Below are 52,612 nucleotides of genomic sequence, written 5' to 3' on the forward strand. Positions count from 1 at the left end.
CCCACCGAAGTGGTTCATCGTTCGACTTGCATGTGTTAAGCACGCCGCCAGCGTTCGTCCTGAGCCAGGATCAAACTCTCCGTGAATGTTTTCCCGACTGCGTCGGGGCGACACACACGAGAGCGGAACGGTCAGGCGGAATAGGCCCGACCGTTCACAGCGTCCTCGCTGTGTTTTCTTCAAAGGAACCTCATCCTCGGCTATCACTGCCGGGGACGGGGTATCAACATATCTGGCGTTGATTTTTGGCACGCTGTTGAGTTCTCAAGGAACGGACGCTTCCTTTGTACTCACCCGAGAGACTCTCTCAGGCTTTCCTCCGGGCGCTTCCCTTCGGTCTTGCGTTTCCGACTCTATCAGCGTTTTTCCGTCTCCCTGACCACCGTTCCGCAGACATGCGAAAGATGATCCAGAGTTAGGATCTGACAAGTTGAGTGCTGCTCGGTTAAGCGCGCTTGCTTACGTCGCTCACCCTTAGGCAGGAGTACGACTGTACACGGGGCCGCGGAGCGCGTGCAAATCGATTAGGGTAGTGGTCTAGACCACGGATCGGGATCACTCGTGCGGAACCGGTAGTTCGTATGACATACCCTGCTGCACAGTGAGCCGTCCGGGACTGGCAGTGACGGCCCATATACATCTCCACCCCTGGGAGGCTTCCCATGACCACCGTGACGTCCCCGTTGGCAGGACGCACCATCGGACTGGCAGCAGTGCCCGATCCGGTCTTCTCCGGGGCCATGGTCGGCCCCGGCACGGCCATCGACCCGGTACGCGAGCCCTCCGAGGCCGTGGCACCCGTGGACGGAGTCATCGTCTCCCTGCACCCGCACGCCTTCGTCGTCGTCGACGCGGAGGGACACGGCGTGCTCACTCACCTGGGTATCGACACCGTGCAGTTGAACGGTGAGGGCTTCGAGCTCCTCGTGAACAAGGGCGACACAGTGACGCGCGGGCAGGGCATCGTGCGGTGGAACCCTGTCGCGGTCGAAGAGGCCGGCAAGTCCCCGGTGTGCCCCATCGTGGCGCTGGAGGCCACGGCCGACGCCCTCGGCGAACTCCGCGAAGACGGCGACGTGAAGACTGGCGACGCTCTCTTTTCCTGGCGCTGAGCCGATGCCGTCGTATGCGGAGCGGCACATAGGGACAACCACCGCGGCGGCGGGACCCGCCGCACTATCGGAGACGGGTGAGATGGAGACAACGCTGCGAGGCGTCGGTGTGAGCCACGGTGTGGCGATCGGCGAGGTTCGGCACATGGGAACGGCGGTCCTCGAACCGCCCGCCAAACAGATCCCGGCCGAGGAGGCGGAGCGTGAACAGGGGCGCGCCCGTCAGGCCGTGGATGCTGTGGCAGCCGATCTGATGGCACGCGGCAATCTGGCCGGGGGCGAGGCCCAAGCAGTGCTCGAGGCCCAGGCCATGATGGCCCAGGACCCCGAACTGATGGCGGACGTTGACCGGCGCATCGCCGTCGGCAGCACAGCCGAGCGTGCTGTGTACGACGCGTTCGCCGCCTACCGCGAGCTGCTGGCCAATGCCGGGGAGTACCTCGCCGGTCGGGTGGCCGACCTCGACGACGTGCGGAATCGTATCGTCGCCCGTCTGCTGGGCGTTCCGATGCCGGGTGTCCCGGACAGTGACGAGCCGTACGTGCTGGTCGCGCGGGATCTCGCACCGGCCGACACCGCGCTGCTGGACCCGGCGCTGGTGCTCGGTTTCGTGACCGAGGAAGGCGGGCCGACCAGCCACAGCGCGATTCTGGCGCGAGCGCTGGGTGTGCCGGCTGTCGTGGCGCTGCCGGGTGCCGGTGAGCTTGCCGAGGGGACGGTCATCGCCGTCGACGGCAGCACGGGCGAGGTCTTCGTGGACCCGACCGAGGAGAAGAAGGCGCAGCTCGAAGGGGCGGCCGCGGCGCGGAAGGCCGCGCTGTCCGCATCGACCGGGCCCGGTGCCACCGCCGACGGTCACAAGGTGCCCCTGCTGGCGAACGTCGGCGGGCCGGCCGATGTGCCTGCCGCCGTCGAGGCCGGTGCGGAGGGGGTCGGCCTGTTCCGTACCGAGTTCCTCTTCCTCGACGACAGCAAGACGGCGCCTTCGGAGGAGAAGCAGGTCACGGCGTACCGGCAGGTGCTGGAGGCGTTCCCCGAGGGGCGTGTCGTGGTGCGGGTACTGGATGCCGGTGCGGACAAGCCGCTGGACTTCCTGACCCCGTCGGACGAGCCGAATCCGGCGCTGGGCGTGCGAGGGCTGCGGACTCTGCTCGACCACCCCGATGTGCTGCGCACCCAGCTGTCGGCGCTGGCCAAGGCCGCCGAGGACCTGCCGGTCTACCTTGAGGTGATGGCGCCGATGGTCGCAGACCGTGCCGACGCGAAGGCCTTCGCCGACGCGTGCCGTGCGGCCGGTCTGCGGGCCAAGTTCGGTGCCATGGTGGAGATTCCGTCGGCCGCTCTGCGGGCGCGGTCGATTCTGCAGGAGGTGGAGTTCCTGTCGCTGGGGACGAACGACCTCGCTCAGTACACCTTTGCTGCGGACCGCCAGGTGGGTGCGGTGTCGCGGCTCCAGGATCCCTGGCAGCCCGCGCTGCTCGACCTCGTCGCGCTGTCCGCCGAGGCGGCGAAGGCCGAGGGCAAGAGCTGTGGTGTGTGTGGTGAGGCCGCGGCCGATCCGCTGCTCGCGTGTGTGCTGGCGGGTCTGGGTGTCACCTCCCTGTCGATGGGGTCGGCGTCGATTCCTTATGTGCGGTCGACGCTGGCGAAGTACACGCTCGCGCAGTGCGAGCGGGCCGCGGCGGCCGCCCGTGCGACCGACAGCGCCGACGACGCGCGGTCGGCGGCCCAGGCGGTGCTGTCCGGCGAGTAGTCGGACCGTGCCGGTGTCGGGCTGGTGAGAAGGGGCGCTCCGCCTTCGCGGTGGAGCGCCCCTTCTGTGCGTCAGTGGTGGTGCCCCTGGGCGGGCCCATGCTGTCCGTCCTGGGTGAGGTCGGGCGGTACGCAGTAGTCGACGCCGGACTCGGGGGCGATGAGGTCACCGGATGCGGCGTCGGTGCAGTAGGCGTCGAAGACCTCGCCCGCGGTCAGCGGTTCCAGTCCTTCGCCGCGCAGTCGCCAGCCGTAGACCCGGTCGGGGGCGTCGGGGGAGCTGGTACGCATGACCAGGCCGCCGGGGCTCCGGGTGGCGACGCCGAGAGCGAGGACGGTCGTGAACTCGAGGGCCTCGGTCTCGTCCAGCGAGGTGGTGCCGTCGGCTGCCTCGTCGGCGTGGAGGACGGCGAGAAGGGTTTCGGGGGTGCCGGTGACGCTGCACACGAGATGGCTGTTGCCCGGCGGTGCGGTGTCGACGATGCGGGTGACGAGGTCGGAGGCCTGGGTGAGGGCCGCCCGGCCGAGGTCCTCGCCGCAGGTCGCGCAGGTGCCGAGGCGGGCGAGGAGGGTGGCCGCGTACTCCCAGGTCGCTTGTCGGACGGCTTCGTCGACCAGGGCGGGTACCAGGTCGGCCAGCGGCTGGCCCTCGTACGGCAGGGTGGGGCCGGTGGTCGCGAGTTCGGCCGTGAAGCGGGTGCGGTGGGCGGGGTTGTCGGGGTCGAGACCCTTCGCCTGGCAGAAGTCGGCGTACTCCTGCGGGTCGAAGAGGGCGACGGTGGTGTGCGTGCCCTGGAGGGCGCGTGTTTTGAGGAGGTCTTCGACCTGTCGTAGGTAGGTGGTGTGGTCGTGGAACGTGAAGGTGCGATAGCGGCGCATGGCGCGGAAGTCGTGTTCGTCGGTGAGCAGGCCGATGGTGCCGGCGATCTCACGGCGCAGGACACGTCGCATGCTCCAGTGGTCGGTGTGTGCCGCCATGGTTTCCCCCTGTGTGTGCACGGTCGATCATTGCTCACTCACAGTAACCAACCGCACTGACAACGGGGGCTCAGCTGGTCTTTTACGCTGGTCAGGATCGTTTACGCGCAAGGTCCTCGTAGAAGTGCAGCAGGTCGAGGTCGTCGATGGAGCCGGGGTTGACCGCCTTTTCCAGGGGGGTGCCCTGGAGGAGGCGCTTGACCGGGACCTCGATGCGCTTTCCGGTGAGGGTGTGCGGGACTCCGGGAACCTCGATGACTTCGTCGGGGACGTGGCGCGGGGAGAGTTCCTCGCGAATGGTCTGCTTGATGCGGTCGAGGAGTGCCTGGTCGAGGACGGCTCCCGGCGTCAGGTGGACGAAGAGCGGCATCCAGTAGCCGCCGTCGGGCTGTTCGATGCCGATGACCAGGGATTCCTTGATCTCGGGCAGGCGTTCCACGGCTTCGTAGATGTCGGCCGAGCCCATGCGGACGCCCTGCCGGTTGAGCGTGGAGTCGGATCGGCCGTGGATGACGACGGAGCCGCGTGAGGTGAGGGTGATCCAGTCGCCGTGCCGCCATGCGCCGGGGTAGGTGTCGAAGTAGCTGTCGTGGTAGCGGCTGCCGTCGGGGTCGTTCCAGAAGTACACCGGCATCGACGGCATGGGGTTGGTGACGACGAGTTCGCCGACTTCGTCGATGACGGGCCGGCCGCTCGGGTCCCAGGCCTGGAGGTCGGTGCCGAGGCAGGGTGCCTGGAGTTCGCCGGTGTACACGGGGAGGGTCGGGACGGCTCCCGCGAAGCAGGAACAGACGTCCGTGCCGCCGCTGACGGAGGCGATCCACAGGTCCTCGCGGACTTCGTCGTGCAGCCAGCGGAAGCCGTCGGGCGGCAGGGGTGAGCCTGTGGTGGCGACGCAGCGGACCGCGGAGAGGTCGAAGTGGCGGGCTGGGTGCACGTCGGCCTTGCGGCAGGCCATGACGTAGGCAGCCGAGGTGCCGTAGAGCGTGGCTCCGGTGCGCTCGGCGATGCGCCACTGTGCGGCGGTGTCGGGATAGCCGGGGCTGCCGTCGTAGAGGACGAGCGTCGTGCCGGTGAGGAGGCCGGAGACGAGGAAGTTCCACATCATCCAGCCGGTGGAGGTGTACCAGAAGAATCGATCCTCGGGGCCCAGGTCGCAGTGCAGGCCGAGTTGCTTGAGGTGTTCGAGCAGGATGCCCCCCTGGGACTGGACGATGGCCTTGGGCAGGCCTGTCGTGCCGGAGGAGTAGAGCACCCAGAGGGGATGGTCGAAGGGGACCTGCTCGAAGGCGGGTTCCTGGTCCGCGGCGGTCAGGTCCGACCAGTCCAGTGCTCCTTCGGGCGTCTCGGTGCCCAGGAGGGGGATGTGGACGACGGCGCGCAGGGTGGGCAGTTCGCCGCGGAGTTCGGCGACGACGTCGCGGCGGTCGTGTTCCTTGCCGCCGTAGCGGTAGCCGTCGACGGTGAACAGGACGACCGGCTCGACCTGCTGGAAGCGGTCGAGGACGCTGCGGGCGCCGAAGTCGGGGGCGCAGGAGGTCCAGACGCCGCCGACGGCTGCCGTGGCGAGGAGGGCGACGACGGCCTGGGGGATGTTCGGCAGGTAGGCGCTGACCCGGTCACCGGGGCGGACGCCGAGGCGGCGCAGTTCGGCGGCGAGGGAGCCGACCTGGCGACGCAGTTCGGACCAGGTCACCGGGCGGGGTTCGTGCGTCTCGTCGACGTACAGGAGGGCTGGTTCGTCCGCGCGGGTGGTGGCGGCGCGCAGGGCATGCTCGGCGTAGTTCAGGGTGGCGCCGGGGAACCACTGGGCGCCGGGCATGGCGCGGTCGCCCAGCACGCGCGCGTAGGGGGTCGAGAACCGTACGTCGAACCACTCCGTGACAGCCGTCCAGAACGTTTCCAGTTCGGAGACCGACCAGCGGTGCAGGGCCGGATAGCCGCCGTCGGACGGGGCTCCGTGGCGTTCGGCGGCCCAGGTCTGGAATCTGGTGACCTGGGCGTCGGCGAGGCGCTGCGGATCTGGCCGCCAGAGCGGCTCGGGGTTCACGGTCGACATGGGGCGGCTCCCGGGCTGTGCGCGTCGTGTGCGTCGCGCGCTCACGCGCTGGGGTGTGCGCGTGACGCGGCTGACACGGACGATGCCATGTGATCGACTTCCACACCAGGGCGTGCCCCACACAGTCGGTGTGGTGAAGATGTGGGTCGGGCACAGGTGAACGGCAGTTGAACGAGCCGCGCGCACGGTTCGTTCAGTGACAGGGTGAGCAGCATGAACGGTCGTGACCTGGTGCGTTCGATGAAGGTGATCGGTTCTGCGGGGGCCGCACAGAGGTTGGGCACCGTGAGGGCGGCGTGGCGGCGCCGGCGTTCCGACGCCGCCCCGGGGCTGTCGGCGCGGGGCACCGAACGCGCGCGGGTGCCGGGCGTCGTGCAGGACGTCGAGCCGGGGCCGGGTGGCGGCACGATCCGGTTCAGCCGCTCGGAACTGATGATCCGGGTGTCGGTGAACGGGGCCGTCTTCTGGGGCTGGGACGGGGCTGCTCCCGAGCCGTCGTACGCGCTGGCGGGGCGTTGTCCCGATGCCGACCCCCGGGCGGTGCTGGAGCCGGACAAGGACGGCGGTTGGCGGGTGGTGGCGGAGCGGATGACGGTCGTGGTGTCGCGGCAGGGGGCGATCGAGGTGCGGACGCCGGGGGGCGTGACGCTGCGCCGTGATCTGCCGCCGCGGTGGTGGGAGTCTGCGGAAAGTGGTCCGGGGCGGTGGATGCAGCGGTCGGAGGTGGCGGCGGACGCGCGCTTTTTCGGGCTGGGCGGTCGAGCGGGCGGGCCTCGTCTGCGGGCGGGGACGTACCGGCTGTGGAACGCCGATCCGGGGCGGGCGTTCGGCCGGGGGGACGATCCGCCGTACCTGACGATGCCGGTGCACCTGGTGGTGGCCGACACGGCCACTCATCTGGCGTTCCATGACACGTCGTGGGACGGCTCCGTGAGGCTGCGGGAGGGCGAGGAGGGGGCCGGCTCCGGGCACGACAGGGCCGGGGTGTCCGAGCTGCGGATGGACGGCGGCCCGTTGCGCTGTTGGGTGATGGTGGGGGCGCCCGCGCGCGTGCTGCTCACCTGGGCCTCGCTCACCGGTGCGCCGGCGCTGCCGCCGGCCTGGGCGCTCGGGCACCATCACGCGGGGGACTTCTGCGGCGAGCAGGAGGTGCGGCGTGTGGTGGCCGGTCACCGGGAGCGCGGTCTGCCGCTCGACGCGGTCCATCTGGGTGCCGACCATCTGGAGGACCGACAGGTTTTCACCGTCGGCCAGGAGCGTTTCGGGAAGCTGCCGGTACTGGCCGAGGATCTTCGGCGGGACGGGGTCCGCCTGGTGCCGATCGTCGACCCCGCGGTGCGGGTCTCGCCGGGTGACGCGGTCCACGACAGCGGGGTCGTCGAGGACGCGTTCGTGCGGGGGGCCTCGGGGCGGATCGTGGAGGGCGTGGTGCGGGCGGGCAGGTCGGTGTTTCCGGACTTCACGCACGCGCGCGTGCGGCGATGGTGGGGCGGGTTCTACGCGGAGGGGATCGCACAGGGCTTCTCGGGTTTCTGGCATCACATGAACGAGCCCACGTCGTTCACCGCGCTGGGGGATTCCACGTTTCCCCGGTCGGCGCGGCACGCTCTGGAGGGCCGCGGCGGCGATCATCGTGAGGCGCACAACGTGTACGCGCTGTGTATGGCTCAGGCCGGCTACGAGGGGCTGCGGGAGTTGCTTCCCGAGGAGCGTCCGTTCTTGTTCTCGCGCTCCGGCTGGGCGGGGATCCAGCGCTACGGCGGAGCCTGGTGCGGTGACGTCGCTCCGGGCTGGACGGGGTTGCGGGCGTCCCTGTCGCTCGTGGTGGGGCTGGGGCTGTGCGGGGTGCCGTACTCGGGGCCCGACGTGGGAGGTTTTGACGGTTCCTCTCCGGAGCTGTATCTGCGCTGGCTCCAGCTGGGCGCGTACCTGCCGCTGTTCCGTACGCAGGCGGGTCCCCGGGCGGGGCGCGGGGAGCCATGGGAGTTCGGGCCCGAGGTTCTGGAGCACGCGCGTGTGGCGCTGACCGGGCGTCGGCGGCTGCTGCCGTACTTCGTGACGCTGGCGCATCTGGCCCGGCGGACGGGGGCCCCCTATGTGCGGCCGCTGTGGTGGGGCGCCCCCGAGGACCGGGCGCTGCGTGACTGTGAGGACGCCTTCCTGCTCGGTGACTCTCTTCTGGTGGCTCCGGTGCTCGACGCGGGAGTGGACCGGCGGGCGGTGCGGTTGCCGCGAGGGCTCTGGTACGACACCGCGACGGGGACGCCGTACACGGGGCCGGGGCAGGTGCTCGTCGACGCGCCTCTGGGGCGGATACCGGTGCTCGCGCGCGCGGGTGCGGTGGTGCCGGTGCGCGGGGCGGACGGCGGTCTGGAGCTGGAGGTGTGGGCGCCTGCCCGGGGCATGGCGGGGGGCGGGATGGTGGTGCGGGACGCGGGCGACGGATGGGAGGAGCCCGAGATCGAACGGTACGTCGCCCGCTGGGACGGCGATCGGGGGGTCGTCGTGGAGCGGGAGGGTGAGGACGGCGTGCGTGAGCCGTCCTACCCCGTGCGTGTACGCGGGCTCGGTGGATCGGCTCAGATGTAGCGGCCCTCGAAGAACGCCCGGACGGCGATGGTGTGCAGCGGGAAGGCCAGTTCCTCCGGCCTGTGCAGGAGGTGCCAGCCTTCGGTCTCGTCGGTGGCTGCCGACGTCGGCAGACGGTCCGCGGGGCGCTCCGGGAGGAGGCCGAACAGCAGGAGGTGGCCGTCGGGCGAACTCATCGCGTCGGCGAGGCGCACGTCGCGGCTCGCGGCCTCGATGCCTGTCTCCTCCTGGAGTTCCCGGACAACGGCCTGCTTCCACTCCTCACGGTGGTCTATGTAGCCGCCGGGCAGGGCGATGCCTCCGCGCGCGGGGGCGATGGTTCGGGTGATGACGACGAGGGCGGTGCCCTTCGTGTCGTACACGGGCTGGAGGGCGATCGCGACCGGGAGGGGGTTGCGGTAGGCGACGGTGGCGCAGGCCGGGCAGGTGCGGGGCCAGCCGGTGACGCCCTCTCCATAAGGCGCTCCGCATCCCGAACAGTGGGAGTCGGGCACGGAGTTGGAAGTGGAGTGCTGAGTTTCGGACACGCGCGGACTGTATCCGATCAAGGGCGGGCGTTGTGCGCGGGTGACTCAGGGGGCCCTGGTGAGGGACTTGGCGGAGACGGGAAAGTCGAAGTAGGTGTCCGGGTGGGGTTCGGATCTGAAGGTGTAGTGCCACCACTCCTCGGCGAGGTTGACGAAGCCCAGTTCCTCCAGCGTGCTCATCAGGAGGAGCCGGCTGGCCCGCTGTTCGCCCTGGATACGCGGATCGAGGGTGTGGCTGAGGGTGTCGAAGCAGTCGTATCCGGTGCCCATGTCGACGGAGTTGTCCGGGAAGCGCTGCTGTTGTGGCGCGAAGCAGGGCGCGAGGGGTTCGCCGGGAACGTAGGGCCTGGTCGGTCGGGCCGGCAGTCCGACGAGCGTGACGTCCAGGGTCGAGCCGCGGCTGTGGCCGGATTTCTCGGCGATGTAACCGTCCGCGAACAGGCGGGTCTTGTCGACGTTCGGGTAGAACTCCCCCTTCATCGCCTGGTCGTCGAGGTCCTCGGCCCAGCGGACGAAGTGGTTCACCGCGCGCTGGGGCCGGTAGCAGTCGTACGCCTTGAGCGTGTAGCCCTGGCGCAGGAGCTTGGTCTGGGCCTTGTGCAGGGCCTGGGCGGCGGGCCGGGTGAGGAGGCACAGCGGTCGGTGGTAGCCGTCGACGCGTTCGCCGACGAAGTTGTGCGGGGTGAAGTAGCGCATCTCCTGGAGGATCGTCCGGTCCACGGTTCGCAGGGCGACGAAGTCGGCCGGGGCCTTGGGCTCGGTGTCCGCGCGGGCCGTGGCCGGCGCGGTGGTCACGGCGAGCAGGGTGGCGAGTGTGGTGACGACGCCGCGTACCGCGCCGGAGAGTCGTGTCATGTTCCCTGCATCTATCAGGTCCGGTTCGGCTCGGGAAGCCGATCGCTGCGGTCCGCGCGCGGAAGCCGCACGCTCTGCACATTTCCCGGTGAGCGTGCCACACTCCTGACGTTCCGTCAGATGACCTGCCGGGAGGAACTGTGTCACGTACACGCACACCTGTGGTCGCGGGGTGGTTCAGCGGCGACGGTGACGACTTCCGACTGCTCGGGACGCGCTGCACGCAGTGCGCCTCGGTCTTCTTCCCCCGTGAGGACGCCCACTGCCGCAATCCGGGCTGCGCGGGCGGCGAACTGCGGGAGATCCCCCTGTCGCAGCAAGGACGCGTCTGGTCGTACACGGACAGCCGCTACCGGCCTCCGTCACCCTATGTGACCGATGCGGAACTTCCATGGGAGCCGTACGCGTTGATCGCTGTGGAGCTGGAAGCCGAGCGGATGGTGGTACTGGGACAGGCGGTTCCCGGGGTCACCGTCGCCGATCTGGCGGTGGGCATGGAGGTGGAGGTCGTCCCCGGCGTGCTCGGCGAGGACGCGGAGACGACCTGGACGACCTGGTACTGGCGGCCGAAGGAGGTGCGGGCATGACGGCGGAGGTGGCGGTGCTCGGCGTGGGCATGCACCCCTGGGGCAAGTGGGGGCGCGGCTTCGTCGAGTACGGCGTGGTGGCGGCGCGCGCGGCACTCGCCGACGCCGGTCTGGACTGGCGGGACGTCGGCTCGATCGTGGGCGCGGACACGGTGCGTGGCGGTTACCCCGGATATGTCGCCGGGGCGACGTTCGCCAAGGCCCTGGGATGGCAGGGCGCAAGGGTGACGAGCGTGTACGCGGCGTGCGCCTCGGGCGCCCAGGCGATCGACGCGGCACGCGCGCAGATTCTCGCCGGTCTGGCGGAGGTCGTGCTCGTCGTGGGGGCCGATGCCGCGCCCAAGGGGTTCTTCCGGCCCGCGGGCGGCGACCGGCCGGACGACCCGGACTGGCTGCGGTTCCGGGTGCTCGGCGCGACGAATCCGACGTACTTCGGGCTGTACGCGCGTCGGCGCATGGCGGTGCACGGGGACACGGCCGAAGACTTCGCCCGGGTCAAGGTGAAGAACTCCGCGGCGGGAGCGCTGAATCCGTACGCGCGCTACCGCAAGCGGGTCACCGCCGAGGAGGTCGCCGCCTCCGCCGTGGTCTCCGACCCGCTGCGGCTGCTCGACATCTGCGCGACCTCGGACGGCGGGGCGGCGCTGGTGCTGTCCAGCCTGGAGTTCGCGCGGCGGCACGGGGCGGTGGACCCGGTGCGGATCCGTGCGGTGTCCACGGTCACGCCGCGCTATCCGCACGCCGTGCTGGACCTGCCGGACATCGCCACCGACTCCGCGGTGGCGGTGGAGCCGACAGGGCAGTCCTTCCGGGCGGCGATCGCCGCGGCGGCCTACGAGGAGGCGGGCATCGGGCCTGAGGACCTCTCCCTGGCCGAGGTCTACGACCTGTCCACCGCTCTGGAGTTGCAGTGGTACGAGGATCTCGCACTGTGCGCCGCAGGCGAGGGATCCAAGCTGCTGCGGGACGGCGCCACCGCACTGGGCGGTCGTATACCGGTGAACGTGAGCGGCGGGCTGGCCTCGTTCGGGGAGGCGGTTCCCGCGCAGGCGCTCGCGCAGGTCTGCGAGGTGACCTGGCAGTTGAGAGGTCAGGCGGGCGGACGTCAGGTGGCCGACGCGCGCGTGGGCATCACCGCGAACCAGGGGTTGTTCGGGCACGGTTCGGCGGTGGTCGCGGTGCGGTGAGGGGGCAGCCGTTCACCGCCGGGGGACCGTCAGCCAACGAGGAAGGGGCAGCCGCCGCGGACGGTCGGCATCGACGCCACGGCCTGGGAGGTCCTGGACGTGGTCGCGGACGGCGACCGGGACCGTACCTCCGACGATGTCGCCGTCGTCACCGCTACGGGCGGTGTGAGGGCGCCGTCCGTCTCGCCGACCTCGTGCGGGCACTGGCCGAGTCCCGGGTCGAGGAGGCGGCTGGGCTGAACCCGCTGACACGGCTGCCGGGTTCGGACGCGATCACCGGCGAGGTGGACCGGCGGATCGTGGACAGTCCGGTCCTTCGCGCTGAGCTGGCTGGACGTCGACCACTTCAATCAGGTCAATGACGGCGCCGGGTTCACCGCGGGCCACGAGTTGATCCGCGCCGTGGGCCGGGCGCGGCAGTTCGCGGCATCCGGCGACATGCGCGTGGGGCACATCGGCGGGGACGACTTCCTCGTGCTGTCCGATCCGGAGAGCCCGGCTCCGCTGGCCGCCTCGGCGCTGGACGCGCCGTGGTCGGCGGGCGGGCTCCCGGTCACTCCGTCGCCGGCCACGGTCCTGTGCATGCCTGCCAGAATGACGGATCACCGTGAGGCGGCGGCCTGTCTCGAGCCGCTCAAGAAGGCCGCGAAGGCGCTGCGCAGGGCCAGTCGAGTGCTGGGGCACACGGGGCTGCCGGGGTACGAGATCCGGCGAGGAATGTCGCCGGTCGCGGCTGAAGGACCGGGGTCAAGGCCGGGGCCGGGGCCGGAGTCGGCCGGAGGGCCGTTGGGAGCCGAACCAGGGACGCCCTGAGGGGCCTTCGGAGCTAGGGCCTCTCGTTCGCGATGCTCCCCCTGCCCGAAAGGCGTGGGAGGTACCCCCGGCACCAGACCCCGCTCTCTGATCCGGTTCGATCCAAACGAAAGACCCCAGGGGCGCGGCCCGGCGGGCGGCGGCCGGGGCGGCCGCCGGGGTGGCCCGCATGCGTGCCTCAGGTGACCTCCTGACCTCGCAAAGGGACTCACCGACGCCTTCCAGGAGCATCGTTCGCCGAGGGCCCGCACAGGGCATCGTCAAGAACTTGAGGCCCGCCGTGGAGGGGCTGCCGTGCCTCACCTGACGGTCGCGGGCTCCCGTGACGTCATGCGCGCGGAGTCCGGCGGAATCCCGGCCGTCGCATGGACCCGCGGTCCCCGCGCTTGCCAACCGTTGGCGTCGGCCTCCTTGACGCTCCCTGGGCGCCGGTGAACACTTCCCGTTGTCAGCCGACATCGCCGTACATTCTCGGCGTATCCAGGCGTTGCGCCAGAAGGGCTCCATGCCCTCACGCCCCTTCCGCAAGGGCGATTCGGCTTCGACGGCACGCTCGTCACGGACGCCGGGCGGGGCACGGGACCTCCCTGCCCTGGCTGAAGCAGCCACGGGAACCGCACCCTGCACGGAGCGCCGGGGATCAACACCCGGGCCGGGCCTAGGAGCCGCCATGAGCAACGGAGACATATTCGTCGGCGAGACCATCGGTACCGCCATTCTCATCCTGTTCGGCGCGGGTGTCTGCGCCGCCGTCACCCTCAGATACTCCAAGGCGCGGGCCTCGGGCTGGGTGGTGATCGCCTTCGGCTGGGGGTTCGCCGTACTGGCGGGGGCCTACACCGCCGCGCCGCTGTCCGGCGGGCACCTCAATCCGGCCGTCACCCTCGGGATCGCGGTCGACACCGGCGCATGGGGCAAGGTCTGGGTCTATCTGCTCGGCCAGTTGCTCGGCGCGATGATCGGCGCCGTCCTCGCCTACCTGGTCTATCTGGCCCAGTTCCAGGCGAACGTACGGCAGACCGGCACCACGGAGGGGACGGCCGAGGAGCCGACGCCGACCCTCGGCATCTTCTCGACCATCCCAGAGATCCGTAATCCGGTCGCGAACCTGATCACCGAGATCATCGCGACGATGGCGCTCGTCCTGCCGATTCTCGCCTTCGGCCTGACGAAGGGGCTCGGGGAGTCCGGCACTCTCGTGCTGATCGTGTCCCTGCTCGTCGTCGGGATCGGCCTCTCGCTCGGCGGACCGACCGGCTATGCCATCAACCCGGCACGCGACCTCGGTCCACGCATCGTGCACACCTTCCTGCCCATCCCGAACAAGGGCACCTCCGACTGGGGTTACGCCTGGATCCCCGTCGTCGGTCCGCTGACCGGCGGAGTGCTCGCGGGCCTCCTCTACAACGTCGCCTTCTGAAACCCAGCCCAAGGGGTAGCCATGACGGACAACGCCGAGACGTACGTCGCCGCGATCGACCAGGGCACCACCTCCAGCCGCTGCATCATCTTCGACCGGAACGGCGCCATCGTCGCCGTCGACCAGCGGGAGCACCGCCAGATCTTCCCCAGGCCCGGCTGGGTGGAGCACGACGCCACCGAGATCTGGTCCAAGGTGCAGGCGGTCGTCGCCGGAGCGATCGCCAAGGCCGGCCTGCGCGCGGACCGGATCAGCGCGCTCGGCATCACCAACCAGCGTGAGACGACCGTGCTGTGGGACCGGGCCACGGGCAAGCCCGTGCACAACGCGATCGTGTGGCAGGACACCCGGACCGCCTCGCTCTGCAACGAACTGGGCGGCACCGACGGCCAGGACCGCTTCCGCGAGCAGACCGGACTGCCCCTGGCGAGCTACTTCTCCGGGCCCAAGGCGGCCTGGCTGCTCGACAACGTGCCCGGCCTGAGGGACCGCGCCGAGCGCGGCGAGATCGCCTTCGGGACGATCGACTCCTGGCTCATCTGGAACCTCACCGGCGGCGTCGACGGCGGCCGGCACGTGACGGATGTGACGAACGCCGGGCGCACCATGCTGATGAACCTGGAGACGCTCCAGTGGGACGCGTCCATCCTTGCCGCGATGAACGTGCCCGAGGCGGTCCTGCCGGAGATCAGGTCCTCCGCCGAGGTCTACGGCACTGCGGTCGGCCAGCTGTCCGGTGTGCCGGTCGCCTCGGCGCTGGGCGACCAGCAGGCGGCGGTGTTCGGGCAGGCCTGCTACGACGTGGGGACGGCGAAGAACACCTACGGGACGGGCAGTTTCCTGCTGCTCAACACCGGCAACCGGCCGGTGCCGTCGAAGAACGGGCTGCTCACGACGATGGGGTACAAGATCGGCGGGGAGGCACCGGTCTACTGCCTGGAGGGCTCGATCGCCATAACGGGCGCGCTCGTCCAGTGGTTCCGCGACCAGCTCGGCATCATCCGCACGGCTGACGAGATCGAGACCCTGGCGGCGAGCGTCGACGACAACGGTGGCGCGTACATCGTGCCCGCGTTCTCCGGCCTGTTCGCTCCCTACTGGCGCTCCGACGCGCGCGGGGTCGTCACCGGGCTCACCCGGTACGTCACGAAGGCACATCTCGCGCGCGCTGTGCTGGAGGCGACGAGCTGGCAGACGCGTGAGGTCGTCGACGCGATGTACCAGGACTCCGGGGTGCGGATCACGACCCTGAAGGTGGACGGCGGTATGACGAAGAACAACCTGCTCATGCAGCACCAGGCGGACGTGCTCGGCGTGCCCGTGATCCGGCCCCGGGTCTCCGAGACGACCTGCCTGGGAGCGGCGTACGCGGCCGGGCTGGCCACCGGTGTCTGGAACGACCTGGACGAACTGAAGACGCACTGGCAGAAGGACGTCGAGTGGACACCGGCGATGGAGGCATCGGTCCGGGACCGCGAGTACCGCAACTGGCGCAAGGCCGTGGAGAGGAGCTTCGGGTGGCTGGAGGACGGTGAGGGATAGCCCGAGCCCGCCACACACGCGCGCGTACATCGCCGGGAACCTCTGAGCGGTCACACGCGCGTGCGTCTGCACACATCGCAGGCAGCACCACGCGCGTGGACCCGCCATGAGCAGCCGCGGCCCGTAGTACCCCGGTCGGCGGGGAGTACGGGCCGTGCGCGCGTCTCAGGTGGCGACGGTCTGCCTGCGGGCGGCGTCATGGTCCATGGCGTGCTGGACGACACCGACCAGCACGTCCTTCACCGAGCTCCGGTCGCGGGCGTCGCACAGCAGCACCGGTACGGCGTCGTCGAGGTCCAGGGCGCGGCGCACCTCCTCGACGGGGTAACGGGCCGCGTCCTCGAAGCAGTTGACGCCGATGAGGAAGGGGATGGAGCGGCGCTCGAAGTAGTCGACGGCGGCGAAGCAGTCCTCCAGACGGCGGGTGTCGGCGAGCACGATGGCACCGAGAGCGCCTTCGGAGAGCTCGTCCCACATGAACCAGAACCGCTCCTGGCCGGGCGTGCCGAAGAGGTACAGCACCAGATCCTCGCGCAGGGTGATGCGCCCGAAGTCCATGGCGACGGTGGTGGTGTGCTTGCGCTCGACGCCCGTGGTGTCGTCGACCGGCCGGCCCGCCTCGGTGAGGAACTCCTCGGTGCGCAGCGGCCTGATCTCGCTGACGGCTCCGACGAGGGTGGTCTTGCCCACCCCGAATCCGCCCGCCACCAGGATCTTGAGCGTGACGGGCTCGACCGGGGGCTTGCCGCGCTCAGAACGCCCGAAGATCATCGGTTGCTTCTCCTGCTCGATGGGGTCGTGGGCGGTGTGCCGTAGCCTCCGCCGCCGGGGGTTTCGATGACGAGGACGTCGCCGGGGCCGACGTCCGCGGAGCCGCTGCCGCCGAGTTCGACGACGGTGCCGTCGGCGCGTTCCACGCGGTTGGCGCCCAGTGCTCCGGGGGCACCGCCCGCCATGCCGTACGGAGGGACACGGCGGTGCTGGGAGAGGGTGGAGACGGTCATGGGCTCCAGGAACCGGATGCGGCGTACGGCGCCGTCCCCGCCGCGCCACCTTCCGGCGCCGCCGCTGCCGTGCCGGACGGCGAACTCGTCGAGCCGTACGGGAAGCCGCCACTCCAGGATCTCGGGGTCGGTCAGACGGGAGTTGGTCATGTGGGTCTGGACGACGCTCGCGCCGGGGAAGCCGTCGCCCGCGCCGGATCCGGAGGCGAGGGTCTCGTAATACTGGTGGCGCGCGTTGCCGAAAGTGACGTTGTTCATCGTGCCGGAGCCCTCGGCCTGGACGCCGAGCGCGGCGTAGAGGGCGCCGGTGATCGCCTGGGAGGTCTCGACGTTGCCGGCGACCACGGCGGCGGGCGGTTCTGGGGCTAGCAGCGAGCCGTGCGGGACGATGATCTGCAAGGGCCGCAGGCAGCCGTCGTTGAGGGGGATGTCGTCGGCGACCAGCGTGCGGAAGACGTACAGGACTGCCGCGTTGACGACGGCGTACGGGGCGTTGAAGTTGGTCGCCTGCTGCGCTGACGTGCCCGTGAAGTCGACGGTCGCGGCGCGGTTCTCGCGGTCAACGCGCACGCGTACCCGGATGAAGGCGCCTGCGTCGGTCTCGTAGGCGTACTCGCCGTCGTCGAGGGCGTCGATGACGCAGCGCACGGCCTCCTCGGCGTTGTCCTGGACGTGCCGCATGTACGCCTGCACGACGTCGAGTCCGAAGTCCTCGATCATGCGGGCGACTTCGTCGACGCCCTTCTGGTTGGCGGCGATCTGTGCCCGGAGGTCGGCGAGGTTGGTCGCGGGGTTGCGGGACGGGTACGGCGCCTCGGTGAGCAGGCGGAGCGTCTCTTCCTCGCGGAGGCGGCCGTTCTCGGCGAGCAGCCAGTTGTCGAAGAGGACACCTTCCTCCGCGATGCTGCGACTGTCGGCGGGCATGGAGCCCGGGGCGATGCCACCGATCTCGGCGTGGTGGCCGCGGGAGGCGACATAGAAGAGGATCCGCGGGTCACTCTCCGTGTCGCCGCCCCTTCCGGTGTCGAAGACCGGAGTGATCACGGTGACGTCGGGCAGATGGGTGCCGCCGTGGTACGGGTCGTTGACGGCGTAGGTGTCGCCCGGGCGCATGGCGGGACCGCGGCGGTTGATGACCTCTTTGACGCTGGTGCCCATGGAGCCCAGGTGGACGGGGATGTGAGGGGCGTTGGCCACCAGGTTTCCGTCGGGGTCGAAGAGCGCGCAGGAGAAGTCGAGCCGCTCCTTGATGTTGACGGACTGGGCCGTCGACTCCAGGCGGGCGCCCATCTGTTCGGCGATGGACATGAAGAGGTTGTTGAAGACCTCGAGGAGGACGGGGTCCGCTTTTGTGTCCAGTTCGGAACTCTGCGTAATCGTCGCGCGTTCCATGAGCAGATGCCCGTCGTGGGTCGTCACGGCTCGCCAGCCCTCGTCGACGACGGTCGTCGTGCCGGCCTCGGCGATGATCGCCGGGCCGGTGACGGTCTGGCCGGGAGGCAGGTCCTCGCGGTGATGGAGGGGTACGTCGCGCCAGCTGCCTCCGGCGTGGAGGCGGACGGTGCGGGGTGCGGAGGTGCGGCCTTCGTACGGGGCGAGGGCGGAGAGATCAGGGGGTTCTGTGATGCCGGTGCATTCCACGGAGAGTGCTTCGACGACGATCGGGCGGTCGAGCGCGAAGGAGTACGTGGCGCGATGACGTTCTTCGAAGGCGTCCCGCATGGTGGCGGGGTCGGTCAGCTCGACGGTGAGGGTGGTGTCGGTGCCGTCGTAGCGGAGCTGGGCGCGGCGGGTGACCTGGACGCGGTCGTCGGGGACGTCCTCGGCGCGGAGTTCGGCGCGGGCCGCCGCCTCCAGGTCGTCGGCCGTCTTGAGGATCGCGGGCAGAGAGGCTGCCTCCAGCGGCACCTCCACGGACTGTTCGCGCATGGCCGTGGTGTCGGCGAGGCCGATGCCGAGGGCGGACAGGACACCGGCCATGGGCGGCACGAGGACGGTGCGGATGCCGAGGGAGCCGGCGACCATGCACGCGTGCTGACCGCCGGCGCCACCGAAGGTGGTGAGGGCGTAGCGGGTGACGTCGTGGCCCTTCTGCACCGAGATCCGCTTCACCGCGTTGGCGATGTTGGCGACGGCGATCTGGAGGAACCCCTCGGCGACCTGCTCCGGCGTGCGGTCGTCGCCGGTCCTTACCCGGATCTCGTGCGCGAGGGCGGTGAAGCGGTCGCGGACAAGTGCGTCGTCGAGGGGCTGGTCACCTTCGGGGCCGAACACCTGGGGGAATTGGGCGGGCTGGATGCGGCCGAGCATCAGATTGGCGTCGGTGACGGTGAGGGGGCCGCCGCCGCGGTAGGAGGCGGGCCCCGGGTCCGCGCCGGCCGAGTCGGGCCCCACGCGGTAGCGGGAACCGTCGAAGTGCAGGACGGATCCGCCGCCCGCCGCGACGGTGTGGATGTCCAGCATGGGTGCGCGCAGGCGGACGCCCGCGATCTGCGTCGTGAAGACGCGCTCGTAGGCGCCGGCGAAGTGGGAGACGTCGGTGGAGGTGCCGCCCATGTCGAAGCCGATCACGCGGTCGAAACCGGCGAGATGGGACATGCGGGCCATGCCCACGATGCCGCCCGCGGGGCCGGAGAGGATGGCGTCCTTGCCGCGGAACTGGCTCGCCTCGGCGAGCCCTCCGTTGGACTGCATGAACATCAGCCGTACCTCCCGCAGTTCGTCGGCGATGCGCCGGACGTAGCGGCGCAGCACCGGGGAGAGGTAGGCGTCCACGACGGCGGTGTCGCCGCGCGGGACGAGCTTCATGAGCGGGCTGACCTCGCTGGACAGCGAGATCTGCGGGAATCCGACGCGGGCGGCGAGTCGTCCCACGGCCTGCTCGTGGGAGGGATGGCGGTGGCTGTGCAGGCAGACCACGGCGACGGCCCGTACGCCGTCGTCGTAGGCCTGGCGCAGAGGCTCCGCGAGGGCGTCGAGGTCGGGGGCGCGCAGGACCGTGCCGTCGGCCGCGATGCGCTCGTCGACCTCCACGACCTGGTCGTAGAGGAGTTCCGGCAGGTCGATACGGCGGGCGAAGATGTGGGGGCGGTTCTGGTAGGCGATGCGCAGGGCGTCGCGGAAGCCGCGGGTGACCACGAGGAGCGTGCGCTCGCCCTTGCGCTCCAGGAGGGCGTTGGTGGCGACCGTGGTGCCCATGCGGACGGCTTCGACGGGTTCCCGCGAGTCGCCGAGCAGGGCGCGTACGCCGGCGACGGCCGCGTCGGCGTACCGTGCCGGGTTGTCGGACAGCAGCTTGTGGGTCAGCAGCCGGCCGTCGGGTCGGCGAGCGACGATGTCCGTGAAGGTGCCGCCCCGGTCCACCCAGAACTGCCAGCCTGCCACGTCCTCACCCCGCTTCCGCGCTGCTCACAGCGCTCGGAGGCCGTTGATCACGTCGCGCAGAATACCCTCGTCCGGCAGTTCGGCCGGAGGTACCGGCCGGTTCACGTGGACGAATGCGCCGTTCACGAGATCCCCGACGAGGACGCGTACCACGCCGATGGGCAGGTCGAGTCCGGCGGCGAGTTCCGCGACCGACTGGGGGGCGTCCCGGCACAGGTCCACGATGTCGACGTGTTCCGGGGACAGCGCGAGGTCCGCGTCCGGGTCGTCGGCGTGCGGTTCGGCCACGACGACCGCGATGAGGTCGAGACGGTGCTGGACCGCACTGGTGGTGCGGCCGCGCGTCATGGCGTACGGACGGACGACCCGTCCGGCCTCGTCGTCGAACCAGTGGCTGCTTCCCTGACCGTCTGTGCTCATACCATCCCACTACCCGCCGGAGGGCAGATCGGTGCGCGGGGCGGTACCCAGATGTACGCCGACTCGCTTCACCAGGAGCGTCATCTCGTACGCCACCAGTCCGACGTCCGAGTCGGCGTCCGCGAGGACGGCGAGGCAGCTGCCGTCACCGGCGGCGGTGACGAACAGGAATGCCTCGTCGAGTTCTACGACGGTCTGGCGGACGCTGCCGGCCTCGAAGTGGCGGCCGACGCCCTTCGCCAGGCTGTGGAACCCGGAGGCGACGGCCGCCAGGTGCTCGCTGTCCTCCCGGGTCAGGTCCTGGGACGCTCCGGTCGGCAGGCCGTCGCCGGACAGCACGACGGCCTTGCGGATGCCGGCGACCCGGTCGACGAGGTCGTCGAGGAGCCAGTTCAGCTGCCCGTTGTCGGTCGTGGTGTGGCCGGTCGTCTTCGGTGCGGTCATCGACCGTCCCCCTTGTTCGTTCGTGGTGGTGCTGTGCCGCTGTCGGCATCGTCGCCGCCTCTGCCGGCCTCGTCGTCGGCGGTGTTCTCCGCGCGGCCTCGCTGCCAGCCGCGCTGGAGGGAGGCCATCCGGCTGCGGACCTCGTCGGCGTCCCGGTCAGCGGGTCCCGAACCCTCCTGTGGGGTTCGTTCGGGGCCCTGCCGCAGTTGCGGGGCCAGGTTCGCCTGCCGTACGCGGCGGGGCAGGGCGCCCGTGCCGGAGCCGGCGTCATGTGGCGCGTCCGCGGGGCTCCCGGTGGGTCCCCCAGGAGCGCCCTGCGCCTGCTCCGCGCCGGGGTGGGGCGCGTCGCGCGTGAGGTCGGCCGTCTTTTCGGCCGGGCCGGCGGACCGCCCGTTGCGGCTCGGCAGTGCGGGTGGCTCCGACGGCTGGTCGGTGCCGTCTCCGGAGCGCTCGGTGGAGCCGGTGCTCCGCGGGATCTGGGGCGTGGCGCCACGGCGGCGGGAAGGCAGCGGGGCCGGGCCGTCCTGCTCCGGGCGGCGTCCGGCCGGCCACTGCGGGGATTCCTCGCCCGTCTCCGAGCGACGGGACCGCTGGTCGGTGACCGGGCGGCCGTGCGAGCTGACCAGCTTCGGCGTTCGCCGGCTGGGCAGGGGTACGAGATCGGCCGGGTCGCCCGTCGCGGGACGGTCCGGTTCGCTCCGGAGATCGGACAGCCTGCGGCGCGGCTCGACGGGGTCGGCCTGCGGCCCGTCCTGCGTTCGGGTGAGGGAGCGGCTGGGACGGAACAGGCCACCCCGCTCACCGCTGTCGTCGTCCAGCGGGCCCCCGAAGCCGCCGAAGGCGTCCAGGTCGACCGGGGCCTCCAGCTCGACCGGCCCGTCGAGCAGCACGGGCGGACCGGGGAGCGGCACCGGCGTCTGGGCGAGCGCCGACCTGCGGCTCTTCGCGGGCTCGGGCTCCTTCGGAGGCCGGGGACGGTCCAGCCGGAAGCCGATGCCGTTCGTGTCGGGGACGTCGTCGGTGAGCAGCGCGTCGGGGATGAAGATGACCGCGGTCGTGCCGCCGTACGGGGAGGGCTGAAGGGAGACGCGGACGTTCTGCCGCTGGGCGAGCCGGCTGACCACGAACAGGCCGAGCCGGTCGGTGTCGGACAGTTCGAACTCCGGCGTCTCGGCGAGCCGGAGGTTGGCGTCCAGGAGGGCCTCGGGCGCCATGCCCAGGCCGCGGTCGTGGATCTCCAGGGTGAAGCCGTTGGCGACCCTGTCGCCGAGGACCTGAACGGCTGTGTGCGGCGGGGAGAACACCGTGGCGTTCTCCAGGAGTTCGGCCACGAGGTGCGTGAGATCCGCGACGGCGGGCCCGGTGACGGCGACGCGCGGGAGGCGCCGGACCTCGATGCGTTCGTAGTCTTCGACCTCGGCAACGGCGGCGCGCACGATGTCCATGAGCTGGATGGGCTTGCGCCACTGCCGCGAGGGGGCTGCGCCGGAGAGGATCACCAGGCCCTCGGCGTGTCGTCGCATCCGGGTGGTGAGGTGGTCGAGGCGGAAGAGGTCGGCGAGTTCCTCGGTGTCCTCGGTGCGGCGCTCCATGGTGTCGAGCAGGGTGAGCTGCTTGTGGAGCAGCACCTGACTGCGGCGGGCGAGGTTGACAAAGACCTCGGAGACACCCGAGCGCAGTTCGGCCTGTCGGACTGCGGCCTCGACCGCGGCACGCTGCAGGGTGTTGAGGGCCTGGCCGACCTCGCCGATCTCATTCTTGTCGTACTCGAGTCGCGGAGCCTCGGTCTCGACGTCGATCTGTTCGCCCGCGGAGAGACGGCGCATGACGCTCGGCAGCCGGACACCGGACGACTCGTGGGCCTCCAGGCGCAGTTGACGCAGGTCGCGGATGAGCCCACGGCCGATGCGCACGGACAGGACGAGGGAGACCAGGAGGGCGATCAGGCCGAAGACTCCGGCCAGGACCGCCTTGACGATCACTTCGGTCGCCACGGGGCGGACGCGGTCCTGGTAGCGGTCGTTGGCCTGTTCGTCGAGGTTGCCGAGTTCGTCGAGTACGTTCGCGGCCGCGACGTCCCAGGTCTTGGCGGTGACTCCGCGGGGCATCCTGCCGGGCGTGGTGGAGACGACCGCCTGTTCCGCCGTGCGCAGGGGTGCGGTGGTGGCGTTCTTCCAGAAGCGCTCGTAGCGTTCGCGCTCCGCGACGGGCAGTTGGGCGAGGCTGATGTCGTAGACGACGTCGCGCTGGGCCTCGAGATCCGAGATGTCGCGGATCTCGTCGCGGGTGACCCGGCCGACGACCAGGGCGGAGCCGAGCAGGGCGTCCTCCTGGGAGAGCAGTTCGCGGGCGCGGGCGACGCTGACCAGGGCCCGGTACTGCTTGTCCATCTCCACGCTGTCGACGACGTCCAGTGTGGCCAGCAAGGTGTAACAGGGGTCGATGAGCCGGTTGTAGAGATCCAGCGCCTGGACGCGGGTCACGGTTCCCTCTTCGACACTGCGGCGCAGGGAGTCGACGCCGTCGAAGGCGTCGAGGACGGCCGTGAGGCCCTCGCTGTCGTCCTCGTCCAGCACCTCGCGTACGTCGGGGTCCTTCGCGTTCGTACGGATCTCCGCGAGGGCCTCGTCCGTGGCGGTCCGGGTACGGCGCAGCGCGGAGAGAGCGTCGGAGGCGCGGGGGTCGGCCAGGTAGACCAGGGTCTGCCGGCGTTCCTGCTGGACGATGCGGACGGTGTCCTCGACGGGGTAGCCGACCTTTTCCACGAGGTGCGACACCGTGAACAGGCGGCTTGCCTCACGGCCCGTGAGCACCGTGGCGAAGCCCCAGAGGGCGGTCAGGGACACCAGCGGCACGAGCAGCAGCGCCACGATCTTCCGGCGGATCGACTTCCCGCGAAAGCGCATGGACTCCCCCAGCTCGAACCCCCACCGGCAGGGGGTACGCATGTGCGTCAACAAACGGCGCGAGCCTACTACCGACACACAGTTAACTCGAAGAGGCGCCCGGAATCCGAACCTCCGGATAAGCGGCGGGGCAGGGTGAGTTGTCCGCCGATTACGGGAGATTGCCGCCCGGGACCAGTTCCTGGGAGCGAGGCCGGATCCGATCGGTGCTGTGGAGGAGTTGGCCAGAATTTTCCGCAGTTCGGGAATCTTCGGGGCGGGTCGGTCGTCCTACTCATTGGGAATTGGGGGCGGAATCGGCCACAGGAGCCGCATCCCGCACCTGGGCGGCGTAAAAGAGCGCAAGCCGGGCAGCCGTTGAGGGGCCGGTTCTTGGAGCCGGGGGCAAGCAGTCTGCCGGCGGTGGGGAGTGACACGTTGATGGGCACGGCGGAGCGGCGCAAGGCGCCTGAGGACGGCACGGCTGCGCGGGGTACGGCGTTGCGCGAGCCTGAGGCACTGGATCTCGACATTCCGGTGGTGAAGGGGCGCGGGGTGACAGGACGAGGTGATCTTCCGTCGGCGGCAGTCGGCGACACGGCCGACAGCACAGTACGGCGGACAACCCGGGACAACGGCCGGGACAATGGCCGGGACACCGGTCGGGCCGACGCGACGGAGGGTGGCCGCACGGCTTCCACGGAGCAGAAAGGGGCCGTATACCGGCCGTTGTGGGTCGAGGAGGCTGCCCGGCGGCGTCGGCTACCGGACCCGGTTCGTAGGTCGGCGGTGCGGGCGGTGCTGTTCATCGCCGTGACACTGCTTCAGGCCATGGTCGCTTTCCTGTGCACGCTGGCCGGGTCCTGGCTGGCGTTCCCCATGGTCATCAGCAGCGTGGTCAGTACCGTGGTGGCCACCTGGGGAGCGCTGGACGTCTGGGTGACCCGGCAGGTGTGGAGCCAGCGCAACGGCGTCGTGTCGACGCCGAGCAGCACCGCGCGCGCACTGCGCCGCGAGCGGCGCCGGGCACGCAGGCAGGAGCGGACCGCCAAGCGCGCGCAGGAGCGGATACGTCGGCGGAGCGGCGCCGGACAGTTGTCCCACTCCTGAGACCGGGACCGGTCGCACGGGGCACGCCGCAGCCCGCCCGCCACGCCGTCCGCAGTCCTGGGCTTCCGCGTGTGCAGTCGGTCACGCGGCGCCTGTCCTCTGCCACGGCGCCGAGTTCGGTGAGGACGTCCGGGGCTTCACGGTCGACGGCAGCGAGGGCTTCGCGAAACTGCCGGCCGTCGCCGAGGACCAGGACCTGCGCTACTACGCGATCACCGTCGAGCCGACGGTGTTCATCAACTCGTACCGGACCACGTCATCGTGCACCGCATGTTCCCGCTCGCCGAGGACCGCACGGTCGTCGAGTGCGACTGGCTGTACGTCCCTGAGGTGGTGGACTCCGGGGCTGACGTGTCGAAGTCGAAGTCGGTGGAACTGTTCCACCGGGTCAGCCTCCAGGACTTCGAGGCATGTGAACGTACGCAGCCGGCGATGTCCTCGCGTGCCTACCGCGGGGGTGGTGCTGGTTCCCAACGAGCACCACATCGGGATCTTCCACGAGTGGCTCGTCGAGAAGCTCGGAGGCGGCAATGCCCGACCTGTTCATTGACGGCGTGTGGCGGGCGGCTCGGGACGAGCCGATGGTCGACCCGCGGTACTTCACGCACGAGCACGATGAGCGGGTGATGACCCACGGTTGCGGCTGGCGCGCCGGATCGCCTCGCAGCCGGCGTTGAACGGTTGGGCGGGCGGGGAGCTGTCCCCCGGGCCGGACGTGCGGACCCACGACGAGCTGCTCGACTACATCCGCAAGACCCACAAAACCGTCTACCACCCGTCCTGCACGGTGAAGATGGCCGCGGACGACGACCCTTCGGCCCTGCTCGACGCGCGGCTGCGGGTCAAGGGGGTCAAGGCACTGCGGGTCGCGGACGGCTCGGTGATGCCCGACCTCGTCACCGTCAATCCGTCATCACGACGATGATGACCGGCGAGAAGTGCGCGGATCTCCTCAAGGAGGACGCCCGGCAGCGCTAGGAGTGCGAGGAACCGCGTGACCGGCCAGGACCGGCCCGCGGTTCCCCGCTCCGATACGGCTACGGGGTGCTCGGCGCCGCGCGCTTGTACATCCGCGTGGCCGTGATCTCGCTGTGCCCCGCCTCCCCGGTGGAGACCTGCGGCAGCCCCGGGCGCAGGTGTTCCTCCACGCTGATGTACTTCAGGCCGGCCCGGAGGTCGGCGTCGTTGCGCAGGCGGATGACGAGCGGGAACTCGGCCAGTGCCGTCGTGTCGAACAGGCCGGTGGTGTAGAGGAGCTGCACGCCGAGGGCGTCCGAGACCGCACGCTGCAGCTCCAGCAGGTAGGTCGCGTTGGCGCGGCCGATGGGATTGTCGAGGAACAGGGTGCCGGCGTAGCGGTGCTTGTCGCGGCCCCGGTCGTTGCTCCGCAGGGCCGCCATCGTGCAGTACAGGGCGATGGCGGCGGTGAGGAGCTGGCCGCCGGAGAAGACGTCGCCCATCTGCCCGACGGGCACCCGCTCGGCGCGCAGCACGGCGTCCGGCTTGAGGATCTCGACGGCGACGCCCTTGGGCTGAAGGGCCGCGCCGACGCCCCGCAGCAGCAGGGACATGCCGTCGCGCCGCAGGTCGGAGTTCTTCTTGACGGCGGCGCGGGTGGCCTCGTCGACGACCTCGCCGAGCCGCTCGGTGAGCGTGGCCTGGTCGGGCTCCTCGAAGCGGATACGCAGGAACTCCTGCCCGGACCACTCGCCGAGTCCCTCGGGCAGCCGGGACAGCCGCTGGGCGGACCTCAGGGTGGCGAGCGCGGACTCCACGAGCCCGCGCAGCCGGTCCACGATCGAGTCGCGGTTGCGCTCCAGCTGCGCCAACTCGTCCGTCAGAACACGCAGTCGGGGCGCGAAGGCGTCCGCCCACTTCTGGGCGTGCTCGGGCAGCGCGGCGGCGGGCAGTTCACGGATCTGCTGCCGCGCGGGGGTGCGCACCTGCTCGTACCGGGTGGAGTTGGCGTGCCGCACGAGGACGTCGCTCGCCTCGCGGACGGCGGCCTCGGCGGCGGACAGCTCGGCGGCGCAGCCGCGCAGGGACCGGCGGGCCTCGGCCGCGGACCGGCGGGCTTCCTCCGGCGTGCCGGGGTAGGGCTCCGGTGCCTCCTGTTCCTCCTCGGGGGTGTGCTCGCGCAGCAGGTCGCGGAGCATGGCGGCGATCTCGTCGAAGCCGCCGGCCGCGTCCTCGGCGGCGCGGTGGGCGTCCAGCAGCTCGGCGTGCGCCTCCCTGGCCCGCACCAGCGTCTCGGTGCGGGAGGCGAGTTCGGCGGTGGCGGTGCGCAGCAGCGCCTGCGCGTGTCCGGCGTCACGCGGCTGGAGCTCCGCGGGCAGTTCGGTATGGGCGTCGCCGTCCTCGGGCGCGTGCCGTTCGGCCTCGCCGCGCAGCCGGCCGAGATGCTCGCTCGCCGTGGACACGCGGGTCTCCAGAAGCTGGACCAGCTCCTCCGCGCGCGCAGAGGCAGCCTGCCGGGACGGTCCGTCGGAGCCGTCCGGTGACTGGAGCAGCTGCTCCGCGCGCGTGCGGACCTTGTTGCTCAGCCGGTCCAGCTCGGCCAGGGCCGCGCTCTCGTCGCCCTCCGCGCGGGCCTGTTCGGCCCGCAGGTCGGCGCCCACGCCGACCTTCTCGTACAGCTGGGAGGCGGCCCGGTATGCCTCTCGCAGGGCGGGCAGGGACGCCCTGGTCGCGCCCGGTTCCGCCTCCGGTACGTCCTCGGGGGCGCCGGCGATCTCGGAGCGCTCGGCGCGCAGGGCACGCGCGGTGCGGCGGGAGTCGTCGGCGGCCCGCTGGGCGGCGCGGCGGTCCTCGTCGGCGGCGCGGGCGCGGTCCAGGCAGGTCTGGGCGCGGGCCTCCGACTCGGCGGCCTCGTCGGCGAGTTCTCGCAGCTTGACCTGCCAGCCGGCGCGCTCGCGCAGCCGGAAGGCGAGTCCGGCGAGGGCGTCAGCGGCGCGCCGGGCCTTCTGGGCGGCCTCCTGCCGCTCGTCGCGCGCCTGCGCGGCCTCGGCCGCTGCCTCGTCGGCCTCCGCGCGCACGGTCCGTGCCTCGGCCAGCTCGGCCTCGGACTCCTCGGCGAACGCGCGCGCCTCCTCGGCGGTCCGCGCCAGCTCGGTGAGCCGCCCGGCCGGGCAGCCGGTGCGCCAGGAGGAGAGCCGGGCCGCCAGTTCCCGGTCCTTGCCGAGGCGGGCCGCGAGCCGGCGGATCTCCTCGTCCCGCTCCGCGGCCCGCGCGCGCAGCGCCTGCCGCTCCTCGTCGGCGGCGTGTTCGTCGTGCATGGCCGGGTTCGGCGGTACGAGGAAGACGTCACCGGCGTCGGTGCCGGATGCCGGGGTGGGGGCGAGAAGGGCGGCGGCGGTGCCGACGGCCACGGCGGACCGGGGCAGCAGGGCGGCTTCGACGAGTGCCTCACGCGCGCGTGCGTGCGAGTCGGGGTCGGTGATGATCACACCGTCGACCAGTTCCGGCCGGGCGGCGAGGACCCGCGCATGGTCGACGGGGTCGACGGCCTGGGCGAGGTAGCGCCAGCCGGGCAGGGCGGGGATGCCGTGCTCGCCGAGGTACTCCACGGTCGCGAGCACGTCCGGGCCGGGTGGCAGCAGTCCGCCGTCGCCGAGCGCGCCGAGGATGCGGGAGTCGTCGGCGGCGGCGGTCCGCAGGTCGAAGAGCTTCCGCTCGGCGCAGGAGACGGTGTCGTCGAGGAGTTCGCGCAGTTCGTCGGCGTAGCGGTCCAGGTCCTCGGGGGTGAGTCCGGTGGCGTCGGCCTCGTCCTCCTGGCGGGGCTGCGGGATGATCCGCGGGGTCGAGGCGCCGGTCACGCTGAGCAGTTCGGCCAGCCGCTCCTCGGCCGCGAGGTCCTCGGCGAGCCGGCGTTCGGCCTCGTACGACCGCCGGGCGGCCGTTGCCGCGTCGGCCGCGCGGGCGGCGGTCAGCTCGGCGCGCGACGCGGCGGAGGCGGCCTCGCGGGCGTGCTCGGCGGCCTTGCTCGAGGCCTCGCGGGCGGTGTCCCAGGCGGCGACGGCGCTCTTCTCGGCGTCGCTGGCGGTGAGGGCGGCGCGCGCGGGGTCGGCGTCGGGCGCGCTGTCGTCCAGCCAGCCGGCGCGTACCGCTTCGGCGGTCTCCTGCTCGACCTCGGTGAGGCGCTGGCGCAGGTGTCCGGCCTCGCTGCGGGCACGCTGTGCCTCGGTGGCGGCGGACGTGGCGTCGCGGTGCGCGGCCTCGCCGACCTCCTGGAGCGCCGCGGAGCGTTCCTCCTCCTCGTTGGCGAGGGTCTCGGCGCTCGCGGCGGCACCGTGCAGGGCGCGGACGAGGTCGACGGCGGCCTTGGCGCGGGCGGCGAGCGCCGGAGCGGCATCCCGCTCGGCCTCCTGGATGGCGGCGGACACGCGGGCGACCCGGTCGGCGGCGGCGCGCTGGCGCAGGGAGACCTCGGCGGCCTGCCAGGCGGCGTGCAGGGTACGCGCCTCGGCGAGTTCGCGCTTGTGCGCGGCGGCGGACTTCTCGGCGGCTGCGAGGGCGAGCGAGGCGTGCCGGAAGGCGAGTTCGGCGGCGATCAGCGCGCTGCGCTCGCGGGCGCTCTCGGAGTGCGTGACGGCGTACGCGGCGGCCGTGACCCGCTGGGCCAGGTCGGTGGCGCGGGTGCGCTCCCGCAGGCCGCGCGCTGACAGTCTGCGGGCAAGGGTGCGGGTGCGGCGCTCGGCCCCGGCGTGGACGTCACGCGCGTGGGCCCGGGTGTCGGCGGCCTCGACGATCCGCCCGAGCAGGTCCACCGAGCCGGCGGTGAAGTCCCGTTCGGCGATCAGTTCGGCGCGTCGGCCCAGTTTGTTGCCGAAGCCGCCGACGAGGTCGGCGAGGCCGTCGGTGTCGCGCGTGTCCGTCACCGCGCGCAGCAGCAGGTCGGTGAAGTCTGAGTCCTTCTTGACCGCGAAGAGGCCGGCCGCCTCGCCCTCGTCGGCGTTCATCTCGCGCTGGTAGCGGAAGAGTTCGGGGTCGAGGCCCAGCTCGCCGAGGTGCTCGATCCAGCGGTCGTGGATCTCCTCCCAGTGCACCTCCAGGTGCGGATACGCCTTGCCGGCGTCGGTGAGCGCGTCCCGGAAGCCCTTCATGGTGCGCCGTCGGCCCTGCGCGCCCGACTGGCCCTCGGCGGACGGCCGTACGGCGGTGGACTCGGCGACGGGGAGGTTGTCCAGGGCGAGTCCGGGGCCGGGCCGGAAGGAGTACCAGGCCTCGGCGAACTTCCGCGGATCGTTGGACACCTGCCGGCCGCGCCACTCGCTGACCTTGCCGACGACCACGCACTCGCCGGTCAGTACGTGCTGCCACTCCAGAGCGACATGGCCGCAGTCGTCGGCGAGCAGGAACTTGCGCAGGACGCCTGAGCTGGCGCCGCCGAGGGTGTTGCGGTGGCCCGGCAGCATCACCGAGAAGATCAGCTTGAGCAGGACGGACTTGCCGCCGCCGTTCTCCAGGAAGAGCACGCCCGCGGGCGCGGGCCGTCGTGGCGGGCCGACGGGCTCGTCCTCGAAGAACTCCGCCTGCGCGGGGGCGGGATCGGGCACGACCTCGCCCACGCCCCGCAGGTCAAGCACGGTGTCGGCGTAGCGCGCACCGGCAGGCCCGATCGAGTAGAGGCGGACCCGGGACAGCTCGTACATGGCGGACTCTCGTAAGTCTTCGGAAAGGGTGCGGTGGTTCGGTGCTACGGGAACTGCTGAGGCTTCAGGAGTGGAACGGCAGCCCCGCGTCGGCGACCAGCTCCAGGTCGTCGGACTCCTCGGGGGGCAGGAGCGTCGGTGTGCCGTCGGTGACCGGGACGATGCCCAGGTCCAGCAGCTCGGCCATGGCCGCGCTCGCCGCCATGTCCCGGACCTGCAGCTGGTAGCGGGCGGTGGTCCGGTACGTGCCGCCGCTGTCGTCACCGGTGCGCTGGAGGAAGCCGGATTCGGTGAGGAAGGCGACGGCCTTGCCGACGATGCCGGTCGTCGAACCGGCGAGCCGGCGGGCGTCCTTGGTGGCACCGGCGGCGCTGCGTCTGACCCAGATCCGCCAGGCGCCCTCCAGACCCGGGGCGTCGGTCGCGGGGTCGGTGTTCTCGCCCTGCTCCGTTGCCCGCTCCTCCAGACGGCGGCAGGCCTGGCGCACGAAGGCGTCCACGCCGTTGACGCTGACCCGGCCGATGTAGCCGTCGTCGGCCAGGTCCTCGGGCCGGGGGAAGGCCATCGCGGCGACGGCGAGATGTGCGAGGCCGTGCAGGAACCGGTCTGCGGAGTCCGCGGACGTACGACGCGCGTAGTCGCCCATGCGGACGGCGAACACCGAGTCCTCCGCGGCGGTGACGGCCATCCCGGCGCGTGGGGACACCTCCAGCACGATCAGGCCCAGTCCGGTGGCCACGGCGTCCGCGAGCCGCGCGAACGGCGGGTCCTCGCGGTAACGCCGCAGCAGGTCCGCGTACTCCTGGTCGCGCGCGGGCTGAAGTCTGGGATGGAGGCCGAAGGCGACGAGTCGCGCCGCGTCGGCGGCGTCGGCGGGGGTGACGACGGCGGAGGCCGGCGCGACGGCCTCGGGTTCACTCCGGTCGACGTACTCGGTCACGGTGTCGGCTCCTTGCTGCGGGGGTGCTCGTGCTGGCGGTTCCGGGTCCTGGTCATGCTGCTTCCGTCCGGTCCGCGGCCATCCCCGCCGCGTCCAGCAGCGCCATGCCCACTATCAGGTCGGCTCCGCCGAACTCCGGATCGTCCAGTTCGGTCCCGTCGTCGACGGCGAACAGCAGTTTCTGCTCGCCCTGCCGATAGGCGGTGCCGACCGCGGGACTGGCCGCGTGCACCGCCAGCAGGGCGACCAGGTACGGCAGTTCGGGGTCTCGCCTGCGTGCTTCCGCGAGAAGCCCCGACAGCCGCCGAGGCGCGTCCGCGGGCAGGTCCAGCAGTTCCTTAGCGGCGGTCAACTGCTCCTCGCTGAAGCGGCTGTCGTCGGGCGTCGCGATGAGGTCGGGCTCCGGCATCTGCGCGCCGAGGTTCTCCCGCTCCACCGGCGGCGTCAGCAGCAGGTCGACCAGGTCGCCCACCCGCACGGACACCGGGGTCCGCAGTCCCGTCCCGCGCGCGAAGAAGGCGTCGGTGACCCGGACCGCCTGTTCCAGCGGCAACGGCAGCACGGGCACGACGAGATGGCCGTAGAGGTCTGTCCCCGACGAGGTCATGGGGGTGGCGAAGGCCTGCCGGTCCTGCTCGGCGCGGAACAGGGGTCCGGCCTCCAGCAGCCGGGACTGCAGCTGGGTGTGCCGGCGGATGCAGTCCTTGACGATGTCGACGAGTTCGGCGGCCCGCCGTTTGTTCTCGGCGTCCTCGATCTCGTCGCGGGCCTTGCGGATGTTGGTGAGGATCGCGTTCTCGTGGCGGTAGCGGTCGGCGACGTGGTCGAGGGCCTCGGCGATCATGTCGGGCACGGCGTTCAGCCAGTCCACCGCGCGGACGTTGCGCCGGGTCGCCTCCAGGGCCCTGCGCAGGGTCTCCGAGTACTGCACGGTCCGGTAGCGGGCCTGTTCGGCGGCGAGTTGGGCGTCGGCCAGGCGGCCCCGGCGGATGAGAACCTCGAGTTTGACCTCGGCGGCGATCTGCGCGCTGGTGACGTCGGTGTCGAGGGCGCCCACGAGGACGTTGACCGCCTCGTCCGTCGTACGGAGGTAGACCGTGCCGCCGTACCCGGGGACCTCCTCGATCAGCTTGAAGTCGTAGTCCCGGCGGACGTAGGTGCCGTCCGGCGTGAAGGTGCCGTACACGGCGCGGAAGCCGCGGTCGACGGTGCCGACGTTGATCAGGTTCTCCAGGACCCAGCGGGCGACGCGCTCGTGCTCCTCGGCCTGCCGCCCGGGGGCCTGCGCGGCGATGCGCGGGATCAGGCGGGCGACTATCTGGTCGTGGTCGGCGCCGGTGTCGAAGTCCATGTTCAGGGTGACCAGGTCGATGGCGGCGAGGGCGATCTCCGCCATGCCGTAGACCGAGTACTCGCCGGCGAGGTTGGCCTTGCGCGCGTCGAGGTCGTGGATCGGTGCGGTGCAGGCGAGCGCGCGCAGCCGCCGCGCCAGTCCCTCGTCGGCGGCCGGCCCCGGCGCGGGGCGCGGCCCCGCGCTGAGCTGGGGCGGAACACGGTCCGTCGATGCAGGCGAAGTCACGGTGCACAGACTAGGTCCTCGGTCTGACATCGGCCCAAACGACGCAGAAGCGACCCACGTCACAGCGGTGCGCGACACCTGGCAGGCCGCCCGGAAGCCTCGGCCGGGGCTCCCCGATCGGATCCGCGGCGGAGAACCTCAGCCGTCGGAGGGATCGTCGCCCACCCGCCGCCGGTACACCTCGACGATCCGCTCCAGTGAGTCGCCCAGGTACACGGCGAGCAGCTTCTCCGCCTCCGCTCCGTCGCCGGCCTCGAGCGCCTGGAGGATCTGCCGGTTGCGGGCGAGGTAGGGCTCGTGCAGGCGGCGCGGGTCGTCGACGACGTGGAAGGCGAGGCGCAGTTCGGCAAAGACGCTGCGCATCAGCTCGTCGGTGCGCTCGCTGCCCGCGAGGGCGACCAGTTCCCGGTGGAAGTGGATATTGGCCGTACCCAGCGATTTCCAGTCACTTTCGCGCGCCGCCCGCTGCCCCTCCTCCACGGCCTCGGCGAGGTTGGCGAGCGCGTACGGCGGCTTGCCCAGTCCTCGTACGACGGCGCATTCGACGAGGGTGCGCGTGCGGTAGATGTCCTCGACGTCCTCCACGGTCAGGACCCTGACGAACACGCCCCGGTTGAGCTCGTGGACCAGCAGGCGCTCGTGGGTGAGCAGCCGGAACGCCTCGCGCAGCGTGTTGCGGGAGACGCCGAGCGCACCGCCGATGCTGTCCTCCGACAGCCGGGTCCCCGGCGGGAAATAGCCGTCCGCGATGCGGCTTCTGAGGATGTCCGAGACGCGTTCCGCCGTGCTGGTGCGGCCCAGGAGGGCGCGGTCGTCGGCCAGTCCCGCCAGCTGCTCTGCCATGCCCGGAATTCAACAGCAGACACGAGAACGAAACAACAGGGGTATTGAAGGATCGTTCAACGATCCCCTACCTTGCTGGATACCTTGCTCCGCCCAGCACCACTCCCGCACGGCCCAGCACCACTCCCCCACGGCACGGCTCCCGCACCGCACCACTCGCGCAGGCACGGCACCACTCCCGCACCGCACCACTCGCGCACGGCACGGCTCAGTCCCCAGCACCCTCCGTCATCCCTTGCGAGGTGCCCCATGAGCACGACCCCTCCACCACAGGCCCCCTCCACCGCCACCCACCCCCCAGCGGCCGAACAGGCCTCCGACGACGGCGCGCTGGCCTGGTTGCGCGCCCTGGGCCCGCGCGGGCGCCGCGCCTTCGCCGGGGCCTTCGGCGGCTATGCCCTGGACTCCTACGACTACTTCACGCTGCCGCTCAGCATGGTGGCGCTGGCCGCCTACTTCGGCCTGGACAGCGGCCAGACCGGCCTGTTCACCACCGTCACACTGGTCGCCTCCGCGGTCGGCGGCGCCCTCGCCGGAGTCCTGGCCGACCGGATCGGCCGGGTCAAGGCCCTGATGATCACGGTCATCACCTATGCCGTCTTCACCGTGGCCTGCGGCTTCGCGCCCACCTACGAGACGCTGCTGCTCTTCCGCGCCCTCCAGGGGCTCGGCTTCGGCGGCGAGTGGGCCGTCGGCGCGATCCTGGTCGCCGAGTACGCGAGCGCGAAGCACCGGGGCCGCACCCTGGGCGCGATCCAGAGCTCCTGGGCCGTCGGCTGGGGCCTGGCGGCGATCATGTACACGCTGGTCTTCTCGTTCTTCGGCGACGACGTGGCCTGGCGCGTGATGTTCTGGACGGGCGCCCTGCCCGCCCTGCTCGTGGTGTGGATGCGGCGCCGTGTGCAGGACGCGCCGACGGCGGTCGCCGCGCGCGAACGCGATGCCGGCAAGGGCTCCTTCGCGGCGATCTTCCGCGGTCCCCTGCTGCGGACGACGATCTTCGCGGGCCTGCTCTCCACGGGCGTCCAGGGCGGCTACTACACGCTGGCGACCTGGGTGCCGACGTACCTCAAGAGCGAGCGCGGTCTGTCGGTGGTCAACACCGGCGGCTATCTCACGTTCCTGATCTCGGGCGCCTTCCTCGGCTATCTGACCGGCGGGCACCTCACCGACCGGCTGGGGCGGCGCCGCAACATCTGGCTGTTCGCCCTGCTGTCGGCGGTCTGCATCCTCGCCTACGCCAACATCCCGAGCGGCGCGGACACCCTGCTGCTGATCCTCGGATTCCCGCTCGGGTTCTGTATGTCGGCCATCTTCAGCGGCTTCGGGTCCTACCTGAGCGAGCTGTACCCGACGGCCGTGCGCGGGACGGGCCAGGGCTTCACGTACAACACCGGTCGTGCCGTCGGCGCCGTCTTCCCCACCACGGTCGGCTTTCTCGCCGACAGCTGGGGCGTGGGCGGGGCCCTGGTCTTCGGCGCGATCGGTTACGGCATCGCGGCCCTGGCGCTGCTGGGGCTGCCCGAGACGCGCGGAAAGGAACTGGAGTGAAGCCTCGGATCATCGTGCAGGGCCGTTCCGCGGTCCTGGTGCAGGACCGTCCCGTGGCCCTCCTCGAGGAGCACGCGCACGCGTGGAGCCCCGAAACCGCCCGGTCCCGCTTCCGGGACGGCCTGACCGGCCCCACGGCGGGCGTCGCCGCGGGCCACACCCAGGCCAACCTGATCTCGGTGCCGGCGGACTGGGCGTACGACATGCTCCTGTTCTGCCAGCGCAACCCCAAGCCCTGCCCCGTTCTCGACGTCACCGACGCCGGCTCCTGGACGACCGTCCTGGCCGAGGGCGCCGACCTGCGCACCGACCTGCCGCGCTACCGGGTGTGGCGGGACGGCGAGCTGGTGGACGAGCCGACGGACGTGCGCGGGTACTGGCGGGACGACCTGGTGTCGTTCCTCATCGGGTGCAGCTTCACCTTCGAGTGGGCGCTGGCCGGGGCGGGCGTACCGATCCGCCACGTCGAGCAGGGGCGCAACGTCCCGATGTACGTGACGGACCGTCAGTGCCGTCCGGCCGGCAGGCTGCACGGCCCCCTGGTGGTGTCCATGCGGCCGGTGCCGCCGGAGCACCTGGCGGCGGCGATCCGGGAGAGCAGTCTGCTCCCGGCGGTGCACGGCAGCCCCGTACACTGCGGCGATCCGTCGGGCCTGGGCATCGACGACCTCGGCCGCCCCGGCTTCGGGGAACCGGTGGACGCGGAACCGGACGACATCCCCGTGTTCTGGGCCTGCGGTGTGACCCCGCAGGCCGCGGTGATGGCCTCGCGCCCTCCGTTCGCCCTCACCCACGCACCGGGACAGATGTTCCTCACCGACGCCCGCGACGAGCAGTACCGCGTGGCCTGACCAGGAGACAGCATGATCGATCTCAACGCCGACCTCGGCGAGGGCTTCGGCCGCTGGGAGCTGACCGACGACGAGCGGCTGCTGTCCGTCGTCACCAGCGCCAACGTGGCGTGCGGCTTCCACGCCGGGGACGCCGTCACCATGCGGCGGGTGTGCGAACTGGCGGCCGAACGAGGTGTGACGATCGGCGCGCAGGTCGCCTACCGCGACCTCGCCGGGTTCGGGCGGCGCGCGATGGACGTGCCGCCCGCCGAACTGGCCGCCGAGGTGGCCTACCAGATCGGCGCCCTGGAGGTCTTCGCGCGGGCGGCGGGCGCCCGGGTGGCCTACGTCAAGCCGCATGGCGCGCTCTACAACCGGGTCGTGCACGACGAGGAGCAGGCCACGGCGGTCATCGACGGCGTGCTCCTCGCCGGCCCGGCGCTGCCCGTGCTCGGGCTGCCCGGCTCGCGCCTGCTGGAAGTGGCCGGAAAGGCGGGGCTGCCCGCCGTCACCGAGGCGTTCGCGGACCGCGCCTACACCGAGGAGGGCACGCTCGTGCCCCGCGGCCGGGCCGGGGCCGTGATCACCGACGCGGACGTCGTCGTCGAGCGGTCCCTCGGCCTGGCCCGGCTGGGCGAGGTCGTCTCCCTCGCGGGGACGCGCATCGAGGCACGCGCGCGTTCCCTGTGCCTGCACGGTGACACGCCCGGCGCGGTGGAACTGGCCGGCAGGGTCCGGCGGCGGTTGGAGGAATCCGGTGTGCGCGTGGAGGCGTTCGCATGAGGGCACTGGCGGTCGGTGAGGACGCCCTGCTCGTCGAGGTGGCGTCCGGCGAGGACGCCCAGGCCCTCCACGCCGAACTGCTGCGCCGCCGCGCGGAGGGCTCACTGTCCGTCCGCGAGATCGTCCCGGCGGCGCGTACGGTCCTGCTCGACGGCCTCGCCGACCCCGCCCGCTGGGCCGCCGAACTGACCGGCGCCACCGTGCCGCCCACTCCCGCGCGGACGGGCGCGGTGATCGAACTGCCGGTGCGCTACGACGGCCCCGATCTCGCCGAGGTCGCCGCCCACTGGGGCGTGTCCGCGCAGGAGGCGGCCCGCGTCCACGCGGCCACCGAGTTCCGCGTCGCGTTCTGCGGCTTCGCGCCCGGCTTCGGCTACCTCACGGGCCTGCCGCCGCGCTACGACGTCCCCCGCCGTGCGACCCCGCGCACCAGGGTTCCGGCCGGGTCGGTGGCCTTGGCCGGCCCGTACACGGGGGTGTACCCGCGCTCCTCGCCGGGCGGCTGGCAGCTGATCGGCACCACGCGCGCCGTGCTGTGGGACCACGCGCGCGTACCGGCCGCGCTGCTGACACCGGGCACACGCGTGCGTTTCGTGGCGGCCGAGGGGGCGGGTGCGGCGTGAGCGGCCCGCTGTCGATGCCCCACGGCCACCCCAGGGGTGTTCTCGCCGCCGACGCACGGCACCCGTCCGCGCTCGCTGCCCGCCGCGGCACGCGGCGCCCACCCGGCCACCCCGGGCAGGGCGTCGGCGTCCGGGAGGGCGCCGCATGACGGACCGCGCGCTCGTCGTCGTACGCGCCGGTGCGCTCACCACCGTGCAGGACCGGGGCCGCCCCGGTCACGCCCATCTCGGGGTGCCGCGCTCAGGGGCCCTGGACGCGCCCGCGGCGGCGCTCGGCAACCGGCTGGTCGGTAACCCGCCCGAGGCCGCCGTCCTGGAGACCACGCTCAACGGCTGTGCCGTACGTCCGCGTTCGACAGTGACCGTGGCCGTGACCGGTGCTCCTTGCGGGGTCACCGTGGAGGGCCGTCCCGCCGCCTGGGGAGCGCCGGTCCGGGTGCCCGCGGGTGTGGTCCTGGACGTCGGTCCGGCCGTCTCCGGGGTACGGAGCTATGTGGCCGTGGCCGGCGGCGTCGCCGTCGATCCCGTACTCGGCAGCCGCTCGACGGACCTCCTCTCGGGCCTCGGTCCGCCACCGCTCACGAACGGCACGGTCCTGCCTCTGGGAGGTACGCGCGTCCCTACGGCGCGTGTGGACGTGGCCCCGCAGCCGGCGCCTCCTGGCGAACTGGTCCTGCGGATCGCTCTGGGCCCGCGTGACGACTGGTTCACCCCGGAGGCGGTCCGGCTGTTCACCTCGGGCGCCTACCGCGTGTCCGCGGCGAGCAACCGCATCGGGCTGCGTACCGAAGGACCCGCCCTGGACCGGGCGGTGGCGGGCGAACTGGCCAGCGAGGGAATGGTTCTGGGCGCCGTGCAGGTCCCGCCCGACGGCAGACCGGTGGTGTTCCTGGCGGACCATCCGACCACCGGGGGCTACCCGGTGATCGGGGTGGTCCGCCCCTGCGACCTCCCGTCCGCCGCGCAGGCGGCACCGGGCACCCCCGTCCGCTTCGTGGCGGTACGCCGGCGCTGACGGCCGGCGCCGCCAGGCCGCGTCCGGCTGCCGCTCCGACACCGACGGGGCGGTCAGGGCCGCCGACACCGCCGCCGAGGTGCGCAGGTCGAGGCGGGCACGGGTGCCCCGCGCGCGGTGACGCCTCTCGTCGACGGCCGGCGCCGGCAGCTGCGGAAGCAGGTCGGTGCACCTGCGGGCCACCCAGCCGATGCCGGCCGTCGCCGGCCACCACGGTCCGGCCGACCTCGTGGGCGTCGGAGACTGCGGCTCGGGCGAAGGAGCCGGCCCGGTCGCGAGCCCAGCCCCGGCCGGCAGCGCGCGGAAGCGCACAGCCAGCTGCCGGTGGTCCCGCTCGCCGGGGTGGAACCGGTCCGCGCGCCACATCGCGCGGTCCGTCAGCCACGTGCCCTCGGACGCGTGCGGGTGGACGGCGCCGTAGCGGTCGGAGAGCGCGTGGACGACGGAGTTGACCGCGCGCTGCCGCCGGGCGGGCGAGGGCCGGGCAGTCCGAGCGTCGCCCCGGGGTCGGACAGATCCGCCCTGAGCGGAACAGAACCGTGCTCTGCGCGGCGAACGCGAGGGTCCTTACGGACGGCACGCGTCCCCTGCGCGTTGCGCTTGCACGCCCGAGCAGGCCAGACGGCATCCACGCCCGTCCGACCCGCGGGTCATCCGCCGTTCATCCGGCGGGTACGCCTCTGCCGTCGATCACATGGCGGAGGCGGCGTCCGGCCCGATCCGGCTGCGTACGGCCGTCTGGACCTCGTCCTCCTCGGCCGGGTCGGCGGCGAGGCGGCGGAGCCGCTCCACGACCCGGGCATCGCCGGTCTCGGCATGCCGGGCGGCGATCTCGCGGGTGGTCTCCTCGCAGTCCCACAGGCACTCGACGGCGAAGCCGGTGGCGAAGGTGGGGTCGGTGGCGGCCAGCGCCCGTGCGCAGCGCCCGCGCAGATGGGACGAGGCGGTCTCGCGGTAGATATGGCGCAGTACCGGGGCGGCGCAGGCGATGCCCAGCCGTCCGGCTCCGTCGACCAGGGTCCACAGGGTCGGCGCGTCGCAGCCCTCGCCGCGTACGGCCTCGCGCAGGGCGCCGAGGACGAGGTCGCTGTCACGGCCGGTGCCCCGGCAGGCGAGCACCCGCCCGGCGGCGGCCCCGAGGGCATCCGGCCGGTGGGCCCAGCCGCGGGCCCGGTCGACCGCGGCGGCACTGCGCATCCGTTCGAAGGCGTCGACGGCGGCCTCCACGACGAAGCTGCTGCCGGTCGCCACGGCCTGTTCGATCAGGTCGGGTGCCTGGGCGTCGTCCTGGTCGGCGAGATAGCGAAGGGCGGTGCACCGGGCTCCCTCGGTGCCGTCCTCCGCTGCCCGCACGATCTCCGCGCGGTCCTCGGGCCCGGCCACGGCGGTGAGGCAGCGGGCGGCGGGGACATGGAGCGCGGCACCCCGTTCGATGCCTTGCTGGGCCCATTCGAAGACGGCCCGCACGCTCCAGCCGGGGCGGGGCCCGGTGGGGCTCAGCTGCCGCTGCCAGCGGTCGAAGCAGCCGGCCTCCTGGGCCGCACGCACGCGTGCGGAGATGTACTCGCGGGGATCCTCGGCCCACAGCCGCCAGGGCCGTGGCTCGAAGGCGTCCCGGACGACGGCGGCGAGTTCGGCCTCGCCCTCGGCGTCGGTGGCGAACCGGGCGAGCACGGGCGCGGCCAGGGCACGCAGGCCGGCGTCGTCGTCGCGCAGGGCGAGTTCGTCGAGGGCCCAGGCCCAGTTGGAGCCCGAGGCGGCGTACCTGCGGAGCAGATCGAGGGCGTCCCGCCTGCCGTAGGAGGCGAGGTGGCCGAGGACGGCCAGGGACAGGCCCGTGCGGCTCTCCTCGGTGTCGAAGGCGTCCTCGACGTCGAAGAGGTGCGCCTCGATCTCGTCGAGGTCGCCGCCCAGGTCGAGGTAGAGACGGGCGTAGTAGAGGGAGCGGTTCTCCACCTGCCAGTCGTGGCGCGGATCGCGCAGCACGCAGTGGTGCAGTGCCGCGAGCGCCTCGGAGCGGGGGGCGGTGAGCGCGTGCAGTGTGCCGTCGCCGCGGCCCCGCTGGAGCAGGCCGAGCAGCGTGCCGCTGGGCGCTATGAACGGATCGAACATGGGAAACAGCCTCACATCAAGCGTCGACGCAACCGGGGACCTGCATTACCTGGCCGCGTGACAACACGTCGGGGCGCCCGCCGTTTCCTGCTTGCTGTAAGCCATCTTCCTCTGCCTCTCGTCGGTGGCCCATGCGGACCGCATCACGGCCCGCGCGGTGCGGCAACACCTGCCCAGCCATCGCGTCCGTGAATCACGTCGTCATGATGACTCGGCAGCTCAGCCTGCCGCGACCGAAATTTCCGGCGGCCCCGTACCGCCTCCCCCGTGGTCGTTGATTTACCTGGTCAGGAACTGTGCTCCGCCCCCTCAGGAACGCCGGCTCATTGCACGCCGAACAGCTCCAGAAGCTCCGCCTTGGCGAACATGCGGGCGGTGTCGACGGCCGAGGGGGTGCCTGCGGCCGGGTCGGCGCCGGCCTCCAGAAGCGCCTTGATGACGTCCGTCTCCCCCTTGAAGACCGCCCCGGCGAGGGGGGTCTGGCCGCGGTCGTTGATCCGGTCCGCGTCGGCTCCGCGGGCCAGCAGCGCCCGGACCGCCTCGGCGTGGCCGTGGTAGGCGGCGAGCATAAGGAGCGAGTCGCCGCGGTCGTTGGTGAGGTTGGCCGGCACGCCCTCGTCGACGTAGGCCACGAGCTCCTCGGTCTGTCCCCGGCGGGCAAGATCGAAGATCTTGGTCGCCAGTTCCACGACCTCGGGGTCGGGGACTTCGGTCATCGGCCGGACCGCCTCTCGTTGCAGCCGTTCAGGTGAATCGCCAGCGTACTGGCTCGCCGGACACATGGCGGGACCCGCCGGAGGCAACGATCACGGCGGGATCCGTTCGCCGCAACTCTTCTGCTCGCCCGGCTGGCCGGGGACTCCGCCAGACGGGGGAAATTCTCAGAATTTCACCCAATTGCACCTTTTATCGTATGGATACATCCTGTGAGCCTGGAAGTACTCATGGTGACTGTCCCCCGCGAACCAGGAGAACAGAAATGATCCTGTCCATCTCAGGCGTGGTCCTGCTCGGCATCATCGTCTTCCTCTTCTTCCGCAAGGACGGGCTCAAGGCGTCGCACGGCGTCGTCTGCGCCCTGTTCGGCTTCTACCTGGCGAGTACGGCCCTCGCCCCGAGCATCAAGGCAGGCGGCGAGAGCCTGGCCAGCCTCCTCGGCGGCATCAAGTTCTGACGCCGCCCTCCCCCCGCCGTCCGTCCCTTCCGTACGCACTCCAGGAGACAGCAGTGGCCCGGCGCCCCCTTCCCCGCATCCTGAGCACAGGCAGCGCGCAGATCGCCCGGAGCCGGGAGCTGGCCCGGACGGCGGCAGACAGCGCCACCGACATCCTCCACCCACTGATCACGGTCACCCGCGGTCTGCGCCGGCTGGCCTCGGCCGGGCGGCGCAAGTGGGCCGAGACCCCCAAGGACAGGCGCGGACCGCTGCTGTTCCTGGTGGCCTCGGTGATCCTGGTCGTGGCGCTCGTACCGTACGGTCCGCTGCTCGCCGTCGTCACGCTGATGGCGGCAGCCGCCTGGCAGGGCCGGGACCGCACCCCACCGGCTCCCGACGGCCCCGACGAGTCGCAGACCCAGCGGCTCCAGGCGCTGTACGAGGCCCTGGTGCCGTACTTCTCCACGGCGGAGGACCCTTCTCCCCTCTACGCCCACGGCGGCGAGTGGGAGAAGGCCTTCCCGTCGTACGAGTTCGACGGCCCGGGCCGGATCACCGAGCTGGAGATCCGTTACCCGGCGTACTTCCCGGACGGCGAGGCCGAGGCACGCGCGCGTGTCGAGCATCTCCTCGCGGCCAAGTCCGGCCGGGGCCGCGAGTACCGCTTCGCCTGGGACGAGGAGGGCAACGCGCTCACCGTGTCGGTGCTCGCCCCGCTCCCCACCGACCTCGCCGCCCAGCGCTTCGTGACCGCACCCGGCGAGACCGTCCTCGGCTTCACGGATCCCTCCCAGGTCCACCGCACGCTTCCCCTCACCCACGGCGAGGAGCGGCGCGACGTCCCGCCGGTCGTATGGCGCACCGGCGTCCGCTCCACCGAACCGCACCTCCTGGCGGTCGGCCAGCCCGGCACCGGCACCTCCACCCTGCTGCGCTCGATCGCCCTCCAGGCCCTCCGGTACGGCGACGTCCTGGTCATCGACGGCGGCGGCACCGGCGAGTACGCCTGCCTGACCGGCCGGGACGGCGTACTGGGCGTCGAGGTCGGGCTCGCCGGGGCGCTGGCCAGCCTGGAGTGGGCGGCGCACGAGACCGAGCGCCGCCTGATCGCCGCCAACCGCGCCCGTCAGGAAGGCCACCCCCCGCCGGACGACACCAGGCGTCCCCTGTGGATCCTGCTCGACCGTCCCACGGCGTTCACCCACCTCGCCGACGCGGACGGCCGCAAGGACCCGCAGGCCCTCCTCCAGATTCCCCTGCGACACGGCCGCGCGGCCCAGGTGACGGTGGTGGTGGCCGAACAGTTCGACAGCCTCGACACCCTGAGCGACGCGCTACGGCAGCACACCCGCGCGCGGGTCGTGCTCGGGCCCGCCCCGGCCGGGCAGCTGGAGGCGGTCCTCGGCGTACGCCCGCACACGAGCCCCGCCGAGCACGTTCCACCGGGGCGCGGGTACGCCCGGCTGGGCACCGGCCCGGCACACCGACTGCAGGTGCCGGCCACTCCCGACCCGTACGACGACGCCACCAGCGACGCGCACCGGCAGGCGGTACTGGACCTGCTGCCGCCCCGGACGACCCCGGCGGACGGCGAGAAGCTGCCGGTGCCGGCGGAGGCCGTGGCGGCCGAGAGCTCCTAGACATCCCACTGCACGAGGTCTGACGCCGACGGGCCGCAGGCGGGTGGTCCCCCACCCGCCCGCGGCCCGTCAGGCGACGAAGGTACGGGGGCTCTCGCCCCCCGCGGTGCCCCCGCTCTCCACGATCCGGGCCGCCGCGGCCAGTCGCGCCGCCGCCTCCTCCGCGACCGCGCCCCCCACGGTGAACGGCAGCCGCACATACCCCTCGAAGGCGCCGTCGACGCCGAACCGGGGCCCGGACGGCACCCGTACCCCGACGCGCTCCCCCGCCTCGGCCAGCCGGGACCCGGACAGGCCGCCGGCCCGCACCCACAGGGTCAGCCCGCCCTTGGGCACGGTGAACTCCCACTCCGGCAGCTCCCGGCGCACCGCCGCCACCAGTGCGTCCCGGTTGCCCCTGGCCTGTTCGCGGCGCAGTTCCACGGCCTGCTCCCAGCCTCCCGTGCTGAACAGCCAGTTCACGGCCAGCTGCTCCAGGACGGGCGTGCCGAGGTCGGCGTAGGCGCGGGCCGCGACCAGGCTGCGGATGACGTCGGGGGCGGCCCGGACCCAGCCGATGCGCATGCCGGCCCAGAACGCCTTGCTCGCCGAGCCCACGGTGATCACCGTCGACCCCGCCGGGTCGAACCCGCACACCGGACGGGGCATCTCGACGTCGTCGTCGAGCCACAGCTCGGTCATCGTCTCGTCGGCGACCAGCACGGTCCCCGCCGACCGGGCCGCCTCGACGAGCCGGCGCCGCTGGTCCTCGTCGGCGAGCGCGCCGGTCGGGTTGTGGAAGTCGGCGACCACATAGGCGATGCGCGGGGCGGCCTCCCGCAGGACCTGCCGCCAGCGGTCCATGTCCCACCCGGCGAGCCCCTCGGCCATCGCCACGGGCACCAGCCGGGCGCCCGCCTCCCGCATCAGCTGGAGGATGTTGGCGTACGAGGGTGATTCGACGGCGATGCGCTCGCCGCGGCCGCCGAAGAGATGACAGATCGCGTCGATGGCGCCCATCGCGCCCGTGGTGACCATGATCTGCTCGGGCATGGTCGGGATCCCACGCCGGGTGTACCGCTCGGCGATCATCGCGCGCAGGGCGGGCAGACCGGCCGGGTAGTCACCGTGCGTGTGGGCGTACGGGGGCAGTTCCTCCAGCGCGCCCTGGACGGCCCGGGTGAGCCACGGTTCCGGGGCGGGGAGGGCCGCGCAGCCGAGGTCGATCACCGAGCCGAGGGCCTCGGGCGGCAGAGGTTCCAGTCCGCGCGCGGGCACCGGGTTTCCGGCGGGGACGGCCGTCCAGCTCCCGGCGCCCCGCCGGGACTCCAGGAACCCCTCCGCGCGCAGCGCCTCGTAGGCGGCGGCGACGGTCGTACGGCTGACGGACAGGGCGAGGGCCAGTTCGCGTTCGGCGGGGAGCCGTGCGGCGACGGGGACCCGCCCTTCCAGGACGAGCAGCCGGACGCCGTCGGCGAGCGCACGGTAGGCGGGCGGACGCCGGGTTCCGGGGCCGGCGGGCCGGTCCTGCTGGGACGTGAGCAGCCGCGCGAGCTGGGCGGCCCCCACCGCGGAGGTCCACTGCGCCATGGATATCAGTCCACCTTCCCGGGATTGGCCATGGATGGCCGTACCTTCCACGCCACAGAGTGACATGCTCAAGGCCACTACCACCACCAGGGGTCCACTTGTCCGAGCCGCCTTCACCGCCCGTCCCGCCGAACGGCGGCCTCCCCCGTCGCCTCACCCAGCTCTACGCCGGCCTCGCGCTCTACGGCGCCAGCTCCGCCCTCCTGGTGCGGTCGGGCCTCGGGCTGGAGCCCTGGAACGTGCTCCACCAAGGGCTCGCCGAGCTGAGCGGCCTGTCCATCGGGGTCGTGTCGATCATCGTGGGAGCCGCCGTACTGCTGCTGTGGATCCCGCTGCGCCAGCGTCCGGGTCTCGGCACCGTCTCCAACGTCTTCGTGGTCGGTCTCGCGATGGACGGCACGCTCGCCCTGCTGCCCGAGGCGCACGGTCTGGCCGTGCGGGTGCCGCTGCTGATGGCCGGCATCCTCCTCAACGGCGCGGCCACCGGCCTCTATATAGCGGCGTCCTTCGGACCGGGTCCGCGCGACGGACTGATGACGGGGCTGCACCGGCGCACCGGCCGGTCGATCCGCCTGATGCGAACGGCGGTCGAGATCACGGTCGTGGCGACCGGCTTCGCCCTCGGGGGCACGATCGGCGTCGGCACGGTGCTGTACGCGCTGTCGATCGGACCGCTCGCTCAGCTCTTCCTGCGGGTGTTCGCCGTGCCGCCGGCATCCGGCGGCAGCACGGTCGTTGCCACCGGGTCACCGCGGGGGGCGATACTGCGTCCGTGAGCACCCCCGTACGCCACCCGTACCTCGACCATTTGGGACCGATCCCGTTCGCGCACCGCGGCGGCGCCGCCGACGGTCTGGAGAACACCGTGGCGCAGTTCCGACGCGCGGTCGAGGCGGGCTACCGCTACATCGAGACGGACGTGCACGCCACGCGGGACGGCAGACTCGCCGCCTTCCACGACGCGACGCTGGACCGGCTGACCGACGGCGCGGGCCGCATCGCCGACCTGCCGTGGGCGGCGGTACGGGAAGCCCGTGTGGGCGGCAAGGAGCCGGTCCCGCTGTTCGAGGAACTCCTGGAGACCTTCCCCGAGGTCCGGTGGAACATCGACATCAAGGCCGAACCGGCGCTCCACCCGCTCCTGAACCTCATCGGGCGAGCCGACGCCTGGGACCGGGTCTGCGTCGGCTCCTTCTCCGAGGCCCGCGTCCTGCGCGCCCAGCGGCTGGCGGGCCCGCGCCTGGCGACGTCGTACGGCACCCGGGGGGTGCTCAATCTGCGGCTGCGGTCCTGGGGGGTGCCCGCGGCGCTGCGCCGCTCGGCCGTGGCCGCACAGGTTCCGGAGGCCCAGTCGGGCATCCAGGTCGTGGACCACCGCTTCGTGCGTTCCGCCCACGCGCGCGGGCTCAAGGTGCACGTGTGGACGATCAACGATGCCGATCGGATGCACCGGCTCCTGGACCTCGGGGTGGATGGCATCATGACCGATCACATCGACATGTTGCGCAAGGTCATGGAGGACCGGGGCGTCTGGGTCTGACCCCGGTCGCCCCTTGGTCCGCTCAACGCGCGCGACGTCCCGGGCGGGGAAGCGAGGGCGCGGGTGGACACGGAATCCGTGCGGACGGAGGCGGCCGACGACGCCGCCGGGCGACGGCGCGAGCAGCGCGGCTGGTACTTCTACGACTGGGCGTGCTCGGTCTACTCGACGAGCGTCCTCACCGTGTTCCTGGGCCCGTATCTGACGTCGGTCGCCGAGGAGGCCTCCGACGCCGGCGGCTATGTGCATCCGCTCGGCATCCCGGTCCGCGCGGGCTCCTTCTTCGCCTACTCGGTGTCCCTGTCGGTGATCGCGGCCGTCCTGGTGATGCCGCTGGTGGGCGCCGCCGCCGACCGCACCGGCCGCAAGAAGCCGTTCCTCGCGGCCGCCGCCTACACGGGGGCCGCCGCCACGACGGGCATGTTCTTCCTGTCCGGCGACCGCTACCTGCTGGGCGGCGTGCTGCTCGTGGTGGCGAACGCGGCCCAGTCCGTCGCGATGATGCTCTACAACTCCTACCTGCCCCAGATCGCCCCGCCCGAGGAACGCGACGCGGTGTCCTCGCGCGGCTGGGCCTTCGGCTACGCGGCGGGCTCCCTGGTCCTGGTCGTCAACCTGGTCCTCTACCTGGCCCACGACTCCTTCGGCGTCTCGGAGTCCACGGCCGTACGGATCTGTCTGGCCTCGGCCGGCCTGTGGTGGGGCGGCTTCGCCCTGATCCCGCTGCTGCGGCTGCGCGACCGCCCGCCGGCGGTCACAGCCGCAGGGCGCGAGGCGAGCACCCCGGGCCTGCGCCAGTTGGTGGCGACCTACCGGGACATGCGGCGCCACCCGCTGACCCTCGCCTTCCTGCTGGCCTATCTGGTCTACAACGACGGCATCCAGACGGTGATCTCCCAGGCCTCGGTCTACGGCTCCGAGGAACTCGGCCTCAGCCAGTCCACCCTGATCGGCGCCATCCTGCTGGTGCAGGTCCTGGCCGTCGCGGGCGCCCTGACGATGGGCCGGCTGTCCCGCAGGTACGGCGCGAAACGCACGATCCTCGGCTCACTGGTGGCCTGGACGCTCACCCTGGCCGTCGGCTACTTCCTGCCGTCCGGCGCGCCGGTGGGCTTCTTCGTGCTGGCGGCGGCGATCGGACTGGTCCTCGGCGGCAGCCAGGCCCTGTCACGCTCCCTCTTCTCCCACCTCGTCCCGCCCGGCAAGGAGGCCGAGTACTTCTCGGCGTACGAGGTGAGCGACCGGGGGATGAGCTGGCTCGGGCCGCTGGTGTTCGGGATCACCTACCAGGTGACCGGAAGCTATCGGGACGCGATCATCTCGCTGGTGATCTTCTTCGTCCTCGGTTTCCTGCTGCTCGCACGGGTCCCGGTCCGGCAGGCGATCGCCGACGCGGGCAATCCCGTACCCGAAAGGATTTAGCGCTCAAGGCGAAAGGGCGGTAGTGTACGCGTTTGGCCTGCCAGGCGTACCGTTACTGCGTGTCAAAGATGCCGAAACGCCGGGTGACATCTCCTTTCAGATGTGACAAACCGGGCGCCGGTGGGTACTGCACTGGTTGACAAGGCTGCGGCTACGACGGCGACGCACGACCCGGAACGGGACTCCGAACGGGAATCTTTACCGCCGACCGGACGTTGACCGGATGACGACGACAGCGACACCTGTCCTGTGGGCGACAAGCCCGGGAGGCACGATTCATGAGTGAGCGAGCTCTTCGCGGCACGCGCCTCGTGGTGACCAGCTACGAGACGGACCGCGGCATCGACCTGGCCCCGCGCCAGGCCGTGGAGTACGCATGCGAGAAGGGGCACCGCTTTGAAATGCCCTTCTCGGTGGAGGCGGAGATCCCGCCGGAGTGGGAGTGCAAGGTCTGCGGAGCGCCTGCGCTTCTCGTGGACGGCGACGGCCCTGAGGAGAAGAAGGCCAAGCCCGCGCGTACGCACTGGGACATGCTGATGGAGCGGCGAACCCGCGAGGAACTCGAAGAGGTCCTTGAGGAACGGCTGGCCGTTCTGCGATCCGGGGCGATGAACCTCGCGGTTCATCCCCGGGACAGCCGCAAGTCCGCGTAGTTCCGCGGAGCTGGGGCTGGTCTACAGCGCACGACATATGACCGCGGGCGCCGTACGTGAAGTCACGTACGGCGCCCGCGGTCTTTTGCTGCGTTCTCCTGCGGCTTCGGGGGCGGCGCCGCCGGGGCTTCGGGGCTGCGCCGCCGGACCGCCGAGCTCACGGAGTCAGCGGAGGACGGTGTTCCCGCTCGCCCTCGCCGCGCTCGTCGTGCCTGATCACCTCGCCCTGGACCACCTTTCCGTCCGGGCGGTGCATACGGGCCTGCTGGAAGGCGTCGCCGAGGGTGCCGGGAGTCGCCGCGCGGAGCTTGCGGTCGACCGTGCGCTCCGCATAGCGGCCGACGGCCTTCTGGACCGGCGGCAAAAGCAGCAGCAGGCCCAGCGCGTCGGAGGCCAGGCCCGGGATCATCAGGAGGAGGCCGCCGAGCATCATCAGTCCGTTGCCCCCGCCCGAGGAGGGGGGTGTGCCGCGCTGGAGCGCCTCGTTGAGGTTCTGGAAGGCGCGCCGGCCCGCCCGCTTGATGACCACCGAGCCGAGCAGGAACCCGGCGAGCAGGAGCAGGAAGACGACGAACCCGCTGGTCGCTCCCGCGACCACGGTCAGCAGCCAGATCTCCAGCACCAGCCACGCGGCGAGCCCCAGCGGCAGGAACGTCCGCAGACGGGAGCGCCGGGGCCGGGCATTGGGGTGGGCGGGGGTCTGAGCGCCAGTCGTCATGCACCCAGTGTGCCTGGCCCCGGCTCAGCGCGGCATAAGGGGCCGGTCAGCGGCTCCTGTGCGAGCCCGCCGAGGGGCCGGCCGGACTTACGAGGGCTGCTGCGGAGAGGGAGCGGACGGGGAAGGGGAGGACTGCGGCTTCTCCTGCGTGCCCGTCCGGCCCGCGATCTTGCCGACGCGCTCCCCCACGCCCCAGGCGGTGACCCGCCACAGGGCCTCCACGAGGATGTCGCGGCTCATCTTGGAGTCGCCCAGCTCGCGCTCGACGAAGGTGATGGGGACCTCGACGACGTGGTAGCCGGCCTTGACCGCCCGGCGGGCGAGGTCGACCTGGAAGCAGTAGCCCTGGGAGGCGACCTCGTCGAGGCCGAGGCCTTCGAGGGTCTCGCGCCGGAAGGCGCGGTAGCCGCCGGTGATGTCGCGCAGCGGGAGGTCCAGCGCAAGGCGCGAGTAGAGGCTGCCGCCGCGGGAGATCATCTCGCGGGACCGGGGCCAGTTCACGACCCGGCCGCCCGGTACCCAGCGGGAGCCCAGCACGAGGTCGGCGCCCTTCAGTGCGGTGAGCAGGCGGGGCAGTTCCTCGGGCTGGTGCGAGCCGTCGGCGTCCATCTCGACCAGGACGCCGTAGCCGTGCTCCATGCCCCAGTGGAAGCCCGCGAGGTAGGCGGCGCCGAGGCCCTCCTTGCCCTTGCGGTGCAGCACCTGGACGTGGTCGTCCGTGGCGGCCAGTTCGTCGGCGAGTTTGCCGGTGCCGTCGGGGCTGTTGTCGTCGGCCACCAGGACGTGCGCCTCGGGGACGGCCTTCCGCACCCGGCCGACGATGCTCTTGATGTTCTCCGCCTCGTTGAAGGTCGGAATGATCACCAACGCCGTGCCGAGCGGACCGAACTTCCTCCCCCGGTCCTGTGCCGCGCGGTTCGCGTCGCCGTCGTTCACTGCTGCCCCTTCGTGTCCGTACGCAGGGGACCACCATAGTGGCCGCCGCCTGCGGTGACGTGACCGGCCGTTTGTATGGTGGTGTCGTTTCCACAAAAGCGGGGTAAGAGTGCGCTTTTGGGCTTGTATGCCCAAGCGTACTGCCTGGGGAAGTGCCCCCGCGGTCCTGCGGATGGGGGCCCGGCGCCCTTCGGGCCGACCTGGGACCCGCCGGCTGCGGGTCGACCTGAAGCCGTTGTCTACTGAGCGTCCGGGCCCCACCCGGGTCACACCTCCCCGACCGGCCGGAACGTTCCCTCGCCCTGGTGCGGCGCTGAGCCTGGCTCCCAGTGGCGGTGCGCCGGTGCGGCACACCGTCCCTGACCCAGCGGCGCACCGGCGAGTGCGCGGACGTTCCCCGGCGGGGCGTCCGGTGGTGGACCCGGCCGAACCTACCGGCCCCCCGCGGTCGGCTGTCAACAGCCGTTCGACCTGCGACTCTTCGGGTAACGCGCTGGTCAGCGGGCGGTCGGCGACTCTCGCGGGACGCCGCGCGGACGGGTGATCTTCCGTGCCGCGCAGCGGCGGATCACTCGCCCGGCCCTACGAACACCGGCCATCGTGCGCGGGCTACGGGCAGCTCCGTGCCGGTCACTCGCCCGGCCGTACGAACACCGACTGTCCGCCGACCACCGTGCGCAGGCACACGGGCAGCTCCGTGCCGGGTGTCAGGTCGGGCAGGCCGGGGGTGCCGGAGCGAGGGTCGGTGGACCAGCGGGCGACCCGGTCGTCGGGGGCCTGGACGACGAGCGCGCCGGTGCTCCAGACGGCGTAGTCGGCGGGTGCGCCCGGCACCAGGACGCCCGCGTCGTCGCGGCCGACCGCCCGCCAGCCGCCACGCGTGTGGGCGGTGAAGGCGGCGCGTACGGAGATCCGGTGCTCGGGGGTGCGGTGGAAGGCGGCGGCGCGAACCGTGCCCCACGGGTCGAGGGGGGTAACCGGGCTGTCGGAACCGAAGGCGAGCGGGACACCGGAGCGCAGCAGGGCCGCGAAGGGGTTCAGGGTGCGGGCCCGCTCGGCGCCCAGGCGCTGGGCGTACATGCCGTCCTCGCCGCCCCACAGGGCGTCGAAGGCGGGCTGGACGGAGGCGGTGAGGCCCAGTTCGGCGAAGGCGGCGATCGTCTCGGGGGTGAGCATCTCGGCGTGCTCGACGCGGTGCCGGGCGGCACGGACCCGGGCCAGGCCGACCTTGTCCGCCGCCGCGCGCACTCCCTCGACGACGGCGGTGACGGCGGCGTCGCCGATCGCGTGGAAGCCTGCCTGGAGACCCGCCTCGGTGCAGGCCGTGACGTGCGCGGCGACGGCGACGGCGTCCAGGTAGGCGGTGCCGGTGTGAGCGGCGTCGGTGTACGGGTCGTGCAGGCAGGCGGTGTGCGAGCCGAGGGCTCCGTCGGCGAACAGATCCCCGGCGGCGCCGAGGGCGCCCAGTTCGCGGGCCTTGTCGACGTCCTGTTCCGCCCAGTAGCCGACGACCCGCGGGCCGGGTTCCTCGGCGGCCAGCCGCAGCAGGGCGGTGAAGTCGTCCTCCGAGGAGATCTCGGGGCCGGCGCATTCGTGGACCGAGCCGATGCCGAGCGAGGCGGCGTGCGCGAGGGCGGCCCGCTGGGCCTCGGCGCGCTGGGCGGGCGTCACGGCTGCGAACGCGGCGGCGCGGACGGCGTGGTGGGCGCCGGCGGTGAGCGGGGCGTCGAACGGCCCGTCCGCCGCGCCGAGGCCGGGGGCAAGATCGAGCAGGGCGGTGGTGACGACCGCCGAGTGGACGTCGATGCGGGACAGGTAGAGGGGCCGTCCGCCGGTGACCTCGTCCAGTTCCGCGACGGTCGGGGGACGGCCGCCGGGCCAGCGCGAGGCGTCCCAGCCGTGACCGAGCAGGACCTTGTCCTGCGGTCGGGCCGCGGCGAAGTCCCGGACCCGGGCGAGGGCCGCCTCCAGGTCGGGCGCGGCCGACAGGTCGAGTCCGGTCAGGGCGAGGCCCGTGGACGTCGTGTGGACGTGGGCGTCGGTGAACGCGGGGGTGACGAGGGCGCCGTCCAGGTCGACCACCTCGTCGACACCGTCCGCGAAGGCGTCGGCCGCGCCCTCGGAGCCGACCCAGGCGACCTGGCCGCGCTCGACGACCATCGCGGTCGCGAACGGGTCGGCGGGGCTGTGGACCTCTCCTCGGCGGAGCAGGACGGTCTTCGGGTCGGGCGTGCGCTCACTCATGGACACCAGTTTCGCGCCTCGCCGGGGCCGGCCGGCACCTCGGAGCCGACCCAGGCGACCTGGCCGCGCTCGACGACCATCGCGGTCGCGAACGGGTCGGCGGGGCTGTGGACCTCTCCTCGGCGGAGCAGGACGG

At 72.0% G+C, this 52,612-nt stretch carries 38 protein-coding genes, 1 rRNA gene and 4 pseudogenes; 22 read left to right on the top strand and 21 right to left on the bottom strand.

Translation table 11 applies throughout. The features are described 5' to 3' along the window. Positions 1-86 (bottom strand): 16S ribosomal RNA (locus P1P75_RS08775); the annotation flags it as partial. 576 nt (positions 87-662) lie between these two features. Here P1P75_RS08775 and P1P75_RS08780 point away from each other — a divergent pair. Both P1P75_RS08780 and ptsP read left to right on the top strand, forming a co-directional pair. Then, a complete protein-coding gene (locus P1P75_RS08780; RefSeq protein ID WP_319253229.1) occupies positions 663-1,112 on the top strand; it encodes a PTS glucose transporter subunit IIA in 450 nt (149 codons plus the stop codon). An 82-nt stretch (positions 1,113-1,194) separates the two neighbouring features. Further along, complete coding sequence (gene ptsP, locus P1P75_RS08785) at positions 1,195-2,865, top strand: phosphoenolpyruvate--protein phosphotransferase (protein ID WP_319253289.1); 1,671 nt, start codon at positions 1,195-1,197, stop codon at positions 2,863-2,865. Between the two features lie 71 nt (positions 2,866-2,936). On the opposite strand, the gene P1P75_RS08790 is transcribed toward ptsP, so the two are convergent. Continuing rightward, the gene (locus P1P75_RS08790; protein ID WP_319253231.1) at positions 2,937-3,842 is read right to left on the bottom strand and encodes a hypothetical protein; all 906 of its coding nucleotides are present in this window, start codon (positions 3,840-3,842) and stop codon (positions 2,937-2,939) included. A gap of 91 nt (positions 3,843-3,933) precedes the next feature. Continuing rightward, positions 3,934-5,901, bottom strand: a complete 1,968-nt coding sequence (locus P1P75_RS08795; RefSeq protein ID WP_319253233.1) for an acetoacetate--CoA ligase — start codon at positions 5,899-5,901, stop codon at positions 3,934-3,936. Positions 5,902-6,114: 213 nt separating this feature from the next. On the opposite strand from P1P75_RS08795, the gene P1P75_RS08800 reads away from it, so the two are divergent. Further along, the gene (locus P1P75_RS08800) at positions 6,115-8,490 is read left to right on the top strand and encodes a TIM-barrel domain-containing protein (RefSeq protein WP_319253235.1); all 2,376 of its coding nucleotides are present in this window, start codon (positions 6,115-6,117) and stop codon (positions 8,488-8,490) included. Here P1P75_RS08800 and P1P75_RS08805 read toward each other — a convergent pair. Beyond that, positions 8,481-9,017, bottom strand: a complete 537-nt coding sequence (locus tag P1P75_RS08805; protein ID WP_086768939.1) for an NUDIX domain-containing protein — start codon at positions 9,015-9,017, stop codon at positions 8,481-8,483. The two genes, P1P75_RS08800 and P1P75_RS08805, sit on opposite strands and share 10 nt — an antisense overlap. 45 nt (positions 9,018-9,062) lie before the next feature. Further along, positions 9,063-9,872 (bottom strand): M15 family metallopeptidase, encoded by an 810-nt coding sequence (locus P1P75_RS08810; protein WP_319253237.1) that lies wholly within the window; start codon positions 9,870-9,872, stop codon positions 9,063-9,065. A gap of 161 nt (positions 9,873-10,033) precedes the next feature. On the opposite strand from P1P75_RS08810, the gene P1P75_RS08815 reads away from it, so the two are divergent. The 5 genes from P1P75_RS08815 (at position 10,034) to glpK (ending at position 15,421) form a co-directional block, all read left to right on the top strand. Then, positions 10,034-10,459, top strand: coding sequence for a zinc ribbon domain-containing protein (locus P1P75_RS08815; protein ID WP_319253291.1), 426 nt, complete (start codon positions 10,034-10,036; stop codon positions 10,457-10,459). Then, positions 10,456-11,646, top strand: coding sequence for a lipid-transfer protein (locus P1P75_RS08820; RefSeq protein ID WP_319253239.1), 1,191 nt, complete (start codon positions 10,456-10,458; stop codon positions 11,644-11,646). Before P1P75_RS08815 ends, P1P75_RS08820 begins: the two co-directional genes overlap by 4 nt. 321 nt (positions 11,647-11,967) lie before the next feature. Further along, positions 11,968-12,459, top strand: a complete 492-nt coding sequence (locus P1P75_RS08825; protein WP_319253293.1) for a diguanylate cyclase — start codon at positions 11,968-11,970, stop codon at positions 12,457-12,459. Positions 12,460-13,129: 670 nt separating this feature from the next. Then, positions 13,130-13,879 (top strand): MIP/aquaporin family protein, encoded by a 750-nt coding sequence (locus P1P75_RS08830; RefSeq protein ID WP_319253241.1) that lies wholly within the window; start codon positions 13,130-13,132, stop codon positions 13,877-13,879. Between the two features lie 21 nt (positions 13,880-13,900). Next, on the top strand, positions 13,901-15,421 hold the full coding sequence (glpK, locus tag P1P75_RS08835) for a glycerol kinase GlpK (protein WP_319253243.1): 1,521 nt from the start codon (positions 13,901-13,903) through the stop codon (positions 15,419-15,421). Positions 15,422-15,586: 165 nt separating this feature from the next. On the opposite strand, the gene P1P75_RS08840 is transcribed toward glpK, so the two are convergent. The 5 genes and pseudogenes from P1P75_RS08840 to P1P75_RS08860 form a co-directional block, all read right to left on the bottom strand. Then, positions 15,587-16,192 (bottom strand): ATP/GTP-binding protein, encoded by a 606-nt coding sequence (locus P1P75_RS08840; RefSeq protein ID WP_319253245.1) that lies wholly within the window; start codon positions 16,190-16,192, stop codon positions 15,587-15,589. After that, positions 16,173-19,809 (bottom strand): annotated as a pseudogene (locus P1P75_RS08845) (hydantoinase B/oxoprolinase family protein). The gene P1P75_RS08840 and the pseudogene P1P75_RS08845 overlap by 20 nt, the downstream one beginning before the upstream one ends. 24 nt (positions 19,810-19,833) lie before the next feature. Then, positions 19,834-20,229: a DUF742 domain-containing protein gene (locus tag P1P75_RS08850; RefSeq protein ID WP_319253247.1), complete on the bottom strand. Its 396-nt coding sequence runs from the start codon at positions 20,227-20,229 to the stop codon at positions 19,834-19,836. Positions 20,230-20,238: 9 nt separating this feature from the next. Continuing rightward, positions 20,239-20,673, bottom strand: coding sequence for a roadblock/LC7 domain-containing protein (locus P1P75_RS08855; RefSeq protein ID WP_150469993.1), 435 nt, complete (start codon positions 20,671-20,673; stop codon positions 20,239-20,241). Next, complete coding sequence (locus tag P1P75_RS08860) at positions 20,670-23,579, bottom strand: nitrate- and nitrite sensing domain-containing protein (protein WP_319253295.1); 2,910 nt, start codon at positions 23,577-23,579, stop codon at positions 20,670-20,672. The genes P1P75_RS08855 and P1P75_RS08860 overlap by 4 nt, the downstream gene beginning before the upstream one ends. Positions 23,580-23,999: 420 nt before the next feature. Here P1P75_RS08860 and P1P75_RS08865 point away from each other — a divergent pair, with 420 nt between their 5' ends. The 3 genes and pseudogenes from P1P75_RS08865 to P1P75_RS08875 all read left to right on the top strand — a co-directional run. After that, positions 24,000-24,668 carry a hypothetical protein gene (locus P1P75_RS08865; protein WP_319253250.1) on the top strand — a complete coding sequence of 223 codons (669 nt, stop codon included), beginning with the start codon at positions 24,000-24,002 and terminating at the stop codon, positions 24,666-24,668. A 103-nt stretch (positions 24,669-24,771) separates the two neighbouring features. After that, positions 24,772-25,218 (top strand): annotated as a pseudogene (locus P1P75_RS08870) (SRPBCC family protein); the annotation flags it as partial. Between the two features lie 19 nt (positions 25,219-25,237). Beyond that, positions 25,238-25,646, top strand: a pseudogene (locus P1P75_RS08875) (GMC oxidoreductase); the annotation flags it as partial. 59 nt (positions 25,647-25,705) lie between these two features. Here the strand turns inward: P1P75_RS08875 and P1P75_RS08880 are convergent. The 4 genes from P1P75_RS08880 to P1P75_RS08895 all read right to left on the bottom strand — a co-directional run bounded on the left by P1P75_RS08880 (position 25,706) and on the right by P1P75_RS08895 (position 33,681). Continuing rightward, complete coding sequence (locus tag P1P75_RS08880) at positions 25,706-30,319, bottom strand: hypothetical protein (protein ID WP_319253252.1); 4,614 nt, start codon at positions 30,317-30,319, stop codon at positions 25,706-25,708. A gap of 64 nt (positions 30,320-30,383) precedes the next feature. Continuing rightward, a complete protein-coding gene (locus tag P1P75_RS08885; protein WP_319253254.1) occupies positions 30,384-31,259 on the bottom strand; it encodes a hypothetical protein in 876 nt (291 codons plus the stop codon). A gap of 52 nt (positions 31,260-31,311) precedes the next feature. Next, complete coding sequence (locus P1P75_RS08890; RefSeq protein WP_319253256.1) at positions 31,312-32,838, bottom strand: hypothetical protein; 1,527 nt, start codon at positions 32,836-32,838, stop codon at positions 31,312-31,314. Between the two features lie 138 nt (positions 32,839-32,976). Beyond that, positions 32,977-33,681, bottom strand: a complete 705-nt coding sequence (locus P1P75_RS08895) for a GntR family transcriptional regulator (RefSeq protein ID WP_319253258.1) — start codon at positions 33,679-33,681, stop codon at positions 32,977-32,979. Positions 33,682-33,930: 249 nt separating this feature from the next. Here P1P75_RS08895 and P1P75_RS08900 point away from each other — a divergent pair, with 249 nt between their 5' ends. The 5 genes from P1P75_RS08900 to P1P75_RS08920 all read left to right on the top strand — a co-directional run bounded on the left by P1P75_RS08900 (position 33,931) and on the right by P1P75_RS08920 (position 38,486). Beyond that, positions 33,931-35,232 (top strand): MFS transporter, encoded by a 1,302-nt coding sequence (locus P1P75_RS08900; protein ID WP_319253260.1) that lies wholly within the window; start codon positions 33,931-33,933, stop codon positions 35,230-35,232. Positions 35,233-35,267: 35 nt separating this feature from the next. Next, complete coding sequence (locus P1P75_RS08905) at positions 35,268-36,083, top strand: putative hydro-lyase (protein ID WP_319253297.1); 816 nt, start codon at positions 35,268-35,270, stop codon at positions 36,081-36,083. A gap of 12 nt (positions 36,084-36,095) precedes the next feature. Next, positions 36,096-36,848 (top strand): 5-oxoprolinase subunit PxpA, encoded by a 753-nt coding sequence (locus P1P75_RS08910; RefSeq protein WP_319253262.1) that lies wholly within the window; start codon positions 36,096-36,098, stop codon positions 36,846-36,848. Then, entirely contained in the window at positions 36,845-37,471 is a 627-nt protein-coding gene (locus P1P75_RS08915; RefSeq protein WP_319253264.1) for an allophanate hydrolase subunit 1, read from the top strand. The genes P1P75_RS08910 and P1P75_RS08915 overlap by 4 nt, the downstream gene beginning before the upstream one ends. Before the next feature lie 145 nt (positions 37,472-37,616). Further along, positions 37,617-38,486 (top strand): biotin-dependent carboxyltransferase family protein, encoded by an 870-nt coding sequence (locus P1P75_RS08920; protein ID WP_319253266.1) that lies wholly within the window; start codon positions 37,617-37,619, stop codon positions 38,484-38,486. 15 nt (positions 38,487-38,501) lie between these two features. Here P1P75_RS08920 and P1P75_RS08925 read toward each other — a convergent pair. The 3 genes and pseudogenes from P1P75_RS08925 to P1P75_RS08935 form a co-directional block, all read right to left on the bottom strand. Next, a pseudogene (locus tag P1P75_RS08925) lies at positions 38,502-39,025 on the bottom strand (SGNH/GDSL hydrolase family protein); the annotation flags it as partial. A 151-nt stretch (positions 39,026-39,176) separates the two neighbouring features. Then, complete coding sequence (locus P1P75_RS08930) at positions 39,177-40,598, bottom strand: HEAT repeat domain-containing protein (RefSeq protein WP_319253268.1); 1,422 nt, start codon at positions 40,596-40,598, stop codon at positions 39,177-39,179. 323 nt (positions 40,599-40,921) lie between these two features. Continuing rightward, positions 40,922-41,314 carry an ankyrin repeat domain-containing protein gene (locus P1P75_RS08935; RefSeq protein ID WP_319253270.1) on the bottom strand — a complete coding sequence of 131 codons (393 nt, stop codon included), beginning with the start codon at positions 41,312-41,314 and terminating at the stop codon, positions 40,922-40,924. A 263-nt stretch (positions 41,315-41,577) separates the two neighbouring features. Between P1P75_RS08935 and P1P75_RS08940 the strand changes: the two genes are divergently transcribed. Together P1P75_RS08940 and P1P75_RS08945 are read left to right on the top strand one after the other, a co-directional pair. Continuing rightward, a complete protein-coding gene (locus P1P75_RS08940; protein WP_319253272.1) occupies positions 41,578-41,772 on the top strand; it encodes a hypothetical protein in 195 nt (64 codons plus the stop codon). 53 nt (positions 41,773-41,825) lie between these two features. Then, positions 41,826-43,394, top strand: coding sequence for an ATP-binding protein (locus tag P1P75_RS08945; protein WP_319253274.1), 1,569 nt, complete (start codon positions 41,826-41,828; stop codon positions 43,392-43,394). A gap of 69 nt (positions 43,395-43,463) precedes the next feature. Here the strand turns inward: P1P75_RS08945 and P1P75_RS08950 are convergent, their stop codons facing one another. Continuing rightward, positions 43,464-44,963 carry a PLP-dependent aminotransferase family protein gene (locus P1P75_RS08950; protein WP_319253276.1) on the bottom strand — a complete coding sequence of 500 codons (1,500 nt, stop codon included), beginning with the start codon at positions 44,961-44,963 and terminating at the stop codon, positions 43,464-43,466. 98 nt (positions 44,964-45,061) lie between these two features. Between P1P75_RS08950 and P1P75_RS08955 the strand changes: the two genes are divergently transcribed. From P1P75_RS08955 to P1P75_RS08970, 4 genes are all read left to right on the top strand, one after another. Further along, on the top strand, positions 45,062-45,739 hold the full coding sequence (locus P1P75_RS08955; RefSeq protein WP_319253278.1) for a hypothetical protein: 678 nt from the start codon (positions 45,062-45,064) through the stop codon (positions 45,737-45,739). Beyond that, positions 45,736-46,503: a glycerophosphodiester phosphodiesterase gene (locus tag P1P75_RS08960; RefSeq protein ID WP_319253280.1), complete on the top strand. Its 768-nt coding sequence runs from the start codon at positions 45,736-45,738 to the stop codon at positions 46,501-46,503. The genes P1P75_RS08955 and P1P75_RS08960 overlap by 4 nt, the downstream gene beginning before the upstream one ends. Before the next feature lie 63 nt (positions 46,504-46,566). Next, positions 46,567-47,925, top strand: coding sequence for an MFS transporter (locus P1P75_RS08965; protein ID WP_319253282.1), 1,359 nt, complete (start codon positions 46,567-46,569; stop codon positions 47,923-47,925). A gap of 278 nt (positions 47,926-48,203) precedes the next feature. After that, a complete protein-coding gene (locus P1P75_RS08970; RefSeq protein ID WP_020128921.1) occupies positions 48,204-48,578 on the top strand; it encodes an RNA polymerase-binding protein RbpA in 375 nt (124 codons plus the stop codon). Between the two features lie 157 nt (positions 48,579-48,735). Here the strand turns inward: P1P75_RS08970 and fxsA are convergent, their stop codons facing one another. From fxsA to P1P75_RS08985, 3 genes are all read right to left on the bottom strand, one after another. Further along, positions 48,736-49,296, bottom strand: a complete 561-nt coding sequence (gene fxsA / locus P1P75_RS08975) for an FxsA family membrane protein (protein WP_319253284.1) — start codon at positions 49,294-49,296, stop codon at positions 48,736-48,738. Positions 49,297-49,383: 87 nt separating this feature from the next. After that, positions 49,384-50,232: a polyprenol monophosphomannose synthase gene (locus tag P1P75_RS08980; protein ID WP_150470022.1), complete on the bottom strand. Its 849-nt coding sequence runs from the start codon at positions 50,230-50,232 to the stop codon at positions 49,384-49,386. A 630-nt stretch (positions 50,233-50,862) separates the two neighbouring features. Beyond that, positions 50,863-52,476 carry an amidohydrolase gene (locus P1P75_RS08985; RefSeq protein WP_319253287.1) on the bottom strand — a complete coding sequence of 538 codons (1,614 nt, stop codon included), beginning with the start codon at positions 52,474-52,476 and terminating at the stop codon, positions 50,863-50,865. Between the last annotated feature and the right edge of the window lie 136 nt (positions 52,477-52,612).

This window comes from Streptomyces sp. ID05-39B (genome assembly GCF_033794725.1).
In the GTDB taxonomy this organism is placed as follows: domain Bacteria; phylum Actinomycetota; class Actinomycetes; order Streptomycetales; family Streptomycetaceae; genus Streptomyces; species Streptomyces bobili.

What these genes read in the sequence shown, in the direction of transcription:
- P1P75_RS08780 (WP_319253229.1), top strand. Translation starts at nt 663, where the DNA reads ATGACCACCGTGACGTCCCCGTTGGCAGGACGCACCATCGGACTGGCA.
- ptsP (WP_319253289.1), top strand. Translation starts at nt 1,195, where the DNA reads ATGGAGACAACGCTGCGAGGCGTCGGTGTGAGCCACGGTGTGGCGATC.
- P1P75_RS08790 (WP_319253231.1), bottom strand. Translation starts at nt 3,842, where the DNA reads ATGGCGGCACACACCGACCACTGGAGCATGCGACGTGTCCTGCGCCGT.
- P1P75_RS08795 (WP_319253233.1), bottom strand. Translation starts at nt 5,901, where the DNA reads ATGTCGACCGTGAACCCCGAGCCGCTCTGGCGGCCAGATCCGCAGCGC.
- P1P75_RS08800 (WP_319253235.1), top strand. Translation starts at nt 6,115, where the DNA reads ATGAACGGTCGTGACCTGGTGCGTTCGATGAAGGTGATCGGTTCTGCG.
- P1P75_RS08810 (WP_319253237.1), bottom strand. Translation starts at nt 9,872, where the DNA reads ATGACACGACTCTCCGGCGCGGTACGCGGCGTCGTCACCACACTCGCC.
- P1P75_RS08820 (WP_319253239.1), top strand. Translation starts at nt 10,456, where the DNA reads ATGACGGCGGAGGTGGCGGTGCTCGGCGTGGGCATGCACCCCTGGGGC.
- P1P75_RS08830 (WP_319253241.1), top strand. Translation starts at nt 13,130, where the DNA reads ATGAGCAACGGAGACATATTCGTCGGCGAGACCATCGGTACCGCCATT.
- glpK (WP_319253243.1), top strand. Translation starts at nt 13,901, where the DNA reads ATGACGGACAACGCCGAGACGTACGTCGCCGCGATCGACCAGGGCACC.
- P1P75_RS08840 (WP_319253245.1), bottom strand. Translation starts at nt 16,192, where the DNA reads ATGATCTTCGGGCGTTCTGAGCGCGGCAAGCCCCCGGTCGAGCCCGTC.
- P1P75_RS08850 (WP_319253247.1), bottom strand. Translation starts at nt 20,229, where the DNA reads ATGAGCACAGACGGTCAGGGAAGCAGCCACTGGTTCGACGACGAGGCC.
- P1P75_RS08855 (WP_150469993.1), bottom strand. Translation starts at nt 20,673, where the DNA reads ATGACCGCACCGAAGACGACCGGCCACACCACGACCGACAACGGGCAG.
- P1P75_RS08860 (WP_319253295.1), bottom strand. Translation starts at nt 23,579, where the DNA reads ATGCGCTTTCGCGGGAAGTCGATCCGCCGGAAGATCGTGGCGCTGCTG.
- P1P75_RS08865 (WP_319253250.1), top strand. Translation starts at nt 24,000, where the DNA reads ATGGGCACGGCGGAGCGGCGCAAGGCGCCTGAGGACGGCACGGCTGCG.
- P1P75_RS08880 (WP_319253252.1), bottom strand. Translation starts at nt 30,319, where the DNA reads ATGTACGAGCTGTCCCGGGTCCGCCTCTACTCGATCGGGCCTGCCGGT.
- P1P75_RS08895 (WP_319253258.1), bottom strand. Translation starts at nt 33,681, where the DNA reads ATGGCAGAGCAGCTGGCGGGACTGGCCGACGACCGCGCCCTCCTGGGC.
- P1P75_RS08900 (WP_319253260.1), top strand. Translation starts at nt 33,931, where the DNA reads ATGAGCACGACCCCTCCACCACAGGCCCCCTCCACCGCCACCCACCCC.
- P1P75_RS08910 (WP_319253262.1), top strand. Translation starts at nt 36,096, where the DNA reads ATGATCGATCTCAACGCCGACCTCGGCGAGGGCTTCGGCCGCTGGGAG.
- P1P75_RS08915 (WP_319253264.1), top strand. Translation starts at nt 36,845, where the DNA reads ATGAGGGCACTGGCGGTCGGTGAGGACGCCCTGCTCGTCGAGGTGGCG.
- P1P75_RS08920 (WP_319253266.1), top strand. Translation starts at nt 37,617, where the DNA reads ATGACGGACCGCGCGCTCGTCGTCGTACGCGCCGGTGCGCTCACCACC.
- P1P75_RS08930 (WP_319253268.1), bottom strand. Translation starts at nt 40,598, where the DNA reads ATGTTCGATCCGTTCATAGCGCCCAGCGGCACGCTGCTCGGCCTGCTC.
- P1P75_RS08935 (WP_319253270.1), bottom strand. Translation starts at nt 41,314, where the DNA reads ATGACCGAAGTCCCCGACCCCGAGGTCGTGGAACTGGCGACCAAGATC.
- P1P75_RS08940 (WP_319253272.1), top strand. Translation starts at nt 41,578, where the DNA reads ATGATCCTGTCCATCTCAGGCGTGGTCCTGCTCGGCATCATCGTCTTC.
- P1P75_RS08950 (WP_319253276.1), bottom strand. Translation starts at nt 44,963, where the DNA reads ATGGCGCAGTGGACCTCCGCGGTGGGGGCCGCCCAGCTCGCGCGGCTG.
- P1P75_RS08970 (WP_020128921.1), top strand. Translation starts at nt 48,204, where the DNA reads ATGAGTGAGCGAGCTCTTCGCGGCACGCGCCTCGTGGTGACCAGCTAC.
- fxsA (WP_319253284.1), bottom strand. Translation starts at nt 49,296, where the DNA reads ATGACGACTGGCGCTCAGACCCCCGCCCACCCCAATGCCCGGCCCCGG.
- P1P75_RS08985 (WP_319253287.1), bottom strand. Translation starts at nt 52,476, where the DNA reads ATGAGTGAGCGCACGCCCGACCCGAAGACCGTCCTGCTCCGCCGAGGA.